At 65.0% G+C, this 55,387-nt stretch carries 57 protein-coding genes (1 of these 57 cut by a window edge); 23 read left to right on the top strand and 34 right to left on the bottom strand.

The window, feature by feature from the left end; translation table 11 throughout:
* From GEV02_RS11515 to GEV02_RS11500, 4 genes are all read left to right on the top strand, one after another.
* A protein-coding gene (locus tag GEV02_RS11515; protein WP_152838139.1) for a PAS domain-containing sensor histidine kinase crosses the window boundary here: on the top strand, positions 1-818 show its 3' portion. Its footprint begins 304 nt before the window's first position; 818 of the gene's 1,122 nt are visible here — the last part of the coding sequence; its start codon lies off the left edge, out of view; it ends in the stop codon at positions 816-818.
* Positions 819-868: 50 nt separating this feature from the next.
* Positions 869-3,820, top strand: coding sequence for a sensor histidine kinase (locus tag GEV02_RS11510; RefSeq protein ID WP_152838138.1), 2,952 nt, complete (start codon positions 869-871; stop codon positions 3,818-3,820).
* A 63-nt stretch (positions 3,821-3,883) separates the two neighbouring features.
* Positions 3,884-4,663 carry a 3-hydroxybutyrate dehydrogenase gene (locus GEV02_RS11505; RefSeq protein WP_152838137.1) on the top strand — a complete coding sequence of 260 codons (780 nt, stop codon included), beginning with the start codon at positions 3,884-3,886 and terminating at the stop codon, positions 4,661-4,663.
* Between the two features lie 9 nt (positions 4,664-4,672).
* Entirely contained in the window at positions 4,673-5,362 is a 690-nt protein-coding gene (locus GEV02_RS11500) for a DUF899 family protein (protein ID WP_152838136.1), read from the top strand.
* 112 nt (positions 5,363-5,474) lie between these two features.
* Here GEV02_RS11500 and GEV02_RS11495 read toward each other — a convergent pair whose 3' ends face one another.
* The 4 genes from GEV02_RS11495 to rpoD all read right to left on the bottom strand — a co-directional run bounded on the left by GEV02_RS11495 (position 5,475) and on the right by rpoD (position 10,159).
* Positions 5,475-5,891 (bottom strand): hypothetical protein, encoded by a 417-nt coding sequence (locus GEV02_RS11495; protein WP_152838135.1) that lies wholly within the window; start codon positions 5,889-5,891, stop codon positions 5,475-5,477.
* Positions 5,892-5,960: 69 nt separating this feature from the next.
* A complete protein-coding gene (locus GEV02_RS11490) occupies positions 5,961-6,437 on the bottom strand; it encodes a hypothetical protein (RefSeq protein ID WP_152838134.1) in 477 nt (158 codons plus the stop codon).
* A 9-nt stretch (positions 6,438-6,446) separates the two neighbouring features.
* Positions 6,447-7,511: a CPBP family intramembrane glutamic endopeptidase gene (locus GEV02_RS11485; RefSeq protein WP_174999070.1), complete on the bottom strand. Its 1,065-nt coding sequence runs from the start codon at positions 7,509-7,511 to the stop codon at positions 6,447-6,449.
* A gap of 155 nt (positions 7,512-7,666) precedes the next feature.
* On the bottom strand, positions 7,667-10,159 hold the full coding sequence (gene rpoD, locus GEV02_RS11480; protein ID WP_152838132.1) for an RNA polymerase sigma factor RpoD: 2,493 nt from the start codon (positions 10,157-10,159) through the stop codon (positions 7,667-7,669).
* A 472-nt stretch (positions 10,160-10,631) separates the two neighbouring features.
* On the opposite strand from rpoD, the gene GEV02_RS11475 reads away from it, so the two are divergent.
* The 5 genes from GEV02_RS11475 (at position 10,632) to arr (ending at position 14,332) form a co-directional block, all read left to right on the top strand.
* On the top strand, positions 10,632-11,111 hold the full coding sequence (locus GEV02_RS11475; protein WP_152838131.1) for a ProQ/FINO family protein: 480 nt from the start codon (positions 10,632-10,634) through the stop codon (positions 11,109-11,111).
* A gap of 1 nt (position 11,112) precedes the next feature.
* A complete protein-coding gene (locus GEV02_RS11470) occupies positions 11,113-11,775 on the top strand; it encodes a 3'-5' exonuclease (protein ID WP_152838130.1) in 663 nt (220 codons plus the stop codon).
* Between the two features lie 47 nt (positions 11,776-11,822).
* Positions 11,823-12,545 (top strand): c-type cytochrome, encoded by a 723-nt coding sequence (locus tag GEV02_RS11465; RefSeq protein ID WP_152838129.1) that lies wholly within the window; start codon positions 11,823-11,825, stop codon positions 12,543-12,545.
* Between the two features lie 10 nt (positions 12,546-12,555).
* Entirely contained in the window at positions 12,556-13,830 is a 1,275-nt protein-coding gene (locus tag GEV02_RS11460) for a cytochrome c (protein WP_152838128.1), read from the top strand.
* A 112-nt stretch (positions 13,831-13,942) separates the two neighbouring features.
* On the top strand, positions 13,943-14,332 hold the full coding sequence (gene arr / locus GEV02_RS11455; RefSeq protein WP_152838127.1) for an NAD(+)--rifampin ADP-ribosyltransferase: 390 nt from the start codon (positions 13,943-13,945) through the stop codon (positions 14,330-14,332).
* Here the strand turns inward: arr and GEV02_RS11450 are convergent.
* From GEV02_RS11450 to GEV02_RS11440, 3 genes are all read right to left on the bottom strand, one after another.
* On the bottom strand, positions 14,298-15,011 hold the full coding sequence (locus GEV02_RS11450) for a YjjG family noncanonical pyrimidine nucleotidase (RefSeq protein ID WP_152838126.1): 714 nt from the start codon (positions 15,009-15,011) through the stop codon (positions 14,298-14,300). The two genes, arr and GEV02_RS11450, sit on opposite strands and share 35 nt — an antisense overlap.
* A gap of 4 nt (positions 15,012-15,015) precedes the next feature.
* The gene (locus tag GEV02_RS11445; RefSeq protein WP_152838125.1) at positions 15,016-16,137 is read right to left on the bottom strand and encodes a type IV pilus twitching motility protein PilT; all 1,122 of its coding nucleotides are present in this window, start codon (positions 16,135-16,137) and stop codon (positions 15,016-15,018) included.
* A gap of 76 nt (positions 16,138-16,213) precedes the next feature.
* On the bottom strand, positions 16,214-16,858 hold the full coding sequence (locus GEV02_RS11440) for a hypothetical protein (RefSeq protein ID WP_008446972.1): 645 nt from the start codon (positions 16,856-16,858) through the stop codon (positions 16,214-16,216).
* A gap of 219 nt (positions 16,859-17,077) precedes the next feature.
* Here GEV02_RS11440 and GEV02_RS11435 point away from each other — a divergent pair, with 219 nt between their 5' ends.
* Positions 17,078-17,857 carry a head GIN domain-containing protein gene (locus GEV02_RS11435; RefSeq protein WP_152838124.1) on the top strand — a complete coding sequence of 260 codons (780 nt, stop codon included), beginning with the start codon at positions 17,078-17,080 and terminating at the stop codon, positions 17,855-17,857.
* Here GEV02_RS11435 and GEV02_RS11430 read toward each other — a convergent pair.
* Positions 17,829-18,866 carry an Rpn family recombination-promoting nuclease/putative transposase gene (locus GEV02_RS11430; protein ID WP_152838123.1) on the bottom strand — a complete coding sequence of 346 codons (1,038 nt, stop codon included), beginning with the start codon at positions 18,864-18,866 and terminating at the stop codon, positions 17,829-17,831. The two genes, GEV02_RS11435 and GEV02_RS11430, sit on opposite strands and share 29 nt — an antisense overlap.
* Positions 18,867-18,971: 105 nt before the next feature.
* Between GEV02_RS11430 and GEV02_RS11425 the strand changes: the two genes are divergently transcribed.
* A complete protein-coding gene (locus GEV02_RS11425) occupies positions 18,972-20,270 on the top strand; it encodes a Xaa-Pro dipeptidase (protein ID WP_152838122.1) in 1,299 nt (432 codons plus the stop codon).
* Between the two features lie 125 nt (positions 20,271-20,395).
* Here the strand turns inward: GEV02_RS11425 and GEV02_RS11420 are convergent, their stop codons facing one another.
* Genes GEV02_RS11420 through purU form a run of 4 tightly spaced genes read right to left on the bottom strand, consistent with a single transcriptional unit; the run spans position 20,396 to position 22,788 of the window.
* The gene (locus GEV02_RS11420) at positions 20,396-20,887 is read right to left on the bottom strand and encodes a YcnI family copper-binding membrane protein (protein ID WP_152838121.1); all 492 of its coding nucleotides are present in this window, start codon (positions 20,885-20,887) and stop codon (positions 20,396-20,398) included.
* Entirely contained in the window at positions 20,887-21,327 is a 441-nt protein-coding gene (locus GEV02_RS11415) for a copper chaperone PCu(A)C (protein WP_152838120.1), read from the bottom strand. Before GEV02_RS11415 ends, GEV02_RS11420 begins: the two co-directional genes overlap by 1 nt.
* 23 nt (positions 21,328-21,350) lie before the next feature.
* Positions 21,351-21,893: a YaeQ family protein gene (locus GEV02_RS11410; protein WP_008446962.1), complete on the bottom strand. Its 543-nt coding sequence runs from the start codon at positions 21,891-21,893 to the stop codon at positions 21,351-21,353.
* A gap of 25 nt (positions 21,894-21,918) precedes the next feature.
* On the bottom strand, positions 21,919-22,788 hold the full coding sequence (gene purU, locus GEV02_RS11405) for a formyltetrahydrofolate deformylase (protein WP_152838119.1): 870 nt from the start codon (positions 22,786-22,788) through the stop codon (positions 21,919-21,921).
* Between the two features lie 124 nt (positions 22,789-22,912).
* On the opposite strand from purU, the gene GEV02_RS11400 reads away from it, so the two are divergent.
* From GEV02_RS11400 to GEV02_RS11390, 3 genes are all read left to right on the top strand, one after another.
* A complete protein-coding gene (locus tag GEV02_RS11400; RefSeq protein WP_152838118.1) occupies positions 22,913-23,941 on the top strand; it encodes an NADP-dependent oxidoreductase in 1,029 nt (342 codons plus the stop codon).
* Between the two features lie 106 nt (positions 23,942-24,047).
* The gene (phaP, locus tag GEV02_RS11395) at positions 24,048-24,491 is read left to right on the top strand and encodes a TIGR01841 family phasin (protein ID WP_152838117.1); all 444 of its coding nucleotides are present in this window, start codon (positions 24,048-24,050) and stop codon (positions 24,489-24,491) included.
* A 122-nt stretch (positions 24,492-24,613) separates the two neighbouring features.
* Complete coding sequence (locus tag GEV02_RS11390; RefSeq protein WP_152838116.1) at positions 24,614-24,970, top strand: KGG domain-containing protein; 357 nt, start codon at positions 24,614-24,616, stop codon at positions 24,968-24,970.
* A gap of 44 nt (positions 24,971-25,014) precedes the next feature.
* On the opposite strand, the gene GEV02_RS11385 is transcribed toward GEV02_RS11390, so the two are convergent.
* Positions 25,015-25,839 (bottom strand): inositol monophosphatase family protein, encoded by an 825-nt coding sequence (locus GEV02_RS11385; RefSeq protein WP_152838115.1) that lies wholly within the window; start codon positions 25,837-25,839, stop codon positions 25,015-25,017.
* Between the two features lie 97 nt (positions 25,840-25,936).
* Here GEV02_RS11385 and GEV02_RS11380 point away from each other — a divergent pair, with 97 nt between their 5' ends.
* A complete protein-coding gene (locus tag GEV02_RS11380; RefSeq protein WP_152838114.1) occupies positions 25,937-26,734 on the top strand; it encodes a helix-turn-helix domain-containing protein in 798 nt (265 codons plus the stop codon).
* On the opposite strand, the gene GEV02_RS11375 is transcribed toward GEV02_RS11380, so the two are convergent.
* From GEV02_RS11375 to modA, 4 genes are read right to left on the bottom strand one after another with little or no spacing between them, the layout of a single operon-like run.
* Positions 26,735-27,547: a TOBE domain-containing protein gene (locus GEV02_RS11375; RefSeq protein WP_152838113.1), complete on the bottom strand. Its 813-nt coding sequence runs from the start codon at positions 27,545-27,547 to the stop codon at positions 26,735-26,737. It abuts the gene before it with no gap.
* Positions 27,537-28,238 (bottom strand): ATP-binding cassette domain-containing protein, encoded by a 702-nt coding sequence (locus GEV02_RS11370; protein ID WP_152838112.1) that lies wholly within the window; start codon positions 28,236-28,238, stop codon positions 27,537-27,539. Before GEV02_RS11370 ends, GEV02_RS11375 begins: the two co-directional genes overlap by 11 nt.
* 2 nt (positions 28,239-28,240) lie before the next feature.
* Positions 28,241-28,927, bottom strand: coding sequence for a molybdate ABC transporter permease subunit (modB, locus tag GEV02_RS11365; protein WP_328595788.1), 687 nt, complete (start codon positions 28,925-28,927; stop codon positions 28,241-28,243).
* A gap of 3 nt (positions 28,928-28,930) precedes the next feature.
* Complete coding sequence (modA, locus tag GEV02_RS11360; RefSeq protein ID WP_152838111.1) at positions 28,931-29,680, bottom strand: molybdate ABC transporter substrate-binding protein; 750 nt, start codon at positions 29,678-29,680, stop codon at positions 28,931-28,933.
* A gap of 129 nt (positions 29,681-29,809) precedes the next feature.
* On the opposite strand from modA, the gene GEV02_RS11355 reads away from it, so the two are divergent.
* From GEV02_RS11355 to GEV02_RS11340, 4 genes are all read left to right on the top strand, one after another.
* Positions 29,810-30,619 carry a helix-turn-helix domain-containing protein gene (locus GEV02_RS11355; protein ID WP_152838110.1) on the top strand — a complete coding sequence of 270 codons (810 nt, stop codon included), beginning with the start codon at positions 29,810-29,812 and terminating at the stop codon, positions 30,617-30,619.
* A gap of 62 nt (positions 30,620-30,681) precedes the next feature.
* Positions 30,682-30,918: a hypothetical protein gene (locus GEV02_RS11350; protein ID WP_152838109.1), complete on the top strand. Its 237-nt coding sequence runs from the start codon at positions 30,682-30,684 to the stop codon at positions 30,916-30,918.
* Positions 30,919-30,920: 2 nt separating this feature from the next.
* Entirely contained in the window at positions 30,921-31,454 is a 534-nt protein-coding gene (locus GEV02_RS11345) for a hypothetical protein (RefSeq protein ID WP_152838108.1), read from the top strand.
* Between the two features lie 73 nt (positions 31,455-31,527).
* Complete coding sequence (locus GEV02_RS11340; RefSeq protein ID WP_152838107.1) at positions 31,528-31,893, top strand: cupin domain-containing protein; 366 nt, start codon at positions 31,528-31,530, stop codon at positions 31,891-31,893.
* Here the strand turns inward: GEV02_RS11340 and GEV02_RS11335 are convergent.
* The gene (locus GEV02_RS11335; protein WP_008446934.1) at positions 31,890-32,240 is read right to left on the bottom strand and encodes a VOC family protein; all 351 of its coding nucleotides are present in this window, start codon (positions 32,238-32,240) and stop codon (positions 31,890-31,892) included. The two genes, GEV02_RS11340 and GEV02_RS11335, sit on opposite strands and share 4 nt — an antisense overlap.
* Positions 32,241-32,318: 78 nt before the next feature.
* On the opposite strand from GEV02_RS11335, the gene GEV02_RS11330 reads away from it, so the two are divergent.
* Complete coding sequence (locus tag GEV02_RS11330; protein WP_152838106.1) at positions 32,319-32,828, top strand: YgjP-like metallopeptidase domain-containing protein; 510 nt, start codon at positions 32,319-32,321, stop codon at positions 32,826-32,828.
* 1 nt (position 32,829) lies between these two features.
* On the opposite strand, the gene GEV02_RS11325 is transcribed toward GEV02_RS11330, so the two are convergent.
* From GEV02_RS11325 to GEV02_RS11265, 13 genes are all read right to left on the bottom strand, one after another.
* The gene (locus GEV02_RS11325; protein ID WP_152838105.1) at positions 32,830-33,630 is read right to left on the bottom strand and encodes a substrate-binding periplasmic protein; all 801 of its coding nucleotides are present in this window, start codon (positions 33,628-33,630) and stop codon (positions 32,830-32,832) included.
* A 26-nt stretch (positions 33,631-33,656) separates the two neighbouring features.
* Positions 33,657-34,193 (bottom strand): LOG family protein, encoded by a 537-nt coding sequence (locus tag GEV02_RS11320; RefSeq protein ID WP_328595787.1) that lies wholly within the window; start codon positions 34,191-34,193, stop codon positions 33,657-33,659.
* Positions 34,193-34,975: a tetratricopeptide repeat protein gene (locus tag GEV02_RS11315; RefSeq protein WP_152838104.1), complete on the bottom strand. Its 783-nt coding sequence runs from the start codon at positions 34,973-34,975 to the stop codon at positions 34,193-34,195. The genes GEV02_RS11320 and GEV02_RS11315 overlap by 1 nt, the downstream gene beginning before the upstream one ends.
* Positions 34,976-34,991: 16 nt before the next feature.
* Positions 34,992-35,657 (bottom strand): TetR/AcrR family transcriptional regulator, encoded by a 666-nt coding sequence (locus GEV02_RS11310; RefSeq protein ID WP_008446927.1) that lies wholly within the window; start codon positions 35,655-35,657, stop codon positions 34,992-34,994.
* Between the two features lie 132 nt (positions 35,658-35,789).
* Positions 35,790-36,134 carry a phasin family protein gene (locus GEV02_RS11305; RefSeq protein WP_152838103.1) on the bottom strand — a complete coding sequence of 115 codons (345 nt, stop codon included), beginning with the start codon at positions 36,132-36,134 and terminating at the stop codon, positions 35,790-35,792.
* A 69-nt stretch (positions 36,135-36,203) separates the two neighbouring features.
* Entirely contained in the window at positions 36,204-36,842 is a 639-nt protein-coding gene (locus GEV02_RS11300; RefSeq protein WP_152838102.1) for a DOPA 4,5-dioxygenase family protein, read from the bottom strand.
* 97 nt (positions 36,843-36,939) lie between these two features.
* Positions 36,940-38,169 (bottom strand): hypothetical protein, encoded by a 1,230-nt coding sequence (locus tag GEV02_RS11295; RefSeq protein ID WP_328595786.1) that lies wholly within the window; start codon positions 38,167-38,169, stop codon positions 36,940-36,942.
* Positions 38,166-41,822, bottom strand: coding sequence for an EAL domain-containing protein (locus GEV02_RS11290; protein WP_328595785.1), 3,657 nt, complete (start codon positions 41,820-41,822; stop codon positions 38,166-38,168). Before GEV02_RS11290 ends, GEV02_RS11295 begins: the two co-directional genes overlap by 4 nt.
* Before the next feature lie 16 nt (positions 41,823-41,838).
* Positions 41,839-43,323, bottom strand: a complete 1,485-nt coding sequence (locus GEV02_RS11285; RefSeq protein ID WP_152838100.1) for a PAS domain-containing sensor histidine kinase — start codon at positions 43,321-43,323, stop codon at positions 41,839-41,841.
* A 70-nt stretch (positions 43,324-43,393) separates the two neighbouring features.
* Positions 43,394-44,338, bottom strand: coding sequence for an esterase/lipase family protein (locus tag GEV02_RS11280; protein ID WP_152838099.1), 945 nt, complete (start codon positions 44,336-44,338; stop codon positions 43,394-43,396).
* A gap of 27 nt (positions 44,339-44,365) precedes the next feature.
* Positions 44,366-46,027, bottom strand: a complete 1,662-nt coding sequence (locus GEV02_RS11275; protein ID WP_152838098.1) for a GMC family oxidoreductase N-terminal domain-containing protein — start codon at positions 46,025-46,027, stop codon at positions 44,366-44,368.
* Positions 46,024-46,548, bottom strand: coding sequence for a twin-arginine translocation signal domain-containing protein (locus GEV02_RS11270; RefSeq protein ID WP_152838097.1), 525 nt, complete (start codon positions 46,546-46,548; stop codon positions 46,024-46,026). The genes GEV02_RS11275 and GEV02_RS11270 overlap by 4 nt, the downstream gene beginning before the upstream one ends.
* Before the next feature lie 85 nt (positions 46,549-46,633).
* The gene (locus tag GEV02_RS11265; RefSeq protein WP_152838096.1) at positions 46,634-49,285 is read right to left on the bottom strand and encodes a M1 family metallopeptidase; all 2,652 of its coding nucleotides are present in this window, start codon (positions 49,283-49,285) and stop codon (positions 46,634-46,636) included.
* 127 nt (positions 49,286-49,412) lie between these two features.
* Here GEV02_RS11265 and GEV02_RS11260 point away from each other — a divergent pair, with 127 nt between their 5' ends.
* On the top strand, positions 49,413-50,783 hold the full coding sequence (locus GEV02_RS11260) for a hypothetical protein (RefSeq protein ID WP_152838095.1): 1,371 nt from the start codon (positions 49,413-49,415) through the stop codon (positions 50,781-50,783).
* Between the two features lies 1 nt (position 50,784).
* On the opposite strand, the gene GEV02_RS11255 is transcribed toward GEV02_RS11260, so the two are convergent.
* The 3 genes from GEV02_RS11255 to GEV02_RS11245 all read right to left on the bottom strand — a co-directional run bounded on the left by GEV02_RS11255 (position 50,785) and on the right by GEV02_RS11245 (position 52,833).
* Entirely contained in the window at positions 50,785-51,573 is a 789-nt protein-coding gene (locus GEV02_RS11255) for an RNA methyltransferase (RefSeq protein ID WP_152838094.1), read from the bottom strand.
* 293 nt (positions 51,574-51,866) lie between these two features.
* Positions 51,867-52,223, bottom strand: a complete 357-nt coding sequence (locus GEV02_RS11250; protein ID WP_152838093.1) for a winged helix-turn-helix domain-containing protein — start codon at positions 52,221-52,223, stop codon at positions 51,867-51,869.
* 46 nt (positions 52,224-52,269) lie between these two features.
* Positions 52,270-52,833 carry a hypothetical protein gene (locus tag GEV02_RS11245; protein ID WP_235922744.1) on the bottom strand — a complete coding sequence of 188 codons (564 nt, stop codon included), beginning with the start codon at positions 52,831-52,833 and terminating at the stop codon, positions 52,270-52,272.
* Between the two features lie 261 nt (positions 52,834-53,094).
* On the opposite strand from GEV02_RS11245, the gene GEV02_RS11240 reads away from it, so the two are divergent.
* Positions 53,095-53,892 carry an inositol monophosphatase family protein gene (locus GEV02_RS11240; RefSeq protein WP_152838522.1) on the top strand — a complete coding sequence of 266 codons (798 nt, stop codon included), beginning with the start codon at positions 53,095-53,097 and terminating at the stop codon, positions 53,890-53,892.
* A 202-nt stretch (positions 53,893-54,094) separates the two neighbouring features.
* Positions 54,095-55,387: DEAD/DEAH box helicase (locus GEV02_RS11235; protein WP_152838092.1), on the top strand; the 1,293-nt coding region annotated here is incomplete at its 3' end.

The raw sequence follows: 55,387 nt of genomic DNA, 5'->3' as shown, positions 1-55,387 counted from the left end.
ACCTCGTCTACGAAGAAGAACTGTGGCACCCCGGCCTGGGCGAAAACCGCTGGCTGCAAACCCACAAGCTGCCCACCTACGACGAGCAGGGCCAGCCCAACCTGCTGATCGCCATGTGCGTCGACATCACCGACCGCAAGCGCGCCGAGCAGCTGCTGCAATCGTCGGTGCAGGAATTGCGGGCGCTGTCCGAGCACCAGCACACGGCCAAGGAAAGCGAACGCCGCCGCATCGCCCAGGATATCCACGACGACCTGGCGCAAAATCTGCTGGCCTTGAAACTGGATGTCGCCACGCTGCACGACCGCACGCGCGAGCGCCAGCCGCGGCTGCACCAGCGCGCCGCCCAGGCGCTGCACACGCTGGACGCCAGCATCATCGCGGTGCGCGAGCTGATCAACGAGCTGCATCCGAGCACGCTGGAACTGGGCCTGTCGGCCGCGATCGAATGGCAGATGCAGCGGCTGGAGCGCCGCCACGGCCTGCGCTGCCGCCTGGAGCTGATCGAAGACAGCGTCGCGCTGGACCAGCGCCAGATCTCCGGCATCTACCACGTCGTGCTGGCCGCGCTCGGCTATGTGTGCGGCCACGCCGGCACGCGCACCGTAGAAGCCACGCTCAATCTGCGGCCGGAGTTGCTGTCCATCGTCATCAGCGGCGACGGCCACCCCGACCAGCACACCGAGCAAGGCGTGCTGGACCTGGGCGGCATCCGTGAGCGCCTGGCCGATTTCGGCGGCGAACTGGCGGTGGCGCAGCTGGCCGGCGCCGGCACCGTATTGCGCATGAACCTGCCGGCGGCGGTCTCCTCCAAATAGAGGATGCCCGCCTCTCTCTTTGCCGCTATGCTGTCGGCATGAGAATCTTGATGTATCGCACTTTGCGGCTGGCCGCCGGCCTGATGCTGGCAGCCCTGCAACCGGCAAGCGCGGCCGAACATGCGCGCCTGCTGAGCGACTACACCCACCGCGCCTGGAGCGCCGCCCAGGGCGCTCCGGCGCAAATCCAGGCCATCACCCAAACCCGCGACGGCTGGCTGTGGCTGTCCACGCCGACCGGTTTATACCGTTTTGACGGCATCAACTTCGAACGGCGCGACCGCGTCGGCGGCCACTCGCTGCGCTCGACCATCGTGCTGCCGCTGTACACCGCGCCGGACGGCGCGCTGTGGGTCGGCTACCGCTTCGGCGGCGCCAGCGTGTTCAAGGACGGCAAGGTGCGCCACTACGGCGCCGCCGACGGCTTCCCGCCCGGCGCCACCTACAGCTTCAGCCGCGCGCCGGACGGCGCCATGTGGGTGACCACCGCCCGCGGCCTGGCCTGGCTCAACGGCGGCCGCTGGCAGCGCATCGGCGCCGACAGCGGTTTCGACCCGGGCGCCAAATCGGTCTGGCAAGTGCTGTTCGACCGCGACGGCACGCAATGGGTGTCGAGCGACCGCGCCGTCTACTACCGCCGCCAGGGCGACAGCCGCTACCGCATCGCCAGCCCGGCCGACATCCGGCTGTCGTCGCTGGCCGCCGCGCCCGACGGCACCGTGTGGGCCTCGAACGGCAGCGACGCCAATTACCGCATGTCGCAGCAGGCGCCGGCCGCACGCCAGCCCGCCAGGCCGGAGCTGCCCGGCAGCGGCATGTGGTTCGACCGCGCCGGCACCATGTGGCTGCTGAGCGAGAACCGGGTCGAGCGCATGCTGCCCGACGTGTTTCCCGATCCGCGCCAGCGCGTCACGCAGGAGCAGGGTTTGAGCGGCATGAATCCGCAAACCTTTTTTGAAGACCGCGAAGGCAATGTCTGGATCGGCACGGTCAGCGGGCTGGACCTGTTCCGCCCCAACCGCGCGCGGCCGCTGCCCAGCCATCTGGAGATCGTCACGCCGGGCCTGTATCCTGGCCCGGACGACAAGGTGCGCATCAGCGCCGACAACGCGGGCTCGTGGCTGGTCGATGTCAGCGGCCGGCGCTACGACAGCTCGCCGCATGCCTTCCGCTCGGCCGCCACCGGCCGCGACGGCCGCGCCGCGCTGGGCACGGCCGAAGGCATCTGGCGGCCGGACGCGGGCGGCAGCGGCGCCATGATCCCGTCGCCGCCGGCGGCATTGATGGACCACATGGCGCCACGCGCACTGGCCCAGGACGGCAGCGGCGACTGGTGGGCCAGCTACGTCAACCTCGGCATCTACCGCCATCACGAAGGCGGCTGGAGCCTGGTCGACGACCCCGCCCTGCCGGCCGCGCGCGTGTTGTCCATGCTGGCCGACCGCCACGACCGCATCTGGATAGGCTACCCGGACAACCGCATCGCCGTCATCGAACACGGCGCCGTGAGCATGCTCGGCACGGCCCAGGGCCTGCGCATCGGCAATGTGCTGACCATGGTTGAACGCAACGGCCACCTGTGGGTCGCGGGCGAACTGGGCGCCGCCCTGTACGACGGCCGGCGCTTCATTCCGCTGCAACTGGCCGACGGCCATGAACTGCGCGGCATCAGCGGCCTGGTGGAAACGGCCGGCGGCGAGCTGTGGCTGCACGGCCACGACGGCGCCTTCCGCATCGCCGCCGCGCAGCTCGGCCAGTTCCTGCGCACCGGCGCCGCGCTCGGCTACGAGCTGCTGGACAAGGACGACGGCGTCAGCGGCGGCATCCAGCCGACCGGGCCGTTTCCCTCCATGGTCGAAGCCAGCGACGGCAGGCTGTGGCTGTCCGGCGTGGGCGGCGCGGCGACGATAGCGCCCGGCCGCACCGGCCGCGACGCCACGCCGCCGCCGGTGGAAATCCGCGCGGTCTCCAGCAACGGCAAGGCGTATCCGACGACCGGGCCGCTGGAACTGCCTGCGGGCGCCAACAATCTGCAAATCGGCTTCAGCGCGCTGGGCCTGTCGATGCCGGACAAGCTCGCCTTCCGCTACCGCCTCGATGGCGTCGACAACGACTGGCAGCAGGCCGGCGGCCGCCGCGAAGCCTTCTACACCAACCTGGCGCCGGGCAGCTACCGCTTCCAGGTCATCGCCGCCAACAAGGACGGCGTCTGGAACACCGTGGGCGCGACGCTGCCGGTGACGATCGCGTCGACCTTCACGCAAAGCCTGTGGTTCAAGGTGATCTGCCTGCTGGCGCTGGCCGCGCTGGCGGTGCTGGCCTGGCGCTGGCGGCTGGCGCAGATAGCCCGCCTGATCGAAGCGCGCCATGTCGAACGCCTGAGCGAACGCGAACGCATCGCCCGCGCGCTGCACGACACGTTTTTGCAGGAGGCGCAAGGCACCATCCTGATGATGCAGTTGGCGATGGAGCAGATGCCGGCCACCCTGCCGGCGCGCGCCGCCATGGAGCGCGGCATCGGCTACATCGAGCAGGCGCTGGTCGAAGGACGCGATGAAGTGCGCGGCCTGCGCTCGCCGCTGCGCGACGATGAAACGCTGGCGCAATCGCTGGAGCGCTTCGGCCAGCGGCTGGCGGCTGGACTTTCGGCCAGTTTCCGGCTCGAACAAAAAGGCGCACCATACGCACTGCCCGTCATCACCGGCGATGAAGTGTTTTCCATCGGCCGCGAAGCCATCTGCAACGCCTTCCGCCACGCCAGGGCCAGCGAGATCGTCGTCGAGCTGGAGTATGGCGCGGAGCAGCTGACCTTGCTGGTGCGCGACAACGGCCAGGGCATCGCGGCGGACACGCTGGCGCAAGGCGGCCGCAGCGGCCATTGGGGCTTGGTCGGCATGCGCGAGCGCGCCGCCCGGGCCGGCGCCGCGATAGAGATGGGCAACCGCAGCGAAGGCGGCGCGTTCGTGCGCCTGACTTTGCCTGCTATGTACGCCAGCGCATAGACGGCGCGGCACGGTCTTGCTGTAATCAGGCAGTTATATTCCCACCCCACGAGGAGCGAACACATGAAGCTGAAAGACAAAGTCTGCATCGTCACCGGCGCCGCCAGCGGCATCGGCAAGGAAATCGCACTGGTCTACGCGCGCGAAGGCGGCAAGATCGTCATCGCCGACCTGAACCTGGAAGCGGCGCAAGCCACCGCCGAAGAATTGAAGGGCGCCGGCCACCAGGCCATGGCCATCGCCATGAACGTGGTCGATGAAGCGCAGGTCAACGCCGGCATCGCCAAGGTGGTCGAGGCCTGGGGGCAGATCGACGTATTGGTCAGCAATGCCGGCATCCAGATCATCCACCCGGTCGAGGACTTCCCTTACGAGGACTGGAAGAAACTGCTGTCCATCCACCTGGACGGCGCCTTCCTGACCACCAAGGCTTGCCTGCCGCATATGTACAAGGCCGGCAGCGGCAGCGTGATCTACATGGGTTCGGTGCATTCGAAGGAAGCATCCAAGCTCAAGTCCGCCTACGTGACGGCCAAGCACGGGCTGATCGGGCTGGCGAAGGCGGTGTCGAAGGAAGGCGCTGAGCATGGCGTGCGCGCCAACGTGATCTGCCCGGGCTTCGTGCGCACGCCGCTGGTCGACAAGCAAATCCCCGAGCAGGCCAAGACGCTGGGCATTTCAGAGGACGACGTCATCAAGAAGGTGATGCTGGCCGATACCGTGGACGGCAAGTTCACCACGGTGGAAGACGTGGCCGAAGTGGCGCTGCTGTTCGCCAGCTTCCCGTCGAACGCGCTGACCGGGCAATCGCTGGTGGTCAGCCACGGCTGGTTCATGCAATAGGAGGTCCACATGGCCACGCTGACGCCGGCAGCTGAACTGGCTGCCAGAAGTACGCCCTATCCGAACGACAGCGCCGACTACCGTGCCGCGCGCACGGCCTTGCTGGCGGAAGAGATAGAACTGCGGCGGCACATCGAACGCGTGGCCGCCCAGCGTCGCGCCCTGCCCCTCGGGGGCGAGGCGCCGGACTACAGCTTCATCGATGAGAACGGCAAGGCGGTGAAACTGGCCGAACTGTTCGGCCGGCACGACACGCTGGTGACGTATTTCTGGATGTATGGCCCGCAGCGCGAACGGCCGTGCCCGATGTGCACCGCCTTCCTGGGCGCCATCGACACGCCGTCGCGCGACCTGTCGCAGCGGTTGGCGGTAGCGGTACTGGGGCGTTCACCGGTGTCGCGCCAATTGGCCTTCGCGCGCGAACGCGGCTGGCGCAACCTGGCTTTTTACCAGTGCGTCGGCGACGACTATCCGCGCGACTATCGCGGCTTGGCGCCGGACGGCAGCGAGTGGCCGGCACTGGACGTCTGGGTCAAGCGCGACGGCAAGGTTTATCATTTCTGGGCAAGCGAACTGGGTGGCACCGAAGATCCGGGCCAGGATCCGCGCGGCGCTCCGGACCCGACGCCGTTGTGGAACATCCTCGACCTGACGCCGGATGGGCGCGGCACCGACTGGTATCCGAAGCTATCGTACTGAATCGGCGGCACGCCGGCGGCGGTCCACTCGGGCATCACGATGTGGGCGGCCGCCGCGCACAGCGCCACCAGCGACCAAACCCATAACAAAGTATTGATATAAACTGTTTTCATCAACTTCCGGAAAAAATCTGGGATTGCCCCCGCGAGAATTCCATCGGCCGGTACTGGCAGCCGCCGTAGTCCCGCTTTCGATACGGCATCACCACGTAGGCGCGGTTGCGCTGGCGGTCTTCGATGTCGAACATCGCCGCCTGCCAGCCGTCATCGACGTCCGGGTTGGCCAGCATCGACGAGCAGATCAGTGTCGCCATCACATCGCCCTGCGCGGCCATCGGCAGCACCTGCTTCAGCAGCCCGCCTATCGCCGTGCGCAAGTCGTCGAACCCATCGGCCACCAGGGCCACGACCTCCTCAGGGTTATGCATGACCAACGCAAACACGGGAAAGCCCGGCTCGGTTTTCAGATAGCGCTGAACCGTCGCTTCCGCCTGCTCAAGCAGCAGGTCCATTTCTTCAGTGAGTTCCATGATTCGCCGATTGCTGGAAAATTGCAATTATGGCATTTTTAGTGAAAATGGAATACCCTGTCGATGCGCTCAGCGTCCCAGCGTCATCCGCTTCAGCAGCACGTTGAAGTCCATCTCGCGCTGGGTCAGCAGGCTTTGGGCGTAGCCGCTCTCGCAGGACGCCTTCGCCTCACCGACGGCTATGCCGGCCACCCTGTCCTTCAGGCCGGAATTGAACACGCCGTGCACCGCCGCGACATGGGCGTCGATGGCGGCGTCCGTGGCATCGGGCTGGCGGGCGCGCATCTGCTGTATCAGCTGCACCTTGTACAGCTGGCGCAGGATGAGCAGCGCGTCCGCGTTGCGCTCCTTCCATTGCGCCATGGCGCCCGTCAAGGCATCGACCGAATCCGGCGCCACCACCTTGCAGCGCTCCAGCAGCAGCGCGTGATAGGCATCGAAGTCGATCTGCGCCAGCTGGATGCCGGCCGCGACATCGACCGTCTCCGCTGCGGCCGACGCGGGCGCAGCGGCCAATGCCCATGCCAGAACCATGTATCGCATCATCTCGTCGCCTTATCTCAGCGTTGACAGGAAAGGCAGCAGACCCGCCACGAAGTGCGCGGCCATCACCGGGAACAACCGGCCGGTACGGGCGTAGTAAATGCTGAACACCAGCCCCATCGCCAGCATCCCGGCGGCGCCCACCGGCCCCTGGTACCAGTAGCAAAGCAGCCTCACCAGTATGACGATGCCGATGGCGTTGGAGGCGCCGAAGCGCCGCAATCCACGCTGCAAGTATGCCAGCAAGAACACTTCCTCGAAAGCGGCGTTGACCAGCGCCAGCGGCAGCAGTCCATACAGCGTGACATGCGACTGCGCCATCATCTCGTCGATGGGCTGGGCCGGCTGCTCGCCAAGCAGTAGCCCGACACTCGTGCTGGCAAGGCAGGTAGCTGCATACAGCATGACGCCCACACCCAGCCCGCCCCAGGACGGCTTGGGCAGCAAGGTCGCCAGTGGATAACGGTTCAGCCGCAACACGGCCAGCGCCATGCAGGCAGGCAGCAGTTCCTGCGCGATGATGGCGGCAAAGTCCCGGTCACTGAAACCCGACACGCCGGAGCCGCCGAACGCCGAGCCGAGCGAGTACGCGATGACGCCACCGAAGCAGATGGCCATCACCAGCAGCGCTTGCCAGGCCGGCGTGTGCGGCAAGTCCAGCACATGATCGGCAGGCACGGCGCGCATCGGCGTCTCGGCCCCGCGGCGCTCGCGCCAGCGATACAGCAAGCCTCCGCACAGCACGCCCGCCGCCACGGCCAGATGCCATATCGTGCGCCGCAGCACCGAGCCGGTGTGCGGCAATTCTGCGAACACGGTGTACACCAGCACCCCCACCACCATCAGCACGAGCGCCCGCCATGACGCGCGCGGCGACCAGTGCGCCACCAGAGCGCCGGCCGCCGCGCCGCCGGCAAAGTCCAGCAGTTGCAGCCAGAGCCAGAGCGCGGTGTCCGAATGATCGTTGAAGCGTTCGAGCGGCGTGGCGCCCGGCGGGTAGCGCAATTCCATCAGATAAGGATGTACGAGGCCGAGATACATCACCGCAGCACTCCCGGCCAGCAGGCCGAGCCACATGTTGCGGAGTCGGGGACGAGAGACGTGGTTTTCCATGCATAGACCGAGGGTTTCGATACCGCTAGTGTATTGCAAGCAAGCCCAAAAAAATGCGCGGTTTGTCACGGCATAAAAAAAGGGAGGCACGCGGCCTCCCTTTTTTATTACGCCGACGCTTAGTTCTGCGTCAGGAAAGTCTTCAGCTTGTCCGAGCGCGACGGCTGGCGCAGCTTGCTCATGGCCTTGGCTTCGATCTGGCGGATACGCTCGCGGGTCACGTCGAACTGCTTGCCCACTTCTTCCAGCGTGTGGTCGTTCGACATTTCCACGCCGTAGCGCATGCGCAGCACCTTGGCTTCGCGCGGGGTCAGCGAATCCAGCACTTCCTTGATGACGTTGCGCATCGAGGCGTGCAGCGCGGCATCCAGCGGCGCCAGCGTGGTGTTGTCTTCGATGAAGTCGCCCAGCTGCGAATCGCCGTCCTCGCCCATCGGCGTTTCCATCGAGATCGGCTCTTTGGCGATCTTCATGATTTCGCGGACTTTGTTTTCCGGCATTTCCATCTTGACGGCCAGGGTCGCCAGGTCCGGCTCGCTGCCGGTTTCCTGCATGATCTGACGCGAGATGCGGTTCATCTTGTTGATCGTCTCGATCATGTGCACCGGCACGCGGATGGTGCGGGCCATGTCGGCGATCGAACGGGTGATGGCCTGACGGATCCACCAGGTCGCGTAGGTCGAGAACTTGTAGCCGCGACGGTATTCGAACTTGTCGACCGCCTTCAGCAGACCGATATTGCCCTCCTGGATCAAGTCCAGGAATTGCAGGCCGCGGTTGATGTACTTCTTGGCGATCGAAATCACCAGACGCAAGTTGGCGACCGTCATTTCACGCTTGGCCTGGCGCGCGCGTTTTTCGCCGGCGGCCATCTGCTTGTTAATCTTGCGCAGGTCGGCCAGCGGCAAGGCCACGCGGGCTTGCAGGTCGATCATTTTCTTTTGCAGCTCTTTCACCGCAGGCACGTTGCGGCCCAGGATGGCGCTATACGGATAGGCGCTGTCGACTTCGCCGTCAACCCAGTCCAGGTCGCATTCATTGCCAGGGAAGACCTTGATGAAGTGGGCGCGCGGCATGCCGCATTTGTTCACGCACAGTTCCAGCACGGCGCGCTCGATGTGGCGCACTTCTTCCATCTGGCCGCGCAGCGTGTCGCACAGCTTCTCGACCACTTTGGCGGTGAAGCGGATGCCCAGCAGCTCGGCCGAAATGGCTTCCTGCGCCGAGATGTAAGCCTTGGAGCCGTAGCCGCCGGTGGCTTTGCGCATCTTGTCGTACTGGGTCGAGATGACGTCGAACTTTTCCAGCGCGGCTTTCTTCAGCTGCGCCAGCTGCTCGGTCGAGAAGCCCGCCGCGCCGCCGTTGGCGTCGCCGTCTTCTTCCTCGACTTCCTCTTCCTCTTCTTCGTCTTCATCCGACGCGACGGCAGGCGCGGCCGATACGGCGGGCGCGTTGTTCGCTTCGTTCAGGTCGACGAAGCCGTCCACCACTTCGTCCACTTTCAGTTCGTCGGCTTCGATCTTCTTGGCCAGCGCGACGATCTCGGCGATCGTGGTCGGGCAGGCGGAGATGGCCTGGATCATGTCCTTCAGGCCGCCTTCGATACGCTTGGCGATTTCGATCTCGCCTTCGCGCGTCAGCAGCGCCACGGCGCCCATCTCACGCATGTACATGCGGACCGGGTCGGTGGTGCGGCCGAAGTCGGAGTCGACCGTCGACAGCGCGGTCGCGGCAGCCGCTTCCACTTCATCGTCCGAGGTGACGGTGGCGACGCTGTCGGTCAGCAGCAGCGATTCGGCATCCGGTGCGCGCTCGTAGATGGCGATGCCCATGTCGTTGAAGGTCGCAATGATGCCTTCGATCGCTTCAGGGTCGACAATGTTTTCCGGCAGTTGGTCATTGATCTCGGCGTAGGTCAGGAAGCCGCGCTCCTTACCCATGTTGATCAGGTTCTTGATCTGGGTGCGGCGGCGTTCCAGCTCTTCAGCCGTGCTCTTCGAATCCACGCCCAGCATGTCGGCGGCGCCGCCCTTGGCTTTGCGCTCGCGGGCCTTGGAGACGGCCTTCAGTTCGGCGCGCTCAACCGCGTTCAGTGCCGCGACTTCGTCGTTTTCCGGCGTGAATTCAGATGGCTTGCGGCCACGGCGGCCCGGTACCTTGACGCTAGGCAGCAGATAGCCGGAAGTGTCGATCGAGGCCAGCGTGGCGGCGTCGGTCACCTGGCTGACGGCCGGGCCGGCAGTGACGATGACGACCGGCGCAGGCTCGGCCTTGGCGGCACGGACCAGCTTGGATTTCGGTGCGGCCTTGACCACGACCGCAGGCGCGCTGGTTTCAGCGGCCGGGGCGACGGCGGCCTTGCGCGCCACCTTGACGGTCTTGACCGGCGCGTCCGCGCTGTCGGCCTGCTGCACCGCCACTTGCGCTTCCGCCTGGGCCGCTTCGGCCGCGGCGCTCAAGCGCGTTTTCTTTTTGACTACCGTTACTTTGCTCGCTGCCTCTTGCGCATTATCGATCACATAAGATAGAGTCGTCTTTGGCACCACCAGCGGAGCGGAGCTGGTACGGGCGGCCTTGACGGACAACGTTAAAGTTTTCGGCGTTTTTGTCATTAAATATCTCTCAATGCGTATTCGCCAGAAAATACAAAATGCCATAGCCAGCGCCGACCGTTACCGGTGCGCACAGATGGAAATGTTGTAATTTAGCTGACGATTATCTGCGGAATAAAAAAAGCCCGCATCCAACAACGGGCTTGTTTCTCTTTTCAGTGAAGAATAGGGAGAGGGCAAAGTATGCCGTATAGCGCGACATCAGGATAATTGATAGTACCTATATCCGACATCTTAAAACCATATAACAAGGGCTACAAACTCTTGTCAGACCGTCCAAATCGCATCCTGTACCAAACTGAAACGCACCGTCCTGCAAAAGTGCGTCTCGCATTATACACGTTTTGGCGTGCGAACGCACCTCCGGCGTCCAACTGGCGTATGATGGCACTGTGGTCATTTTTACATCATGGCCTAAAAGGCACTGCAATCCCGTAGTGCCCATGATATGCTGACGCCTCTTGCTTAAACTATGAAGTCGATGAACACTAGCCTCACCCCTCAGGCGCCGGCATCCGAGCCCGCAGCCACTGCCGCCACCGCGGCTCCTGCAGCTCTTACCCCGCGCAGCTTGCTGAAACAATTGCAGACCCAATTCCCGGCCTTCCGCGATTTCCTGCCTTTGTCGATTGGTATCGACAAGCAGATCCTCGCCGTCATGCCTGAACTGGACCGCAAGACCATGCGTACCGCGCTCGGCATCCATACCGGATCGCTGCGCTATCTGAAAGTCATGGAAAAAGCCAAGGTGCGCCACGATCTGGACGGCACCCCAGGCGCCGAAGTGACCGACACCCACCGCGCCCACGCCACCCAGGTATTGCAGGAACGCTTCAAGAAAGAAGCCGAACGCAAGAAGGCGGAACGCGACGCGGCTGCGGCCGAAGAAGCGGCCCGCGTGCGCGCCGACAAGCTGAACCAGCTGACCGCGAAGTTCTCGCGCAAGGGTTGAGTTGGCGTTGACTACGCAACAGCAGGCGGCGCCGGCGGAAGCCGAGCTGCCGCCCTACGTGGGTCTGCGCATCAGCGATGTGCAGATGATCGCCACGCTGGAGCAAGCCATCGCCGCGCGCGATATCTTGCTGGCCACCGACGCCATCGGCTTCGATACCGAGTCGAAGCCGACCTTCACCAAGGGCGAGACCTCGACCGGTCCGCACCTGATCCAGTTCTCCACCGACCACAAGGCTTATCTGTTCCAGATCGGCAGCAGCATTTCCGCGCCCATGCGCGAAGTGCTGCAAGCGGTGCTGGAAGCGCCTGCGCTGCTGAAGATAGGCTTCGGCCTGTCCGACGACGTCAAGCGGCTGCACGCCAAGCTGGCGATACGCGCGGCCGGCGTGGTCGACCTGTCGGTGGCGCTGCGCACGCCGGGCCAGCGCAACGACCTCGGCGCCAAGACCGCCGTCGCCAAGTTCTTCGGCCAGAAGCTGCAGAAGTCCAAGAAGATTTCCACCACCAATTGGGCGTTGCCGCGCCTGAACGAAAAGCAGATCCTGTACGCCGCCGACGATGCCCAGGTCGCGCTGCGCGTCTACCGCCACTTCATCGCCGCCGGCAACAAGCTGCCGCCGATGAAAGCCGTTAAACTTCCCCGTCCGCCCAAGCCTTTATAGAAGCGATCTGGTATCCTTGCCAGATAGATACGACTTCAAGGAATGGCATGTCCACATTTTCCGTCGTGCGCGCATGCGCCGCGCTGGCTGTCGCCGGCTGGTGCATGCCGTCATTGGCCGCCGCGCCCGCCACCCTGCCCGACACGCTGGAACAACGCGTGGCCGCCTGCATTGCCTGCCACGCCGTCAAGGAACGCAGCGACGCCTTCTTCCCGCGCATCGCCGGCAAGCCGGCCGGCTATCTGTACAACCAGCTGGTCAATTTCCGCGAAGGCCGGCGCCACTATCCGATGATGACCTATATGGTCGACCACCTGCCGGACGCCTATTTGCGCGAGATCGCCGAGTACTTCTCGCAGCAGCATCCGCCCTACCCGCCGGCCCAGGCCGGCAGCGGCGCCAGCGCCAGCACGGCCTCGCTGGCGCGCGGCCAGGCGCTGGTGCAGCAAGGCGATCCGGCCAAGAAAATTCCGGCCTGCGTGGCCTGCCACGGCAGCACGCTGACCGGCGTCACGCCCGCCATCCCCGGCCTGATCGGCCTGCCGAGCGACTACGTCAATGCCCAGTTCGGCGCATGGAAGAACAAGGTGCGCCGCGCCGCCGCGCCGGACTGCATGGCGGAGATCGCCAACCGGCTGAACGAGGCCGACATCGCCGCCGTCTCCGGCTGGCTCAGCAAGCAGACACCGGATCCCGCCGCCCGCCCCGGCGCCGCCGACAGCATCGCCATGCCCCTGCCGCTGAACTGCGGCAGCGTGCCAGCACCATAAGGGGCCGCATATGAAGAAAATTATTTATACCGTTATCGCGCTGCTGGCGGCCGGCCTGTTGTTCGTGCTGTTCGGCGGCGCCGACGATACCGGTCCGGCGCCCACCGTCACCGCCAAGCTGGCGCCGGCCGAGAAAGTCGCGCGCGGCGCCTACCTGGCCAAGGCCGGCGACTGCATGGCCTGCCACACCGTGCGCGGCGGCGCGCAATACGCCGGCGGCCGTGCATTGCAAACGCCGTTCGGCAACGTCATCTCGCCCAACATCACGTCGGACAAGGCGACCGGCATCGGCAGCTGGAGTTCCGACGACTTCTGGCGCGCTCTGCACAACGGCAAGTCCAGGGATGGCCGCCTGCTGTACCCGGCCTTCCCCTACACCAACTACACCCGCATCACGCGTGACGATGCCGATGCGCTGTACGCCTACTTCCAGTCGGTGCCGGCCGTGTCGCAGGCCAACCAGGCGCATACCTTGCGCTTCCCCTACAACCAGCAATTCATGCTGGCCGGATGGCGCGCGCTGTACTTCAAGCCCGCCGTGTTCCGCGAAGACACGAAACAGTCGGTGGACTGGAATCGCGGCGCCTACCTGGTGCAAGGCCTGGGCCATTGCAGCGCCTGCCACAGCGCGCGCAACACGCTGGGCGCGACCGATGGCGAAGGCCTGTCCGGCGGCATGATTCCGGTGCTGGGCTGGTATGCGCCGTCGCTCAACTCCGGCGCCGAGGCCGGGCTGGGCGAATGGATGCAGCCGCACATCGCGCAGTTGCTGAAGACCGGCGTATCGCCGCGCGCGACCGTATTCGGGCCGATGGCGGAAGTGGTGCAGCAAAGCCTGCAATACCTGAGCGACAGCGACATCAACGCGATGGCGGTCTACCTGAAAGCCTTGCCGGGTGACGGCAAGAAATCCGAGTTCGAGCGCGACAAGAGCGTGGAAGCGGTGGCCTACCTGTCGGCCGGCGCCAAGCTGTACGAGAAGCACTGCGCGGACTGCCACGGCGCCGGCGGTGGCGGCCTGCCGCCCGGCTATCCGCCGCTGGCGGGCAACCGCGCGCTGACGATGGAGCAGGCGGTCAACCCGATCCGCATCGTGCTCAACGGCGGTTTCGCGCCTGGCACCGAAGGCAATCCGCGTCCGTACGGCATGCCGCCGTTCGGCCATGTGTTGAACGATACGGAAGTGGCGCAAGTGGTGTCCTACCTGCGCAGCGCCTGGGGCAACAACGCGCCGCCGGTCAACGGCAACGACGTCAACCGCTACCGCGCGATTCCGCTGGATTAAACCACGGGGTCAAGTCTGACATTTGGACACAGACGCTGCTGTAGTAAGGACTAAGGTAGTGCTCGTGTCCGAATGTCAGACTTGACCCCGGCGTTAGAATTAGGAGGTATTCATGGAGTACTACCACGGCACTCGTGCCGACCTGAAGGAAGGCGATCTGATCGAGCCAGGCTACGCCTCCAACTACGGCAGCAAGCGCAAGGCCAATCACGTTTATCTGTCCGCCACGCTGGAGGCGGCCACGTGGGGCGCGGAGCTGGCGCAGGGCGATGGGCCCGGCAGGATCTACATCGTGGAGCCGACCGGCCCGATCATGGATGATCCGAATTTGACGGATAAAAAATTCCCGGGCAACCCAACCAAGTCCTACCGCTCGCGCGAGGCGCTACGGGTTCTCGGCGAGGTCAAGGATTGGAAGGGGCACGCTCCCGAAGTGCTTCAGGCGATGAAGGACCACGTCGAGAAACTCAGATTGCAGGGCATTGAGGCAGTCGACGATTGAGTAGCGGCGCGATGTCGCTCAAGCTGGCCACCTCGTAGTCAGGCAGCGCTTCCGATGCGTTGGCCAGGCCGTCGGGATTGAACCAGCAGCTTTCGATGCCATACCGGTTGGCGCCGAGGATGTCCGCATCGAGCCGGTCGCCGACGATGATCGCATCTTCCTTGGCAAACGGTTTAGCCATTTTGGCGGCATATTCGAAGAAGCGCACATCCGGCTTGGCGTAGCCGCACGCTTCGGACGTGGCGACGAAGGAAATGTACGGCGCCAGCCCAGAGCTGGCGATGCGGCGGTTCTGGATGGCTTCAACACCGTTGGTGATGATGCCCACCTCGCCCACGGCGGACAGCGTCTCGCAAACCTGCCTGGCGCCATCGATGAGGACCACGGTATCCGGCAGCGACTCCAGATACAGGCTGCTTGCCGCCTCCGGGTCCAGCTCGATGCCGTTCGCCTCGAAGGTCTTGCGGAAACGCTCCACCTTCAGGAAGTCCTTGGTGACAGCGCCCGTCTCGAAGCGGCGCCAGAGTTCCACATTGATCGCCTGGTACTGCTGGAAAATCCCATCCACGCTATCGCGCAGCCCCAGTTCCTGCATGGTGCGTACGAACGAGAGCTTTTCGGACGCCCTGAAGTCCAGCAGGGTATCGTCCAGGTCGAATAAAAACAGTTTATATTTCATTGTCTTAGTAGTGCTCGGCAAAGCCGATGCGATCGGTGGTGGCGTTACGGGCGTCTTCCACGCTGACCTTGCCTGCGGCCAGCAGCGCGCGCAGCGAAGCGTTCATCGTGTGGCAGCCCTCGCCCGGCTTGTTTTCCATCCAGCTGCGCAGCGCCGACACCTGGCCGCTGGCGATCATGTTGACCACATCCGGATTCGACGTCAGGCACTCGGTGGCCAGGTGGTAGCGGTCGCCGTCCACCGACGGCAGCAGCGCCTGGCACAGCACGCCGCGCAGCGCATGCGCCAGCGCCTGCGATTGCGGCTCGGCGTTGCCCAGCAAGCGCACCATCTTCTGCAAGCCCAGCTCGGTCGAGCGCGCATGCAGCGAGGCCAGCACCAGCGGGCCGGATTCAGCCAGCGCCAGCGCTTCCTGCGCCGTCTGCGCATCGCGGATCTCGCCGATGACGATCACGTCCGGCCGTTCGCGCAGCGCGTCCAGCGCGCCCAGGTAGAAACTCTCGACGTCGCCGTCGAAGCCCACTTCGCGCTGGGTGATGACGCACTGGCGCTGCGGGATCAGCGTTTCCACCGGATCTTCAATCGTGATGATGTGGCCGGAGCGGTGCTTGTTGATCTCGTCGAGCATGGCGGCGATGGTGGTCGACTTGCCCTGGCAAGTGTCGCCGATGATCAGCACCAGCCCGCTGGTGAGCTTGGCGAAGTTCTGCTCGGCCGGGCGCAGGCCCAGCTGGGCAAGCGCCATCGGCTCCTTGGGGAAGCGGCGGATCACGCAGCCCAGCCGCTTCTTGCCCTGGAAGCTGAAGCAGTTGGCGCGGATGCGCGCCGTGTGCAAATCGACCGCGCGGTCGAAGGCGCGGTCCTGGATGCGTTCAGCCCAGTTCGGCTCGACCACTTCGAAAAATTCCTGCAACTCCTCGCGCGTGATCGGCGAATCCGTCACCGCCACCAGCCCCTTCGGCTGGCGCAGCAACAGCGGGCTGTTCTGGTGGATCAGGATGTCGCTGAAGATCAGCTTGGAATTCAGCAGATGCAGGATCTGCTCGACAAGGGTGCCGAAGACCGGATGGTCCTCGTTTTCGATGTAAGTCAGGGTACGAATTTGCGACGACTGGTAATTTTCCATCTCTACTCTGATCTCCGTGGGGTCGGTGAAGCTCCACGGACGATTATAAGAGAAAACTTGCAGTACCGAAATTTTTTCAGCTGCGGACCTTGGGATATTTGAAGCCGGTGCGCAGGTCCATGCTGTAGCGTTGCTTGCCTTCCGTGACCAGCACGTGGTCGGGCGGCTCCTCGCCGGCCAGCGCGCGGTAGAAGATCGGCAAGCCCTCGCCCTTGCGGACCAGGTCGTCGCAGCGTTCGTAGACATTCGGACAACCGGTTTCCGCCAGCAGCGCCTGCACGATGGGCACTTTCCAGGCATCGACGCCGGCCGACTGGAACTGGCAGATCAGGTAACCCTGGACGCCGCCCCAGCTGTCGACCAGCAGGCCGGACAGGCCGTCCTCGTCGCCGCGCACCACGGGCACCAGGTCGTTCGGGCCGGCGGCGCGCACGGCGGCCGCGCGCTTGGCGATGGCGGCCTTGACGCGGCGCTTGATCAGCGCGTGGTCGACCGGTTCGTCTTCCTTGTAGGTCCAGATGCGGGCGCAGATCTGCGACTTGGCGTTGTAGGCGGCGCGGCCGATGAACTGGCGCGACGAGGTCTGGACGGTGGCGGTGGCGCCGGGCTTGTTCTTTTCCTGCGGCCGGCCTTCGACGCGCTCGACGGCGGAAGCGTAAATCCAGGGGTCGCCGGCCAGCAAGCTCTTTTCCTTGCCCTGTTTGATGGTGATGATCAGCATGTAAGTCCAATGTGTGCTGCGTTGCAGCGTGCGGTGTTGCGGGATAGCCCGAATGATACCTCATGCCGGCCTCGCGGCCGCCGGGCGCGCCGTCTGCTCCCCGCCTGCTGCATTCTGTTCCGCCCCTGGTGCAATCTGTCGCAGCCGGGTTCCGTGCGCGGGGTGGAGTCCGTAGTATCCAACCTCAAGAGCTGTGCCAACCACTACGAGGAGACCATCATGGCAAACCCATCCATCCGCAGCGCCCTGCGCATCCTGTTTCTGTCCGCCGGCCTGCTGGCCGTCGCCGCGCCTGCCAGCGTGGCCTGGGCCGGCCCGTTGAGCTGGTTCCATGGCGAGCGCGTGCAAGGCAGCGGCAAGATCGTCAAGCAGAACCGCGAGCTGGGCCACTTCAGCTCGCTGGCGACCAGCGTCAGCGGCAACGTCGAGATCCGCATCGGCAATACCGAGAGCATCACCATCGAGACCGACGACAACCTGCAGGCGCTGATCGAGACGGTGGTCGACAACGGCACGCTGCGCATCCGGCCGACGCGCAAGGATGTCAACCTGGAGTCGCGCACGATGAAGATCGTGGTGCAGGCGCGTTCGATCGAGAAGATCGCCGTGACCGGTTCCGGTTCGGTCGATGTCGACAAGTTGCGCGGCGAGAGTCTGACGTTCGACGTGGGCGGTTCGGGCTCGATCAATGCGCGCAACCTGGAGAGCGAGTCGGTGGCGATCGCGCTGGGCGGCAGCGGCAATCTGAAAACCAGCGGCAATACCGAGCGGCTGCAGATCTCGATCGGCGGTTCGGGGCGGGTGCAGGCCGGTCAGCTGGCGGCGCGGGATGCGACGGTCAGCATCGGCGGCTCGGGCCAGGCGACGGTATGGGCCAGGCAGACGCTGAACCTGAGCGTGGCCGGCTCCGGCGACATCGCCTACTACGGCGATCCGCAGCTGACAAAGAGCGTGATGGGTTCGGGCACGATCAAGCGGCTGGGCGCTTCGCCGCAGTAATGAACTCAACCGGATCGCCGCCCTCGGCCAGCACCTGTATCCAGGCGCTGAGCTGGGCGGTGTCGGCAGCCGCCACCTTTTCAGCAAGTTCTGCCGGCAGTGGTGCCTTGCGCCCTGCCAGCAGCGCATGCAGCGCCTCTTGCAACCCCTCCACCCGTCCTTGCTGCATACCTTGCTGCATACCCTGCTGCATGCCTTGTCTCACCCCTTTGCGACGTCCCTCTTTCAACCCCTTGAGACGGCCACGCTTGACGGCCTCATATTCCAGCAAGGCTTCGTAGGTCTTGAATCGCCGGTTAAATAGCATCACTGGCTCCTCCCCTAAGTTCATATTAGCTTCGGCAAATTCGTCCTGCAAGGTCGTGCATACCCAGCGCGTCAAGCTATCGCGGACCCTTGCAACATCAGACGCCTTCATACGCTCGGAGAAATCGCCCAGTGCTGAAAGCATTTCCTTATTAGTCTTCGAGCGCAGCAATCGAAACACAATACCCAAAATATTGGCAGGGTCGTCCGGATTCATATGACGATGCAGGTCTATCAGCATGTACCGCTGGCGCGGCTGATAGGCTTCCAATCCAGCCGGCGGCGCCAACATCAAATCGGCCAACTCCCTGCCGGCACGCCAGGGGCTGCGGCCGTGGTACAGCACGATGGGCAGCACCGGCGGCAATTTTCCACGTCGCGTCAAGCGATGCTGCGCGACCAGATCCTGAAGCAGCAAACCCACATAAACCTGCATGCGCAAGGCCATCCAGCGATCCGAGCGGGCTTGGAATTCCAGCAGGATGTAGACATAGACCCACTCCCCGCCCACCTTGGCCCGCCACACCATGTCCTGATGGCGTTGCTTGCTGCGGTCGCTGGCGTAGCTGGCGTTGACGCGCTCGAAGGCGCCGACCTCCAGCGACCTGGCCCAGCCGGCCGGCAAAAAGCCGGCCAGCAGATCCCGCACGATCTCGGGATGCGCGAAGAGTTGGCGGTAAAGCGTGTCGCTGCGGGTGTTCATCCAAAAAATTGTAGCGTTCGCCTGCAGACGCGGGTAGCCTAGGCGGGCGCGGTTTGGCCCGCATCAATCCGGCGCGACCACAACAACCACAACAAGGAGATCCGCTTGAACGTCATCGCCATGTCCATCCGCCGCGCCTTCGCGCTGCCGCTATTGCTGCTGGCCTGCTCCACCGCCGGCGCCGCCGACACCGCCCCGCCCACCATCACCGCCGTCAAAGCCGCCCACATGCTCGACGTGCGCAGCGGCGCGCTGATCGACAACGCCGTGGTGCTCATCAGCGGCGAACGCATCACCGCCGCCGGCAGCAAACTGGCGATCCCGGCCGGCGCCCAGGTCATCGACCTCGGCAACAAGACCCTGCTGCCCGGCCTGATCGACATGCACACCCACCTGACCAACGACCCGCAGGATTCCGGCTATTCCGTGGTCGCCAAATCGGTGCCGCGCGCCACGCTGACCGGCGCCAAGAACGCCCGCCTGACGCTGCAGGCCGGCTTCACCACCGTGCGCGACGTCGGCGCCAACGCCTATACCGACATCGGCCTGCGCGACGCCATCAACGACGGCGACGTGCCCGGCCCGCGCATGGCCGCCTCCGGCCCGCCGCTGAGCATCACCGGCGGCCACTGCGACGACACCATGCACGCCCCCGAATACAAGCTCACCGCCCTCGGCGTGGCCGACGGTGTCGACGAAGCGCTCAAGGTCACGCGCCGCAACATCAAGTACGGCGCCGACGTCATCAAGATCTGCGCCACCGGCGGCGTGCTGTCCTTCGGCGACGACCCGCGCACCTCGCAATACACGCTGGAAGAATTGAAGGCCATCATCAGCGACGCCCACCGCCTCGGCCGCAAAACCGCCGCCCACGCGCACGGCGGCGATGGCATCAAGCTGGCGGTGCTGGCCGGCATCGATTCGATCGAACACGGTTCCTACATCGACGACGAAGGCATCAAGCTGATGAAGGAACACAAGACCTGGCTGGTGCCCACGCTCTACCTGGGCGACTGGCTGATCGAGAACGCCGAAGCGATCAAGCTGCCCAAGCCGCTGCTGGAAAAAGCCAAGGTGGTGCTGCCGACCGCGCGCGTGAACATCGGCCGCGCCATCAAGGCCGGCGTGCCGATCGCCTTCGGCACCGACGCCGCCGTCTATCCGCACGGCCTGAACGCGCGCGAGTTTGGCGTGCTGGTTAAATTGGGCATGACGCCGATCCAGGCGATCCGCACGGCCACCGTCAACGCCAGCGAACTGCTGGGCTGGACCGACCGGGTCGGCACCATCGAGGCCGGCAAGTTCGCCGACCTGATCGCCGTCGATGGCGAACCGCTGAAGGATGTGAAGACGCTGGAAAGCGTCCAGTGGGTGATGAAAGGCGGCGCGGTCGTCAATAAATAATTGTCGCGACAACATGCCGCCGTCATTCCCGCGCAAGCGGGAATCCATGCGGAGCCGGCCTTTGAGACGTTCTATGGGTTCCCGCCTGCGCGGGAACGACTGGGCTACTGCCGGCGCCGGCTGGCTCAGTGCTGGTGCAGTGGCGTACCGGCCGGCGCAGGCAGCACTTCCAGCACCGGCGCCGGCGCCTTCAGTTTGACGGCGCTGTCGCCGGGAATCTCGTCCCAGGCCACGCTGACCTTGTCGCACTGCTGCACGACGCGGAAGTACAGCTTGCCCGGCTGCGCGGTCAGCTTGACCTGCACGACGAACTCGTCGAAGTAGGCGTCCGGCAGCGGGCCGCCCTTCCAGCTGATTTCCTGCACGCCGCCACTGGTGCCGACGTTGATCTTCCAGCCGGCCTTGAGCATGGGCTTGGCGTTGCTCGCGCCTTCAGGCAGCGACACCGTCAAACCCTTGGTGGCCGTGCCATCGCAACCGTGGCCGACGCGGAAGGTCAGCTTCTGAAAACTGCCCGCCAGGCCGGTGCTTTGTTCCAGCGTCACATGCGCCTGCGCCGCAGGCGCCAGCATCGCAGCAGAGAAAACCAGCGCCAGCATGGAGGAAGTCGTTTTCATCACTGCCCTTTCGGTGGTGTGTACGTCAACGGTTTGACCGTCACATCGACGGCGATGGTTTCAGTCTGCTTGCCCTTCTTGCGTATCACCAGCGTGACCGGCACGGTCTCGCCTTCCTTCAACTGCCGCTTCAAATCCATCAGCATCACGTGATAGCCGCCGGACGCCAGGTCCACCGTCTGCCCGGCAGGCAAATCCAGCGACGGCACGGCGTGCATCTTCATCATCTGGCCATCCATCTGCATGTGATGGATCTCCGCCACGCCCGCCACGCTGGAGCGCACCTCCACCAGCTGCCCGCCCTGCGTGGACTTGAGCTGCATGAACACGCCGGTGGACTTGGCCGACGGCACGGTGGCGCGTATCCAGGCGTCGCGTACTTCGACCTGGGCCGAGGCCAGCGGCGCCGCCAGCAGCAATGCGTAGAGGATTTTTTTCATCGACCGATTATAGCAACCTTGGATCAGCGCTCGCCCTTGAAGGTTTCGCGGCCAACTTCCACCGTGGTCGTGCCGTCGGTCAGCCAGATCTGGCCGTCCTGGATCGTGCATTGCAGCTGCATGCTGCGCTGGGCCATCTTGGACAGCTGCTCGGTGGCGTCGGCGTCCAGATTAATCACGGTCAGGTTCTTGCAGCGCTCGACCTTGTTGGCCAAGGCCTTCCACCAGATGTGGCTGGTGGCCGCATAGCTATAGACATACACATGTTCCGAACGGCCGCTGGCCTTCAGGATCACCTTCTCGTCCGGCTGGCCCACTTCGATCCACAGCTGGATCGCGCCGGTCAGGTCCTTCTGCCACAGGTCCGGTTCTTCGACATCGAACAGGCCCTTGGTGAACGTCAGCGCTTCGTTGGCGTGGATCGCGAAGGCGATCAGGCGCACCATCATGCGCTCGTCGGTTTCGGACGGGTGACGCGCCAGGGTCAGCGACTGGGTCTCGTAGAAGTTGCGGTCCATGTCCGCGATCTGCAAGTCGGCTTTGTAAATTGTTGCTTTGAGGGCCATCGGTGAATCTCTTTAATTTCTATATTTATTTGAAGACGACAGTCTTGTCGCCGTTCTGCAAAATGCGGTGTTCGACAAACCATTTCACGGCGCGCGCCAGCACCACGCACTCGACATCGCGGCCGATGGCCGACAGCGTCTCGGCATCCATCGAATGATCGACGCGCTCGACATCCTGCTCGATGATCGGACCTTCATCCAGATCGCCGGTGACGAAGTGGGCGGTGGCGCCGATCAGCTTGACGCCACGGTGATGCGCCTGCGCATACGGCTTGGCGCCCTTGAAGCTCGGCAGGAAGGAATGGTGAATATTGATCGCCTTCCCTTTCAGCGCCGTGCACAAGCCAGGCGACAGGATCTGCATGTAACGCGCCAGCACGACCAGGTCGATGTTGTGCGAGTTCATCAGCTCGATGACCTTGGCTTCCTGCGCCAGCTTGGCTTCCTGCGATGCGCCGGTGGCCAGCGGCAGGTGGTGGAACGGAATATTGTAGCTGGCGGCCAGCTGGTAAAAGTCCATGTGGTTGGACACGATGGCCGGAATTTCCACCGGCAGCAGCCCGCTCTTGTAGCGGAACAGCAAGTCGTTGAGGCAGTGGCCGATCTTCGACACCATCAGCATCACGCGCGGCTTGTAGTGGGCGTCGCGCAGCTCCCAGTCCAGCTTCATGTCCGCGCCCAGCAGGCTGAAGTCGGCGCGCAGCAGGTCGTCGTTCATGTTGCGGTCTTCCAGCGCGAAATGCACGCGCATGAAGAACAGCTTCGATTCGCTGTCGCCGAACTGGGCCGAGTCGATGATGTTGCAGCCGTGCTCGGCAAGGAAACCCGACACGCGATGAACGATTCCGCGCTGATCCAGGCAAGAGAGTGTCAAAATGTATTCGGGATTGCTCATATCCACCATCGTTATAGGTCTAACAAGGCCGGTATTGTCGCACGGCTGGCCACCATCCGTAAAAATAGCACGCTCGTTCAATTTAAGCTATATTGGCCGTCACACTCTTCTTTGAGGATACAAAATGACTATCAACGAGACAAATCTTCAATTCCGCCTGGCAGCCCGTCCGGTGGGCATGGTCAAGGACAGCGACTGGCAGCAGGTCAGCGAACCGGTGCGCGAGCCGGCCGACGGCGAAGTCGTCGTCAAAGTGTTGTACCTGTCGCTCGATCCGGCCATGCGCGGCTGGATGAACGAAGGCAAATCCTACATTCCGCCGGTCGGCATCGGCGAGGTGATGCGGGCCGGCGGCGTCGGCGTGGTGGTGGCGTCGAAATCGCCGGACTTCGCGGTCGGCGACCACGTGCAGGGCGGCACCGGCGTGCAGCGCTACTGGGTCGGCCCGGCCGGCGACAAGCGCCACGGCTTCCGCAAGGTCGACGCCAAACTGGCGCCGCTGCCCACCTACCTCAACACGCTGGGCATGCCCGGCATGACGGCCTACTTCGGCCTGATCGAATCGGGCCAGCCAAAAGCCGGCGAGACCGTGGTGGTGTCCGGCGCGGCCGGCGCAGTCGGCCAGACCGTCGGCCAGGTGGCCAGGCAGCTGGGCTGCCGCGTGGTCGGCATCGCCGGCGGCAAGGACAAGTGCGACTTCGTCGTCAACCAGCTGGGCTTCGACGCCTGCATCGACTACAAGGGCGGCTCGGTCAAGGATGGCCTGAAGGAACACTGCCCGAACGGCGTCGACGTCTACTTCGACAACGTCGGCGGCGACATCCTCGACACCGTGCTCACCCGCATCAACATGAAGGCGCGCATCGTCATCTGCGGCGCCATCTCGCAGTACAACAACACCACGCCGGTCAAGGGTCCGGCCAACTACCTGTCGCTGCTGGTCAACCGCGCGCGCATGGAAGGCATCGTCGTGTTCGACTACGCCGACCGCTACCACCTGGGCATCGCCGCGCTGGGCCAGTGGATGAAGGAAGGCAAGGTCAAGAGCAAGGAAGACATCGTGCAGGGCCTGGAGCAGTTCCCGCAAGCCTTGAACATGCTGTTCGAAGGGAAGAACTTCGGCAAGCTGGTGCTGCAGGTGGCCACCGAATAAATTTCAGGGAACTTTCCGGCACACGCCGCGTCTATTCTTCTGCTGCACACACCGCCGGGCCGCAAGCCCGGCGTTTTTCATTGAAGAATCACGACGAGGAAGACCCATGCTCCCGCAACTCATCACCCCCGCGATCCAATCGCACATCGACATCCTGATTACGCTGACCACCGACCTGCCCCAGCGCACGCTCGAAGCCCTGCAAAGCTTGAGCGAACTGAACATGCAACTGGGCCGCGACCTCATCGCTGAAATCGGCAACAACACCCAACGGCTGATGGCCAGCAAGGATGCCTCGCAACTGGGCGCAGCCTTCAGCGCGCAACTGGCGCCGGGTGCAGCCGCGCTGCAAAACTACCAGCAGCACCTGGCCGAACTGCTCAGCCGCGCCAACTCCAGCATGGCGCAAACGGCCGCCACCCACATGCCGGCGGTGCGCCGCGCCGCCACCGAAATGGCGGAGGAATTCATGCATACCGCCTCCGAACAGACCGCTCGCGCCGCCGAGCACATGTCCAAGTACCAGATGGCCAGCCAGCTGCGTCATTGACCGACTCGACGTTCGTGGAACTTCCGTCAACCTTGCACCTCTAACCACACAGAGCAGCCGGCTTCACGGCGGGCTGCCCTGGGAACCCTGACGGAATTTCATAACACTCATGAGGAGGTTTTATGGCCAGTAATTCAGGTAACGATCAAGCCAAGCCCAAGGGCACGGCCAAACGCGGCTTCGCGGCGATGGACGAGGCAACCCAACGCGCCATTGCCAGCAAGGGCGGACAGGCCGCGCATCAAAAGGGCACGGCCCATGAATTCGATTCGGAAGAAGCGCGCCGCGCCGGCCAGAAAGGCGGCGAGGCGGTCAGCCGCGACCGCGAACACATGGCGCAGATCGGCCGCAAAGGCGGGGAAAGCCGGCAATCCGCGGCCCGCGCCAATGCCGAGAAAAACGCTGCCGCGCGCGCAGCCGGGTCCGAACAATCCGCCAAGGGAGGCAGCCAGCAAGGCGGCAAAACTGCCGAACGCTGAGCACTGAGTACTGAGCGGCCATCAGCCGTAGCCCTGCCGCCCGCCTATGCCTCCAGCGCCTCCTGCAAGCGCAGCAGCATGGAGGCATGCGCGCCGGGCGACGCTGCGGCGATGTGGGGCGAGCCCAGCTGGTAGGGCTTGCCGTCGATCTGCGTCGCCAGTCCGCCCGCCTCGCGCACCAGCAGCGCGCCGCCTATGGAATTGAAGCCGTCGTCGCCGAATTCCCAGAATCCGTCGATGCGGCCGCACGCCACATAGGCCAGTTGCAGCGAGGTCGCACTGAGGTTGCGCACGGCCACCACATCCGGCAGCATGGCGCTCAGCGCGACGCCGGCCTGGCGCACCGCGCGCGGGTCGCGGCCGGCAAATGGCGGCTGGCTGGTAGCGAACATGCCCTGGTAGTGGGCGCTGCGGCCGTTGACGCGGATGCGCTCGCCATTGCGGAAAGCACCCTTGCCCCATGATGCATGGAACATCTCGTCATGCACCGCGTCGAAGATGGCGGCGAAGGCCGGCACGCCTTCGCGCATCAGCGTCAGCGACATCGACCAATTCGGAATCGCGCGCAGGAACTGCACGGCGCCGTCGATGGCGTCGCAGATCCAGTACTCGCCGCGCTCGGCCATGGCGGCGGTCTCGGCGTCTTCCGCCTCGGTGCCGCCCAGTTCATCCTCCATCCAGCCGATGGCCGGATACAGCCGGGCCAGCGCCCGCTTCAGGCCGGCGTTGGCGGGGCCGTCGATGCGGCGGAATGCCTCCACCATCTCGTCCGCCTCGATCACCGGTTCGCTACGCCAAAAGGTCTCGCACAAATCGGCACCGGCCTCGCGCAGCAGCGCCAGGACTTCTTCCGTATCGATTGCAGTCATGCTGATTCCTTGTTATAAACTAAAGCCATAGATTGCCAGTTATTCGACAACTTCACTAACTGGCGGCAGACAAGTGATATCGCAATCGGGCCAAACTATGGGTAACAATTACTACGGCGACAGGCGGCTGACGGACGAGATGCCCATCCTGGTGTCCGCGCAGCACGCCGACGGCAACGCCAGCAGCATCAAGAACGTCCACCATCATCCGGAAGGCCAGATGTACATCCCGCTGCAGGGCCTGATCGTGATCGAGGCGGGCGACGTGCGCCAGGTGCTGCCACGCGGCAGGCTCGGCTGGATACCGCCGAATATGCCGCACGGCGCCAGCGCCCACGGCAACTCGATCAAGCCCGGGCTGGCCGGCTACACCGTCCACCTGGCGCCGTCGCTGTGCACGGAGCTGCCGGCGCAGTCGCGGGTGATGTCGATGTCGCCGCTGGCGGTATCGCTGCTGGAGCGCATGTCGTCCTGGCCCGGCGGCATGCCGGCCGACGCCGCCGGGCTGCGCCTGATGACAGTGTTTCTCGACGAAATGCGCATGGCGGAGGAAGAGCCGCTGCACCTGATTATGCCCAGCCATCCAAGGCTGCAGGAGATGGCGACGGAAATCGCGGAAAACCCCGCCGATGAAACCGACCTCGACGACTGGGCCGGCAAGCTGGGCTGGTCGCGCCGCAGCCTGACGCGCCACTTCCGCCACCAGACCGGCATGTCGCTGGTGGAATGGCGCCAGGTGGCGCGGCTGCAAAAGGGGATGGAATTGCTGAACGGCGGCGCCTCGGTGACGACGGTGGCGCTGAGCCTGGGCTATGACAGCGTCAGCAGTTTCATCGCGCTGTTCCGCCGCATCCTGGGCACCACGCCGGCGCGCTTCGCCCAGCAGGACGCGTAATCAGGCCGGCGTGCCGAGGATGACGCTGGACGCCTTGAAGATCGCGGTGGCCTCCATGCCCACCGCCAGCTCCAGCTTGACACCGCTTTCGCGGGTGATGATGGCGGCGATCGTGCCGCCGCCCGGCAGCTCGATGCTGACCTCGGTATTGACGGCGCCCTCCTGCACCCGCGTGATCTTGCCGATCAGCTGATTGCGCGCCGACAGCCGGGCATTGCCCAGCTCCGTCACCACGATCACCGACGACGCCTTGACCAGCGCGAACGCTTCGGCGCCGACGACCAGGCTCAGGCTGTCGCAGCTGTCGCGCGTGATGGTGGCGACGATGTGCTGGCCGCCGACGATTTCCAGCGTCACCTCATCGTTCACCGCGCCCTCTTTCAAGTCCACGACCTTGCCGCTGAACTGGTTGCGCGCGCTGGTCTTCATCTTCATCCTTTGTATCAACAGAAAATCGTCGGCCAGCGCGTGCGACTGGCTGCTCAGGTGCGCCACGAACTTGCGGTGCTCCTCATCGATCTTGCGGAAATTTTCCACCAGCTGCGCGCCGCGCGCGGTCAGGCGCGTGCCGCCGCCGCCCTTGCCGCCGGCCAGGCGCTCCAGCAGCGGCTCGCCGGCCAGGTTGTTCATCGCCTCGATCGCGTCCCACGCGCCCTTGTAGCTCATGCCGACGGCCTTGGCCGCCGCCGTGATCGAACCGTGTTCGGCGATGGCCGCCAGCAGCGCCATGCGGTCCTGGCCGCCCAGCTTCTGACCGCCGACGGTCAGCCATACATTGCCCTGCAACTCCATTGCGTTTTCTTCAGGCTTCATTGCGTTCCACAAGCTCCAGATTTTCGATGTCGGCCATGCTACCATTTTCCATGCGCAGCACATGGTCGCCGAAGGCGCTCACATCGTCGGGATCGTGGGTGATCAGTATCATCGGTATGCCAAGCCGGGATTGCAGCGTGTCCAGCTCGGCGCGCATGCGCTGGCGCAGCGCCGGGTCCAGCGCCGCGAACGGCTCGTCCAGCAGCAGCGCCGCCGGTTCGGGCGCCAGCGCGCGCGCCAGCGCCACCCGCTGCCGCTGGCCGCCGGACAATTGATGCGGCAACTGCTGCGCCACATGCTCCAGCTCGAAAGCCTGCAGCCAGTAGCGCACAGCCTCGCCATCCACACGCGCCAGCGGATTGCGCCAGCCGCGCTGCAGGCCGAAGGCGATGTTCTGCCGCACGTTCAAATGGGGGAACAGCGCGTAGTCCTGGAACAGATAGGCCAGCTGGCGCCGTTGCGGCGGCAGGTTGATGCCGTCAGCGCTGTCGAACAGGCAGCGGCCCGCCACTTCGATGCGGCCGCGGTCGGGCGTCATCAACCCGGCCACCGCCTTCAGCAGCATGCTCTTGCCGGCGCCGGACGGGCCGTAGACGACGATGCGCTGGCTGGCCGACACCAGCCGCGCGCGCAGCGCGAAGGTCCGCGCGCCGGAGCGCAGGGTCTTGGTGATGTCGATCTGTATTTGCATGGTCAAGCCTGCGGATTGCGGTTGGGCGTGAGCTTGTTCGCCGCGACCAGCACGACGATGCAGACCACGGAAGTAATCAACACCAGCAGGTTGGCGGTATCGTCCTGCCCTGCCTGCACGGCTTCGTACACGGCGATCGACAGCGTCTGCGTCTTGCCGGGAATGCTGCCGGCCACCATCAGCGTCGCGCCGAACTCGCCCATCGAGCGCGCGAACGCCAGCAAGGTGCCGCCCAGCACGCCGCGCCAGGCCAGCGGCAGCGTCACGCGCAGGAACACGCCGAACGGCGAAATGCCCAGCACCCTGGCGGCCTGCTCCAGCTGCGTGTCGACCGTTTCAAACGCCGCCCGCGCGCCCTTGAGCACCAGCGGAAACGCCACCACGGCCGCCGCGATCACCGCCGCCTGCCAGGTGAAAATCAGATTGATGCCGAACATCTGCTGCAACCACGCGCCGAGCGGACCGTGACGGCCGATCACCACCAGCAGGTAGTAGCCGAGCACGGTGGGCGGCATCACCATCGGCAAGGTCAGCAGCGCGTCCAGCAGCTCGCGCCCCGGGAAGCGCTTGCGCGCCAGCAGATAGCCCAGCGCCACGCCGAACACCAGATCCAGCAGGGTCGCCCAGCACGCCACCTTCAGCGACAGCCGCAGCGCGATCCATGCCGGTTCGGCGAGAAAACCTTCCACCGCTTACGGGCGGCCGAAACCGTACTTGGCCAGGATGGCCTGGCCGCTGCTCGACAATACGTAGTCGGCGAACTGGCGGCCGGCGGCCGCTTGCGGGCCGGCCGCGATCACGGCGATCGGGTAGCTGACCGGGGTTTCGGTCGGCACGGTGGCGATGACCTTGACCTTGTCCTTCATCACGGCGGCGTCGGTGGCGTAGACGAAGCCGGCGTCGACTTCGCCGCGCGCCACGTAGTCCAGGCTCTGGCGCACCGAGGTGCCGTAGATGGCTTTCGGTTCGACGGCGGCCCACAGCTTGGCCTGCTCCAGCGCATGCTTGGTGTAGCGGCCCACCGGCACGCTGGCCGGATTGCCCATCGTCACGCGCGTGACGGCGGCTTGCTGCAAGTCGGCGATGCCCTTGATCGGCAAGGTGCCGGCGACCGGCGTAATCAGCACCAGGCTGTTGCTGGCGAAATTCTTGCGGCTGCCGGCGGCCAGCAGCTTCAGGCCGTCGGCCTTGTCCATCGCATCCTGGTCGGCGGAGGCGAACACGTCGACCGGCGCGCCCTTGGCGATCTGCTGCACCAGCGGATCGGAGGCGGCGAAGTTGAACTGCACCTTGTCGCCGGCGTGCTCCTTCTCGTAGGCGGCGCCGATTTCCTTGAACGCATTGGTCAGGCTGGCCGCGGCCGACACCGTGATCTCCGCCGCCGACGCCGTCGCGCCCATCGCCACCAGTACCGCCACCACGCCAAGTTTCAATCCACGCATCGTTATTCCCTTTAAGTAATGAACACGCAATAAACCCGATTATATAGCGCGGTGCGGATTCTCGCGCTATGCATCCGGATATACGTGATATACATTGTCCTCAGCACAGGGAATATGAAAGGAGTCAACATGGGCAATTCCCGCCCCGCCACGGACTGGCTGCGGCGCGGCCTCCAGGCCGAGGGCGTGGACCTGGTCGAAGCCTTCTTCCAGGGCGCAGCCTACGGGCCACACCGCCATGACAGCTACGCCATCGGCCTGACCATGGCCGGTGTGCAATCGTTCCGCTACCGCTCGTCGATGCGGCACAGCCTGTCGGGGCAGGCGCTGGTGCTGCATCCGGACGAAGTCCACGACGGCCAGGCCGGCACCGACGCCGGCTTCCACTACCGCATCGCCTACCTGGCGCCGGCCCTGCTGCAACAGGTGCTGGGCGGTGCGCCGCTGCCGTTTATCGATGGCGGCGTGTCGGCCGACACCCGGCTGGTCAAGGCGGCGCGCGGGCTGCTGTCGAACTTCGACGCCACGCCCGGCTCACTGGAGCGCGACGACGCGCTGGTCGACATCGCCACCGCGCTGCGCCAGGTGGCGGGCCAGCCGGACCTGCCGGGCGGCGACTTCCTCGCCGCCCAGCGCGCCCGCGAATACATCCACGACGCGCTGCTGTCGCCGCTGACGCTGGAGCAGCTGGCGCAGGCCGGCGGCCGCGACCGCTGGAGCCTGTCGCGCGACTTCCGCCGCTACTTCGGCACCAGTCCGCACCGCTATGTGACGCTGCGCCGCCTGGAGCTGGCGCGCCAACTGATGCTGAACGGCCTGCCGCTGGCCGACAGCGCCGTCCACGCCGGCTTTGCCGACCAGCCGCACCTGACCCGCCAGTTCGTCGCCGCCTACGGCATCGCGCCCGGCCGCTGGCTGCGCCTGCACCGGCGCCAGTGACAATTGAAACGCCGTGCGCCGAGTTGGAATGCTACCCTGTCAACATTAATCAAAGGAGAAGCATGAAATCAGCAGGCGTTCCCGCATTGGCGGACTTCCCTCCCGGGACCGAATTCATCATCAAGGAGTTCGATCTGCCGTTGGCGAAAGTGCCGGTGGACGGCAAGGTTGAATGGCACAACTGGTTCGGCGGCGCGCCGCAGCGCTATGACGTCACGCGCCTGCGCGTGGACAACAACTGGCCCGCGGACTCCTTCGAGCAGTGGGCCAGGGTCGTCGCCGACTCGCTGCGGGGATGAGCATGGACCGGTGGCAGCAATACTTATTTGAGCAGCATTCCGAAGCGACGCTGCGCGACTGGGCCCGCAGATTGAAGATGTTCCGCTACTTCCGGGCCTTTGGCGGACACGCGGGCGACGTCGATGAACTGGACGTCGCCTTCGCGTATCGCACGATCGGGCAACTGGAATCGTGCCTGAGCGACCTCGGCATAACGCTGGTCAAATACGATCAACGGCCGCCGCAGCCGGAACCGGGCGTGTCGTATCGCGGTACCGACATCGCGAGATTTCCATCGTTAATACGAGGCACTGAGTGGATACAGCAGCCGGGCCATTGCGAGATCGCGGGCATCAAAGTGTATATCTGGTGCGGCAACGGTATGCTGAAGATATCCATGGCCACGGGTTATGACGTCGCGGACCAGGAGGTCGCCGCAGCCGAGGCGGTCGAGCAGGCACTGGCCGGCGTAACGCTGGAGCGCATCGACCCGCCGCTGGATACGAGAAATTATATCTGCCCCAAATACTATCCCGACTACTTCGATTGCCCCTAGCCGCACAAACGTTCAAGACTGCGCGCGCGGAATTGTCCAGAATGACGGCTCCCCCACCAACACCGGAGCCATCATGCCTCATCCCATATCCCCCGCCGCCAGCGCCGCCGCGCTGTCCGAGCACTGGTCGCCGCGCGTGATCGCCGAACTGGACGACAGCTACGTCAAGGTCGCCAAGGTACTGGGCTCGCTGGCCTGGCACAGCCACGACGCCGAAGACGAACTGTTCTTCATCCTGAAAGGCCGGCTGCGCATCGAACTCGAAGACGGCGCGGTGGAACTGGACGAAGGCCAGGCCTACGTGGTGCCGAAGGGCGTGCGCCACAACCCGGTGGCGGAGCAGGAATGCCTGATCATGCTGATCGAGAAAAAAGCCACGCTGCACACCGGCACCACGATGACCGCCAAGACCCGCTCGATCACGGAGCAGCTCGGTTAGTCGTGCATCAGGATATTGAGCAGCCGTCCGAACGGATCGCGCACGAATAGCCGCCGCACGCCCCAGGGTTCGCTGGCCGGGCCGTATTCCAGCGGCACGCGCGCGGCGACCAGGCGGCGGTGCACCTCATCAAGGTCATCCACCTCGATCGACAGGTCCGGCACCGGCGTGCCCGATCCGCCCTCCGACGCAAAACTAATCTGCGGCACCATCTCCCCCGCCCCGGCCAGCGTGACGATCCAGCCGTGGTCCATGACCACCGACAGCCCGAGCACGCCGCTATAAAAAGCCTTGGCCGCCTCGGTGTCGGCGGTGGCGATATTGGTGACGATACGTGTTACCTGCATGTGCATCTCCTTTCAACAATGAGCGGGACGGCCGGGTGTGGTACATTCACGCCTCGATTCTTTCCAGCCGTGCCCAACATGTCCTCCCTGAAGTACCTCAGCGCCTATTCCGAGCAAACCCAGCAGCAAGTATCGCAACTCCTGTCCCAGAACCGGCTGGGTGAAGTGCTGCTCAAGCGCTACAGCAAGGCGCACGACGTGCGTACCGACAAGGCACTTTACCAGTACGTGCAAGAATTGAAAAATGAACATTTGCGCAACGCCGAGCCGATCAACAAGGTCGAGTACGACAGCAAGATTCACGTCATCAACCACGCGCTGGGTTTGCACACCTCGATCTCGCGCGTGCAAGGCGGCAAGCTGAAGGCCAAGCACGAGATCCGCGTGGCCACCATGTTCAAGGAAGTGCCGCAGGAATTCCTCACCATGATCGCCGTCCACGAGCTGGCCCACGTGAAGGAAAAGCAGCACGACAAGGCTTTCTACAAGCTGTGCACCTACATGGAGCCGAACTACCACCAGTACGAGTTCGACCTGCGCCTGTACCTGACGCACCTGGACAGCACCGGCACCAAGCTGTGGAGCTGATTCACTGCCCCTTGTGGTACTGCCCCATCCAGTCGCGCAGGCCGTAAGGCTTGAGGATGCGCTCCAGCTGCCCGGACTCGTGCAGCCTGGCGATGCCCTCGTCGAATTCTTTGGCCAGCGCCTTGGATTCCGCCAGCGCCGGCGACAGGGCGAAATACGAATAGCTGACCGGCGCGCAACCCGCCTGCCGCAGCCGCACATCGGCATGCCTGGCCATCGTGTAGCTGATCAGGTTTTCATCTTCGATAAAGCTGTCCAGGCGGCCCAGCATCAGCTTGCGCGCCAGCCGGTAGCTCAAGTCTTCACCGTAATTGATTTCGAACGCCGCCAGCCCCTGCGCGACGGCCTGGTCGATTTCCTTGCCGTAGGTATAGCCCTGCACGATGCCCACGCGCTGCCCGGCCAGCGAGGCCGCATGCTTGTACTGCCAGCGGCTGTCCGGCGCCGTGTAGAAGCAGTAGCGGTTGCGCGAGATGGGTGTGGACGGGAAAATGAAATCCGGCGCCTCGTCCTTGTAGGTGGGCGATGTGGCGGTGTAGCGCCCCGCGCGCACGGCCACCAGGGCGCGGGCATAGTTGAGATTTTCGTAGCGGACCGGCCGGCCCAGCGGGTTGAAGATGGCCCGCAGGATGTCGATGGTGAATCCCTCCTGCGCCGCCCCGGCCTTGCAGCTGAACGGACACCAGAAGTCCGGAGCCACCACGGTGATGGCGTCCGCCGCCGCTGCCGGCTGCGCCGCACAGGTGGCGGCCAGCACAACAAGCAGCATGCGGCGGGATGGCGACGGCGGGGACAGTATCATGGCCCTCGCCGTCCCGCCGGCCACGGCTAGGCCTTCAATAGCTGCAACAACGCCTGCGGTTCGGACGAGGACATCATCAGCGCCGCGTGCTGCGGACGGATGAAGCCCTGCGCGCTGGCATGCTGGATGAAGCCGTTCAGGCCGTCATAGAAACCGTCCACGTTCAACAGGCCGATAGGCTTGGCGTGGATGCCCAGCTGCGACCACGTCAGCATCTCGAACAATTCTTCCAGCGTGCCCATGCCGCCGGGCATGGCGATGAAGCCGTCGGCCAGGCTGGCCATCATGGCCTTGCGTTCGTGCATGTCCTTGACGATGAACTGGCGCGTCAGGCCGGTGTGGCCCACTTCGCGCTCGACCAGCGCGGTCGGGATCACGCCCGTCACCTCGCCGCCCATGCGCAGCACCTCGTCGGCGATGATGCCCATCAGGCCCACATTGCCGCCGCCGTAGACCAGCGACAGATTACTCTCCACCAGCGCGCGGCCCAAGGCGCGGGCCGCCTCGGCATACACAGGGCTGACGCCGGCATTGGCGCCGCAATATACGCAAATCGCTTTCACTACTGTTTTTCCTCTTCCAATTCTCGTTTCGCCGCATCGACGTCGAGCCGCTCCATCGCATCGTGGATGGCGCAGCGGGCGGCCACTTCGCATAGGCCGATGGCCTCGGCCTGCTTCTTCTTACCTTCCAACATCATCATCGCGCGCGCATAGCGGACGCGGGCAATCGCCGATTCCGGCGTCAGCGCGATCGCGGTTTCAAACTGTTTATAACATTCTTCTTTTTTCACGCCATAGGTCAGGCCGCCGATCATGGCGCCCACCTTGTCGAGGATCTCGGCGTGGTAGACGCCCAGCGCGATATGCGCGTCGGCGCGCTGCGGCGCCAGGCGGATCGCCGTGTCCAGGCTGTTGCGCACCTTGGCGCCCAGGCCCTGCGCCAGCGCCTTGACCACCGAAATGCCTTGCGAATACTGGCCCAGCGCGTAGGCGTGCCAGTAGTAGCCGGATGGATTGTTCGGCTGCTCCAGCTGCTGCCGCTCGCAGCGCTCGGCCACGCATTCGAAGGTGGCCAGCTTTTTCTGCGGACTGCGTTCCAGGTAGTGGGCGTAGATGCAGATGGCCTTGTGCGCCACCGAGTAGCCGTTCACGCCGACATCCAGCCCCAGCCGCGCGGCCCGCTCGAACTCGCCGGCATGGAAGGCGATCCACGCCTGCACCAGCAGCGGATTGGTGGGGAACGGTTCGCGGTCGCCGCCGTGCAGCAAGGGCCAGGCCGCCTCCAGGCTGGCCGCCGTGTACTGATACGCGGGATCAGGATACGGAAAGGGGTTCCACGCCATTGCAGTCTCCGTCAGCTTACTTGAGCTTCTTCAGATATTCTTCGGACAGTTTCTGGAACAGCAAACTGGTTTCGTTGCGCAGATACGGGCCGATCTGCGACAGCACCTGATAGCAGCCGCGCGCCAGCGCATCGGCCATGGACTGCTGCTCGCTGTACTTGCGGGGATTGCGCACGTACTCGTAGGACAGCCAGTACGTCGCCACCACCACCATATTGGTGGCCATGGCGTCGATGGCGGTGTCGGAGGCTTCCAGCGATTTTTCGCTGCGCAAGTCTTCGCACAGCTGCTTGGCCACCTTGATCTTGTGCGCCAGGATTTGCTTGAAGTGCAGCTCCAGCTTGCGGTTGCGCGACAGCAGGTCGTTCAGGTCGCGGTAGAAGAAGCGGTAGCGCCAGATCAGTTCGAACATCAGGTGCAGGTACAGCCACACGTCCTCGATGTTGGAGCGGCGGCCGTTGGGCACGGTCAGGATGCGCTCGATCTCGGCTTCGAACTGGACGAAGATCGAGTTGACGATGTCGTCCTTGTTGCGGAAATGGTAGTACAAATTCCCCGGCGAGATATTCATCTCTTCGGCGATCACCGTGGTGGTGATATTGGGTTCGCCGAATTCGTTAAACAAGCGCAGCGACAGTTCGAGTATGCGTTCGCGGGTACGGCGGGGTGCTTTTTGTAGCATAGCAAGGAAACCTCTGTTTATTCTCCTGCAAGCATAACACCGATGAGTCGATCTTAGAAACATCCGTGCGTGCTTTTACGCGCACATGCCGGCCAGATGCCGCAAGATGCGGCTAAGCGGGCCCAACTGCGGCTATTTCGCGGCGGTTTTGGCCCGTGCGCGGGCTACGGGCTTGGCTTGGGCCTTGACTGCGGCCGGCTTTTTGACGGCCGCCGGCTTGCCGCTCAGCGCGGCCACCTGCCTGGTCAGCTCGTCGATGCGCCGGTTCAGCGCCGCGACTTCCTGGGACGTGGGCACGCCGATCGAACTCAGCGCGCGCAGCACGCGCTCCTCGAACAACTGCATCGAAAAGAACTTGCCCTCCTCTTCCTGCGCCTTGGCGAAGGCGCTCAGACCGGCCTGCCAGATCTCCTGCGACGACATGCGCACCACGTCGGCGGTTTGCTGGTCGCCGTTCTGCTTCAACTTCTTTGCCATGTGACTATCCCTAGATTGCATTGCCAATATTTTATTGTAGTTGGCAAAACTAGAGAACGTTTTCTAATGCTAGGTTTCCAGTTTTACTGTCGGCTTGGTGTTGGGGAAGATCTGCTCGACCGCCGGCTCGCCCGGCCCCGGTTTCTGCATGGCGTAGGCGTTGACCGGCTGCGAACGGTTGACCCACAGCGTGTAGTACAGGTGGTCGGCGCGCGGGTCGTCGGTGTTCGGATGGATCAGGATGGTCAGGCCCAGGCTGTTCAACTGCAGCCACGGCACGATCACATGCAGCTGCTCGTTGTTGAAGCCGAAGTAGAACGACGGCGTCACATGCGGGCCGCGCGGCGCCAGGTTCCAGTTGCCCAGCTCGATGACGAAGCGCTCCGCCGCCCACTTGTGCAGCAGCGCCGCCTTGTGGAAGTTGTCCTCGTCAAAATAGATGTGGGCGTGGTAGCTCTTGATGTCGGTGTAGGGCCGCGGCTTGGTGGGCAGCACCTGCTCGCCCGGCCGCACGCTGGCGGGGCGCGTGGTGGCTTCCTTCCAGGTGTCGTAACCCCACGGGCTCTTGCCGTCGGCCGCCAGCGCGCTGCCGGCCACGCCGGAAGCGGCAAACGCCGCCATCAGGCCGCCGCCGCGCAGCACGCTGCGCCGCCGTGGCGACAATAAATCGGCCCAGTGCTGGTCTTCGTGTGGATTCAATTCGCTCATGCAGTTCTCCTTTTCGCGTCAGCGTAAGGGCAAAGCGCTGATGCGGGAAGGTATCGTTTCGCGCTAGCTTATGCGCTCAACGCATGTGCGGCGCCGCTCAGAACTCACGCGCCGCCAGCGCATCGACCTGCTGCGGGCTGGGGAAGCTGCGCAGGCGGTAGCGGGCCGGATAGCCCTCCTCGCTGCGGGCCAGCTCGGCGATGCTGGCGCGCAGGTCGTCCCAGGCCACCAGCTTGGGCGCGCCGACGCCGCTTTCGCTGTCGTCGTCCGGCCGCACCAGCGCCACCAGGTCCACCTCCGGCAGCAGCGTGTCCACGCCCTCGGTCCAGACGCCGTAGCTGATCAGCCGCCCGGTGTCGGTCTTCTGCACCAGCTGGCAGGTGGCGACGAAGATGTCGATCTGCTCGCGCTCGTAAGCCTTGTCCAGCAACTGCTTTTGCGAGGCGTAGTCGTCGGCCAGGTAGATTTTCTTCAGCTGCTCCAGCTGGGCCAGCACCTCGGCATCCGGCGGCACGTAGGCCACGGCCTTGCCCTGTTCGAAATGGTACATCAGCGCGGAAATGACGCGCCCCTCGTCGCTGGCGAAGCTGCGCGACAGCGCCAGCATTGCCAGCTGCGCCGCGCTGTTGTTGGACGAGGCCACCAGCAGCCGGCTACGCGTCGGCATCATGACCACCGGATCGCCGCCGACATTGAGCCGGAAGAACAGGTCGGCCAGCAGGATGCGCGAGGCTTCATAGGAATCGTCCCAGGCGGCCATCTGCACGCCGGGCGCGATCTGCACGAAGTTGGCGACGCTCATGTCGCGCAGGTTGTCGAGCGCGGCGGCCAGCGCGACATCGAAGGACACGCCCCAGTCCGTCAGCGCCGACTGCGACAGCGTCTGGATCGAGTGCGGGCTGTCGTAGGCCAGCATCAATACGCTGTCCGCGCTGAACGGCACCGAGCCGTCCTGGTAAGGCTTGCCCGTGCCCTGGGCCACCTGCGTCAAGCGCATGTATTCGATGATGGCGCGCCCGCGCAGCACCGGCCGCAGGCCGCTACGCGCCTCGGCGAAGGTGGCCGGCAAGGCCGGCGCCTGCATGCTGCGGATGTAATGGGCCAGCACCTCGGAGCGCTGCTTGCGCGGCGCCGCGCAATAGTCGCGGTAGGCATTGTGCAGATTGTAGATCTCGGCGCCGCCGCTGCCGCCGAGCAGACGGAAGTCGTCGGCGTCATAGCTGAGCGGCCCCGGATGGCCGCCGTCGGCAAAGGCCCGCAGCGCCAGCCGGGCGAATTTTTCGGGCGTGGGTGTTGAGGTGAAAAAATCGAAAATACCCAAACTCACTCCTCGATGATGTCTTCGGCCACCGCCAGCGGCGCCGGCAGCGGCCCGCCGTGCACCTGCGCGTGCAGGCGGAAGCCTTCACGGATATTCTCGCGCAGCACCGCGCCCTTCCACGGCTTGGTGTAGAAGCGGTCGATGGCGCCATGGTTGATGGCGGCCATGATGGGCGTCAGGTCGGCGTAGGCCGACAGCATGATGCGGAAGGTGTCCGGCGCCAGGTTCTTGACGCGCTCCATGAACTCGGTGCCGCTCATCAGCGGCATGCACTGGTCGCACAGGATCACCTGCACGCGGTTCTGCGCCAGCACGTCGAAGCCCTCGGCCGCCGTCTGCGCGGTCAGGATGCGGTAGCCGTCCTGCGACAGGAAATCGGTCAGCACGTCGAGCATGAAGGCGTCGTCGTCGACGATCAGCAGGGTCTGCTGTTCGACCACGTTCTCGTCGGCCGGCGCCTGCAGGTAGCGGCCTTCGCGCAGCATGGCTTCGAAGTCTTCCTCCGGCAGCGGACGGCTGAAGTAATAGCCCTGCATCTCGTCGCAGCCGTGGCGCCGCAGGTAGGCCAGTTGCGCATCCTTCTCCACGCCCTCGGCGATCACTTCCAGCTTCATGCTGTGCGCCATGTTGATGATGGCCAGCACGATGGCGGCGTCGTCCGGGTTGCTGGTCACTTCGCGCACGAAGGCGATGTCGATCTTCAGCTTGTCGATCGGGAAGCGCTTCAGGTAGGCCAGCGACGAGTAGCCGGTGCCGAAATCGTCGATCGAGATCTGGATGCCCAGCGCCTTCAGGTGCTGCAGCACGGTGATGGTCTCTTCGGCGTTGGACATCAGCGAACTCTCGGTCAGCTCCAGTTCCAGCAGCTCGGGGGCGATGTCGTGCTCCTTGATGGCCTTCAGCACCTCTTCCTCCAGGCCGCCGACGAAGAACTGGATGCCCGACACGTTGACCGACAGGTGCACCGCGCCCACGCCCGACTTGCCCCATTCGGCGATCTTGCGGCAAGCCTCTTGCAGCACCCAGTTGCCGACCCGCACGATCAGCCCGGTCTCTTCCAGGATAGGGATGAACAGCGCCGGCGACACCATGCCATGGCCGGGCCGCTTCCAGCGTATCAGCGCCTCGGCGCCGCTGATGCGGCCGCTGCCGATGTGCACCTTGGGCTGGAAATGCAGCACGAACTCGCCGTTGTCGATGGCGCGCCGCAGCGCGTTCTCCAGGTCCAGCCGCGCCAGCGATTGCGCATTCATCTCCGAGGTGAAGAAGCGGAAGGCGTCGCGCCCCGCTTCCTTGGCGCGGTACATGGCGGTGTCGGCGTACTGGATCAGCGTGTCGGGCTCGTTGCCGTCGTCCGGGTAGACGGCGATGCCGATGCTGGCCGTCACCGTCACCTCGTGGCCCTTCAAATCGAACGGCCGCCGCATCGATTCGCGGATCTTGTCGACCACGGCGATGGCGTTTTGCGCGCCCTCGGGCAGCATCAGGATGGCGGCGAACTCGTCGCCGCCGAAGCGGCCGATGGTGTCGCGCACCCGCAGGCAATCGACCAGCCGGCTGGAGAACTGCCGCAGCAGCTCATCGCCGATGGTGTGGCCCAGCGTGTCGTTGACGTTCTTGAAGCGGTCGACATCGAGGAACAGCACCGCCAGCGACCACTTGTGGTCATTGGCCTGGCGCAGCGAGTGGCTCAGCGAATCGTAGAACTGGCTGCGGTTGGGCAGGCCGGTCAGCGTGTCGAAGTGGGCCAGCTTGAGCAGGCGCTGCTCGGCTTCCTTGCGTTCGGTGATGTCGCGCGCCACGGCCACCAGGATCCAGCTGGGGCCGGAGCGCAGCGTGCGCCGCTGCACTTCCACCGACAGCGGCGAACCATCCTTGCGGTACAGCAGCAGCTCGGTCATGGCGCCGCTCTGGTCGCCGGCCAGCAGCTTGTCGTACAGCTCTTCCAGGCGGTTGAGGTCGCCCTCGATGGACTTGTTGGGGCCGACCTTGAGGAAGTCTTCGCGCTCGTAGCCCAGCATGCGGCAGGCGGTGACGTTGACGTCGACAAAGCACATGCCGGCGCGGTCGACCAGGAAGATGGCGTCGGCCGTGGCGTCCATCGCCAGGCGGAAGCGGCGCAAGTCTTCGTCGAGGCGGATGCGGGCGTTCATGTCCAGCGTCAGCTGGGCGTGGTGGCGCTTGATTTCATCGTACAGCAGCAGGTTTTCGTAGGCCACCGAGATCTGCGCCGCCACCGTGGCGGCCACGCGCTCGTCGACTTCGGAGAAGCCGTCGGCGCCCAGCTTGTCGACCAGGTAGAGCCAGCCGTGGATGCGCTCGCGCGAGGCGATCGGCACGCCGAGGAAGGAGTGCACCGGCGGATGGCTGGCCGGCAGGCCGATGCCGGCCGGGTCGCCGTTCAAGTCGTTGATGCGGCAAGGCTGGCGCTGATCGAGCAGGCCGCGCAGCACGCCGGCGCGCGGCGCCAGCGCGATCTGCCGCGCCGGCACGCCGGCGCCGCAGCTGGCGAAGTAGCTCAGTTCGGCCGCATCCTGCTCCAGCACGCCGATGCACGCATACTTGGACACGCAGATATTCTGCGCCACGCGGCAGCCGATCTCGACCAGCGCGCCCGGATCGCGCTCGGCGCCCAGCTCGATGCCCAGCTCGATCAGCGCGGTCAGCCGCAGGCTCACCGCCTGCAGGCTGGAGAGCGAACTGGTGAGCCGCTGCGTCATGCGCGTCAGGTTTTCCGGCGCCGTGTCGTCGGTGTCCTGGGCAAAGCGCGACAGCAGCTGGCTGCTCGATTCCAGCTCGCCCAGGTATTCGGCCACCTTGTCGTCGATATTGTTGAAGCGGCCCTCTTGCGGCGGATCCGGCGCGAACGATGGCAGCGCGCTGTCGTCGGCCGTGCCGGCCAGGCCCAGCGCCTCGTGCACGGTGCGCAGGATGACTTCGGGATCGGACGGTTTCGGCAGCACCCAGCGCACGCCGCACGATTGCGCCACCGCCATCGCCTCGCGCTCGCGGTAGGTGGCGGTGTAGAAGATCACCGGCACGTCGGCCGTCTCCGGATTGCCGTGCAGGCGGGTGACGAATTCATAGCCATCCATGTTCGGCATCAGGATGTCGGAGATCACCAGGTCCGGCTTCTCGGCCTGCACCATCGTCAAGCCCTCGGCGCCGTTGGACGCTTCCAGCAGGCGGTGGCCGCCGTAGCCCAGCAAGGTCATCAGGAATTCGCGGTTCAGCACATGGTCGTCGACGATGAGGATCGTCGCAATGTCGTTTTTAGGCGGGGTCGACACCGCCCCGCTTAAAAAAGACTCGATCTGTGTGACGAAAGTATCCGGCTCGACCGGCTTGCCGATGTAGCCGTCGAAGCCGGCCTCCAGCAGTTTTTCGCGGTCGCCCATCATCGCCAGCGCCGTCACCGCCAGCGTCGGGATATGGCGCACCGTGGGGTCGGCCTTGAGCGCCGCCACCACGCCGTAACCATCGAGCTTGGGCAGGTGGACGTCGCAGATGATCAGGTCCGGCAACTCGCGCCGCGCCGCCGCCACGCCGGCCTCGCCGTCGCTGGCCGACAGTGGCACGTAACCGAAGGCGCGCAATAAATACACCATCAACTCCATGTTGGTGGCGTTGTCTTCAATAATCAGGATACGTGCCGACACGTTGAGCTCCCCTTCTTCAGCGTTCCAGCGGCAGCGCCAGGGTGAACACACTCCCGACGCCCGACGCGCTGTCAAACAAAATCTCGCCACGCAGCATTTCGGCCAGTCGCTGGCTCAGGTGCAGGCCCAGCCCGGTCCCCTCGTCCTGCCGCATCTTGCCCGCGTCCAGCTGCGAAAAGGCCTGGAACAGCGTGCCCTGCTCTTCTTCGTCGATGCCGATGCCGGTATCGCTGACGCTGATCGTCACGCATGAGCGCTCGCTCACGGTGCCGGTGTTCAGCCGGACCATCACCTTGCCATGGTCGGTGAACTTGATCGCGTTGTGGAGCAAATTCATCAGTATCTGTTGCAGCGCGCGGCGGTCGGCAACCACGGTCAGGTCTTCCGGTGCGCTGACGAATTCCAGTTCCAGCCCCTTGTGGCGGGCCTGTGGCTTAAACAGCAACAATACCTCGTCGATAAGCTGACGGCATTGCAAGGGCATCAGGTCCAGTTCCAGCTTGCCCGTTTCAATCCGGGTCAGGTCCAGCAGGTCGTTAATCATCGACAGCAGATGGCGCGCGCTGCTTTGCACGGTCCGCAGTTGTTTTTCCTGCTCATCATTTATTGGCCCAGGCAACTTCATCAACATAGTACCCGTAAAACCGATGATCGCGTTCAACGGCGTGCGCAATTCGTGCGACATGCCGGTCAGGAAGCGGTCCTTGGCGGCGCTGGCGCGGGCCAGTTCGGCGTTTTTCTCCTGTAGCGAGCGCTCGATCCGCTTGCGTTCGCTGGTGTCGCGTATCGCACTCATGACCAGCGTGCCTTCCAGCGTTTCGATCGGGCTCAGGCTGATTTCGACGGGGAATTCCATGCCGTCGCTGCGCAGGCCGTACAGCTCGCGGCCGCCGCCCATGGGCCGCGCCAGCTGCTCATGCTGGAAGCTGCTGCGGTGCTGCACGTGGCGCTGGCGAAAACGGGACGGCATCAGCTGCTCCAGCGGAATGCCGCGCAGGGCGCCGCGCGGATAGCCGAACAGGGCCTCGGCCTGGGTGTTGGCCAGCACGATGCGGCCGCTGGCGTTGGCCATGATGATGGCGTCCGGCAGCGACTCCAGCAAGCCGTCGAAGCGCGCTTCGACCAGCTTGGCGTCGCGCAGCACCTTGAGCGCGGTGACGTCTTTTTTACTCCACAAAATATAGGCTGGCCGGCCGTCGTCGCCGTGCACCAGCTTGGACGAGCTGTCGATGTACACCAGCGAGCCGTCCTTGGCGTGGCGCATCGATTCATAATTGGCGGTGCCGTCCTGCAGCGTCTGCCGCAAGACCGAGTGTTCGTGGTCGGCCATGCTGGACGGGACGATCAGTTCCGCCAGCCGGCGGCCCAGCGCCTCGTCGCTGCTGTAGCCGAACACCGCCTGCGCGCCGTTGCTCCAGCATACAACCTCCCCGTCCAGCGATGTCAGCACGACAGCGTCCGGTGTTTCATTCAGGATCAGGGTGCCGAAGTCGGTTACCATCGCGTCGCCTTGTTCTTCCCGCTACATCAATCAACATACAGCAATGGGCCACGCCAATATTCACACAAAATCACAGCCCGGCGGCGGCAGCGATTTCATTCATGGTGCAACCCAGGATGTCGGGGTGGCGGCCAAGCGCGACATGGCCTATGGCGCCGAAGACCAGATTGCGGGCGCCGGGCAGCGCGCCGGAGTCTTGCGGCGCGACGATATTGTCGTGAACGGAATAGATGGAACTAATCATGCCACGTTGCAAATTTGCCTCAGATGCGGCCAGCGCCGCCAGCCATGCGCTGTTGTGACGCATCTGCGCGGCGTTGCCGCCGGGGCCGAAATGCGCCAGCGCGGTGCCGTGGTGCGGCGTGCCCAGCGTGATGATGCGCGCCACGGCGCCCGCGCCGTAGCGGCGCAGCCAGGCGCGCGCCACCAGCCCGCCCATGCTGTGGCCGACGATGATGACTTGCCGGCTGCCAGTCGCCGCGCACAAGCGCTCGACCGCCGCCTGCACCTGCGGCGCATAGGCGTCGATCGAGGCGCCGGGCGGTTCCAGGTCGATGCCGTAGTGGCTGAAGCCGGCCCGCGCCAGCCGCGCGCTCAGCGGCCGCCAGTAGCCGCTGTTGCAAGCGTAGCCGTGGATCAGCAGCACCGGCAGGCCGCGCGCCTGCGGCTGCAATTGCAGGCCGAGCGGCTTGAGCATGTCGTAGGATGAAGCCAGCAGCGATGCATGGAATTCATGCAGGAACAGGCTGGCGGCGCGCGCCGGGTTGAGCGCATGCGCGGCCGGCGTGGCCGCACCCTTGCCCGCGCGCGAGCTGAGCAGAAAATTGTTGGCCGAGATCGCCGCCCGCAGCAGCAGCACGGCGGCCAGGCCTGCAGCCACGTAGGCCAGCGCCGTCAACGGCGGATTCAGCGGCGCCACCCAGTCCGGCCGCCACGCAAGATGCAAGCCGGCCGCCAGCGCCAGCACGGCGCCGGCTTGCACCAGCAGCAAGAGGATAATCCAGCGTTTGATCATGCCGCCATCATACCCTCGCCGCGACAATCAGGTGCGCACCGGCCTCGCCGCCGGCTTGCCGGTCAGCTGCTGCGCCAGGCCGCTGGCCAGCCGCGCCACGACGCCGTAGATCGACAGCTGCGGATTGGCGCCGATCGAGGTCGGGAACAGCGAGCCGTCGTACACCGACAGATTGGCCAGGCCGTGGTAGCGGCCGTCGGCGCCGGCCACGCCCTGGCGCGGATCGTCCGACATGGTGCAGCCGCCCATCACGTGGGCCGACACCACGCGCGTGGCCAGCACCTTCAGCGGCAGCGCGGCGATGCCGGCCTTGGCTTGCGCCCAGCTGGTGTAGCGCGGCCCCGATTCGTGCACCGGCGACACGTCCTGGGCGCCTGCGGCGAACTGGATCTCGGCCATCGTCAGCATGGCGCGGCGCGCGCCGTCCCAGATGAAATCGGTCAGCGGATAGTCCAGCACCGGCGCGCCGTGGGCGTCCAGCGCCACGCTGCCGCCGGCGGCCTCGGCGTGGAAACCGTCGCGCAGCAGCGCCAGGATGGCTTGCTTGTGCGGGAACTGCGCCATGTCGGCCGCGTGCTGGGCGCCGAAGCCGCCGGTGGTGGTGGCCAGCAGCAGCGGATGCAGCGGCGGCACTTCCAGCTTGTAACCCATGGGGCCGTCGATCGGCTGGTCGTGCAGGAAGTGGTCGGAATACACGGTCTGCGGCGCGCCGGCGTAGCCGTCCACGCGCTGGGCGAAGGTGCCGGCCGAAATCACCACCGGATGCAGGAAGGTGCGCTTGCCCAGCAGGCCGTGCGGATCGGGCGCGCCCGAACGCAGCAGCAGCGCCGGCGAATTGATGGCGCCGCCGGCCACGACGTAGTGCCTGGCTTTGAGCGTGATGCGGCGGCCGGTCGGCAGCTGGCCGGCCGCGTCCAGCGCCACGCAGTCCAGCTGCGCCACCTTGTCGCCGTGGATGACGAAGCGCTCGGCGCGGGCCCGCGTCAGCAGCGTGGCGCCCTGGCCCAGCGCGGCGGGGATGGTGGTCACCAGCATCGACTGCTTGGCGTTGGTCGGACAGCCCATGCCGCAGTAGCCGAGGTTCCAGCAACCGTTGACGTTGCGCCGTATCAGCGCGGTCGGGATGCCCAGCCTGGCGGCGCCGCGGCGCAGCACGTCGTTGTTCTCGTTGGGCGCCGCCGCCCAGTCGGAAATATTGAGGCGCTGCTCCATCAGCTCGAACCACGGCGCCAGCGCGGCCGGCGTGTAGTCCTTTAAACCATACTGTTTAGTCCAATAGTCCAGCGTGATGTCCGGCGTGCGGAAGCTGCTGGTCCAGTTGACGGTGGTGGTGCCGCCGACGGTGCGGCCCTGCAGGATATTGATGCCCTTGTCGCGCGTCTTGCGCGCCGCCGATTCCTGGTACAGCTGCGGATAGGCTTCGGCCTCCTTCATGTTGAAGTCCGACGACGAGCGCAGCGCGCCCTCCTCGACGATCAGCACGCGCAGGCCGGACAGCGCCAGGATCTCGGCCGAAACGCCGCCGCCGGCGCCGCTGCCGACGATGATGACGTCGGCCTCCAGCGTCAGGTCGGCCTCCAGCCGCGCGCAATCGGTGACGCGCCAGCCGGCGGCCAGCCCGGCCCGCACCGGGTCGGGGATCACGCCCTTGGCGGGGAGGATGGGGATGTTGGTGTTGGCCTGGCTCATTTCAGCAGCTCCTTCAGCGGACCGGGATAGCCGATGCCTACCCACGACGACGGCTCCGCATACCACGGGCCGAGGATCAGGTCATGCAGCGCCAGGTAGGCGGTCTGCAGCATGGCGAGGCGGTGGTGGCGCCAGCTTTCCAGGAAGGCGGCGACCGCTTCCGGCGTGGCTTGCGCCCAGCCGCCGGAAACGCCGGCCAGCAGGCGCCGCGCCGGCCCCAGCGCCAGCAGGCCGAACAGGTCTTGCACTTCTTTTTGCGTGGACAGCGGCAAGCCGTGGATGGCGGTCAGCGTGCGCGCCATGGCATCGTCCACCGCCGCCGCGCGCGCGGCCGGTTCGGACGGCAGCACCGGACCCAGCATCGCCGGCACGATGGCGGCCAGCACGGCCCTGGCCTCGCCGTCCAGCGTGAAGGGATAGTGCAGCGCCGGCGGATGCGCCAGGCGATAGATGGCGCCGCCGGCTGCGAGCGTGATCGCAGCGGCTGCGCCGATCTTCAGGAAAGATCTGCGGGTAGTCATGTCTCCGTCCGTCTGTATTTTTTTAATCCAGCTAGTGTACGTGAACGGACGGAAAAGCCTGATCGCAAAAAATAGAGGACGCCGTCTAGTCGTTGCGCGCCACCATGCTGCCCAGGTAGGCGTCGGCGGACCGGACCAGCATGGCCTTCTCGGCCAGCTTGAAGCGCGCCGCTTCCATGCCGCGTCCCAGGTTGGGCAGCAGGTCGGCCGGCACCCTGCCCTTGATCCAGGTTTCCAGCTCATCGAGCGGCAGCGCGCGCCAGAAAATCTCCGGGCTGTACTGGGCCAGTATCATCGGTCCGAACGGCTGGTGCGGCGCCATCAGGCGCTCGGTGTTCTGCGCGAAGACGGACCAGGCCAGTTGCGGATGCTCGTCGGACAGCACGTCCACCAGCGTCATGCGGACCATGTCGGCCTGCTTCGGTATCTCGTCCGACAGCGCGATGGCGGCGGCCTGTTTGGCCAGCGCCGGATCGCGCACCCGCATCAGCGCCGCGTAGTAGCGCCGCATTTCCGTTTCATTGCCGGCCGACTTGGCGACTGCGTGCAACTGCTCGAACTCGGCGGCCGTGGCGTTGGCGGCCACGGTCTCCAGCACCATCGCCTGGTCGTCGGCGGCGATGGCCTTGCGGTCGGCGACAAACGCGGCGAAGCGCTGGCGGGCGCCGGCGATCACGTCCGGGTCGCCCCACCTGCCCAGGTCGGTCAGCAAGGCGCGGCGCAGCTTCTGCATGCCCGGCGTTTCATCCGGCCGCGCCTCCCAGCCCAGCTTGGCCGACAGCGGCTTGACCAGCGCCCGCGCATAGGCGGCGAAGGCGGCGTGGCCCGGCGTGCCGCGTTCGGCGGTTTCTATCGTGTCCAGCGCGCCGGTGATCTGCTCCCACGCGCGCTGGTTGGGCGTGGCGCCCATCGCCGAGGCCAGCGCCAGATAGTTGCTCAACGGCTGGGCGCCGGCGCCCACCAGCGCCCACTGGTCGTCCAGCAGCGCGATGCGGTCGGCTTCCGGCAAAGTGCCGAACGAGCGGATATTCTGCCCCAGCGTGGCCGAGTCGTAGGCCACGCGGTAGTAGCCGACCGCGCCGGCGTTGACGCTGAGTGGCTCATCGCAGTTGCCGGCGGCCAGGCTTTGCTGGTCGCCGTTAAACAACAGCGGCGTCGCCGCGCCTGTGCCTATGCGCACCTGCAACGGCACCGGCCAGCGGCCCTTGCCGCTGCCCAGGCCCTGCAGCAGAAAGCGCTGCTGCGACAGGCTGATGGTGCGGTTGCCGAACGGGTCGCAGGCGGTCGACACCGACACCAGCGGGTAGCCCGGCTGCGAGGTCCAGGCGACGGCGATCTGGCTGATCTCGCCGCCGCCGGCCGCGTCCAGCGCTTTCCACAAGTCGCCGCCGAGGGTGTTGGAATAGGCGTGCGTCTTCATGTAGCCGCGGATGCCGTTGCGGAACGTGTCAGCCCCCATGTAAGCCTCCAGCATGCGCAGCACCGCCTGCCCCTTGTTGTAGGTGATGGCCGGGTCGAAGGCGTTGGCGGCCTCCAGCTCGTTGGTCACATGCTGGACGATGGCGTGCGAGGTGGCGCGCGAGTCGGCGCGCATCGCGCCTTCCTTGCTCTCGTCCTGATGCTCCCACCAGTGCCAGCTCGGGTTGCGCAAGTCGGTCTGCCGGGCCGCCATCCACGAGGCGAAGCTTTCGTTGAGCCACAGCTCGTCCCACCAACCCATCGTCACCAGGTCGCCGAACCACTGGTGCGCCATCTCGTGCGCCTGGATGCTGTAGACGTTCTGGCGGTTACCCATGGTGCTGGACGGAGTAATCAGCAAGGCCTGGTCGTTGTAGGTGATCGCGCCCCAGTTTTCCATGGCGCCGCCGAAGCCGCCGGGGATGGCGATCGAATCGAGCTTGGGCAGCGGATAGCGCACGCCGAAGTAATCGTTGTAGTCGGCCAGGATCTGCTGGGCGTTGGCCAGCGCCTGCTTGCCGCCCTGCTCCTGGCCCTGGACCGCGACCACGCGGAAGACGGTGCCGTCGCTTTGGGCGCTGATGTGGGCCAGGTTGCCGCCGGTGAATTCAACCAGGTAGGACGGCATCTTCGGCGTCGGCGCGAAGCTGGTGGTGGCCAGCTCGCCGTGCACGCTGCGGGCCGCCTCCGGCATGTTGGAGTACACCGCCCACCTGGCCGGCACCGTCACGCTCAGCTTGAACACGGCGCGGAAGGCCGGCTCGTCCCAGCAGGGGAACATGCGGCGCGCGTCGGTGGCTTCGAACTGCGTGGTCAGTACCGCGTCCTTCACGCCGGCCGGCGTCACGTACTCCTGCAGGAACAGGCCGCGCGGTTCTTTCTCGATCTTGCCGACGTAGCTGAAACTGAGCGTGTGGGCGCCCGGCGCGGCCGGCCTGGCCAGCGTGACCGTGGTCAGCTGCGCCTTGTCGTCCGACACCACGGCCTTCACCGGCTTGCCGTCCAACAGGACTTTGCTCAGCGTCTGGTTCAGCGAATTGAACTGGATGGTGGCGCTGGCGGTCTTGAACGACAGCGTGACGCTGACGGTGCCGGCCACGGTGCGCTCGGCGGCGTTGGGCGTGAGCGCGACGGTGTACTGCAGCGGCACGACGTTTTTCGGCAGCCGCCCCGGCGCCTTGGCGAACTCGAAGCGCGGCGGCGCCACCGCTTGCGCCAGCGCCGAAGTTACAGGGAAAGCCAAGGCCAACGCCAACCACAACACGCCGCGAGTACGCATATCCAGCTCCTGTAGGGGATATTCCGATGTTGAATTTACAAGCCAGGAACTATAACACCATCCCAAGCGTGCGCTGCCGGATGCCCTGGAATTGTAAAATAGTCAATTATCACCATTCCTTTCAGCCATGCATTCCACCTCCACGCCCAGCTCCCTCGACCTGCTCCGCACCGCAGGCATCATCACGGACGGCCACCGGCGGCGCGCGCTGGCCGATGAGCGCGCCGCCGATCTGGCGGACCTGCCCGACCCGCCGCACCAGCTGGCATGGCTGATATGCCGCGACATCGTGACGATGGAAGACGTGCGGCTGGCCTTCGAACACGTGGCCAACAGCTGCGAGGGCGCCGAGCTGGAGCGCTATAACGGCATCCTGGTCGAAGCGCTGGACATCCTCGACGCGATGCGGCTGGAAACCAATATCGAGGCGCTGGCGGCGCTGGCGTCGGCCGGCCTGATCACTGACGCCGAGCACGCGCAGCTTTTCGCCAGGCTGCCGCGCGATACGATGCTGCCGACCGCCGCCGAGATGTTCGTCTGGATCAAGCACTGCGGCCACCTCAGCGGCCAGCGCATCAAGGAAATCCGCTACGCCCGGCGCGACGACAACGCCCAGCGCAACGCCATCCTGGATGACGCCGAGGCCATCTTCCGCGACCAGCGCGCCGCCATCAGCGCCTTCTGGGACCAGGTGTTGCCCGGCCCGCGCTGGCTGTGGATCGCCGCGCCGGTGCTGATCATCGGCTTCATCGTGTGGAAAAGCACGGCGGTGGAGGCGGCGCCGGCCTGCGACGACAGCGAGGTGGGCCACTCGCTCCAGCGCATCATGCTGCATCTCGATCGCGACGCCCTGACCAGCGCGCTGCTACGCAACAGCACCAGCTCCGAACTGGCGCCCAAGGTCCGGGACATCGAACAGGTCGGCTACGCCAGCGCGTTCCGCACGCGCGGTTGCAGGGCGCGCGTCAGCCACCAGGGCAATGAGTACCCTTACGCGTACACGATCGCGCCCGAGCATGGCGACAAAAAACAATTCCGCGTGACCGGCGCATCCAACGCCATCGTCGAAGCCCGCTTCAGCCATATCGACGAAGGCGGCAGATATCTCAACAACGCCGCGCCTATCGGGCGCGCCGAACTGGAGCGGGTCCTGCGCGACGCGGTGGGACAGTTGAACGGCGCCGGCCCGGCCGACGCCACCTTGCTGCGGCGGGCCAAGGCGCTCAGGCTCGGCACGCCGGCGCCGGATCGGCTGCGCGAGGTCGCCGAGGTCGAACCGCTGGCGCCGTGCCGCGAACTGCAGGCCGGCACCGCCTACCGCTGCCGGCTGCTGATCGAGCACAACGATCCGCTGCAGGACGCGCCGACCGCGCTGCTCGACGGCGAATTCACCTTCAAGCGGGATGGCGTCGACGGCCGCTGGATGGCGGCGGACGACTTCGCGGCATCCTTCGGCAAGGCGCAGGCCGCCGCGCGCAGCGCCGGCGCCCAGCAATAAATCAATCCTTGCGCTTGCCCACCATGTGGCGGGCGATGCCGCGCAGGATGTTGACTTCCTCCTGCTCCAGCTGGGCGCGGGCGAACATGCGCTTGAGGCGCGGCATCAGCTTGCGCGGATTGCCGGCGTCGAGGAAGCCGATCTCCACCAGCGACTGTTCGAGGTGCTGGTACATGCCCTCGATCTGCGCGGCGCTGGCGGCCTCGCCCTGGAAGCCGATCTCGTTGGCGTCGCCGGCGGGCTGGCGCACATTCATCGCGCGCGGGGCGCCGTCCAAGGCCGCCATCCGGCACTCGTAGGCCAGCACCTGGGCCGCCTGCGACAGGTTCAGCGACGAGTAGTCCGGGTTGGCCGGAATATTAATCAAGACATTGCATTTCTCGACGATGCCGTTCGGCAGGCCGAAACGCTCGTTGCCGAAAATGAGGGCGGCGCGCAGCTCGGGCTGGGCCGACAACTGCTCGGCCACCTGGCGCGGCGTGAGCACCGGCGGCGAGTATTCGCGCAGCCGGGCCGACACGGCGGCGGCGAAATTGATGCCGTCCAGCGCCTCGGCCATGCTGCCGACCACGCGCGCGCCGGCCAGGATGTCGCCGGCGCCGCTGGCGAAGGCCACCGCTTCCGGGTCTTGCAGCGCGTGTGCGAAGCGGGGCGTCACCAGCACCAGGTCGCTGAAGCCCATGGTCTTCATGGCCCGCGCCACCGCCCCGATATTGCCCGCGCGGCTGGTCTCGACCAGGATGAATCGCAGCTGTTTGAATAGATTGGTGTTGATTGAGGGCAGGTTCATTAATGTGTGCAGTATCGAGAGACAAGGGATCGCGGCGACGCCATCCTACAGCCCGCATTTTAACCCGCCTGCCGCCTCCCCCGGGCTGGCATGCGCTTGGGCGGGGACAGCCTTGGGCGCCTGAACGATGCAATCCGGCCTGCGGGCGGCCAGGGCCAGCAGATACGCCGCATACGCTTTTTCTATGGAAGCATCCGTATGGACAGGTTTTTCTTCGCTCATATCCGGCACTGAAAATTGATCTAATTTTTAGAACAATTTACGCGAAATGCGCAGGCAATGCAAATGAAAGTTCAGTTCATCGACGCGGCCTTGACCATGCACTTGGACAGCTTGTCGAAGTACTTCAAGGCATCCTGCGTCAGCTCGACCTGCTTGCGCCGGGTGTCTTCGGTATCGGTCAGGATGAGCCAGCCCTTCTCCCGCATCGATGTCAGGCGATTGTGGACGGTCGCGGGCGCGCCCAATTCCTTCTTGCCCATCATGTCGCGCACCGACAGGCGCTCGTCGTCCTGGCTGGCGCGCGCGACGATGGCCAGGATGCGCTCCTCCAGCGGATCGAGCGGCGGCAAGGACGGCAAGCCGCGCAAGGCGTCCGCCAGTTGCAGGAAGCGCATGTAGATGTCGGCAGGTCGTTTGGGAGAGGTCATAAAGTCGCCAGGTTAATTGCTACAAATTTTAGCACAATAGCCGCCACTATCGGAACCGTTGCCGCGGCGCCGGCAGCAGCGAGAGCAGCCATTTTGCCGTGTACAGCACGATCAGCGTGCCGATCAGGTCGCCGACGAACATGACCAGCAAGCCCGGCAGCAGGTTGGCGTCTTCATGCACGGCGAACCAGATATGATGCAACAGCGGACTGGCAAGCGAACACCCCACCGCGCAGATCAGCAGTCGCTGCGGCGTCAGATTGGTCAGCGAAGAGCGCAGTCCCAGTCTGGATTGCGCGAGCAGGTAGATCAGGTAAGGCCCCAGCGCGCCGGCGATCGTGCCGGTGGTCGCGCGCAAGGCGTCGCCTGGAAAATAGTACCAGTAGCAGGCAAACCAGCCTGATATCAGCAACCCGACCGCGCCCGCCTCGCCGAACATCAGCGTGCACAGCAGCCGCGTCCCGGCCGGAAGGTAAATCCAGCCTATGCCTTGCAGGAATTCGGCGCGCCGGAAGAACAGCTCGTTGGCCACCATCATCGCCCCATGCAGGCAGATCGTTCCCACGACCATGGACAAATTCAGCCGGAACGGCGACAGCGGTTGATTCATGCTCTTATGACATTTCAAGATTAACAATTCCGGTCTCGGCCGGAATAAATCGGCGCCGTTTGAAAAGATTGGTGTTGATTTGAGGCAGCTTCATTTAAAATAGCGCTATTGCGCGGCATCGATACACGAATTCCCCGGGATTTTGCCTGTCGGCGCCGCTCCGCTCTTTAATTCACTCTTGTACACTAATGTGCTGCCGGGCAGGCTGAGGCCCCCGGTGGGCGTTAGCGTTCTTTTAACGGAAAAGCTTACATGCACCCAATGCTCAACACGGCGATCAAAGCCGCCCGCCGCGCCGCCGCCGTCATCAACCGCGCGTCGTTCGATCTCGACCGCGTCATCGTCACCGAGAAAAACCACAAGGACTTCGTCACCGACGTCGACCAGGCGGCCGAACAAGCCATCATCGAGGTGCTGTCCAAAGCTTATCCCGACCACGCCTTCCTGTGCGAAGAGTCGGGCCCGTCCAAGAACGCCAACGACGAGACTGAATTCACCTGGATCATCGACCCGCTCGATGGCACCACCAACTTCATGCACGGCTTCCCGCAATACTCGATCTCGATCGCGCTGTCGCAGCGCGGCGTCATCACCCAGGCCGTGATCTACGACCCGGTGCGCAACGACCTGTTCACCGCCACCAAGGGCGCCGGCGCCTACCTGAACGACAAGCGCATCCGCGTGACCAAGCTGGACCGCATCGCCAACGCGCTGCTGTCGACCGGCTACGTGGCCGGCAACGCCAAGGCGCTGGACGAATACCTGAAGATGTACGGCATCATGGCCGAACGCTGCCACGGCGTGCGCCGCCCGGGCAGCGCCGCGCTGGACCTGGCCTACGTGGCCGCCGGCCGCCTGGACGGCTTCTACGAAAAAGGCCTGAAGCCTTGGGATATCGCTGCCGGCGCCCTGATGGTGACGGAATCGGGCGGCATCGTCGGCGAGTTCAGCGGCGAGTCCGACTACCTGTACAAGGGCGACATCATCGCCGCCAGCCCGAAGATCTTCGGCCAGATGGTCGGCCTGCTGTCCCAGTTTGGCGAGCAGCCGAAGGCATAATTAATAAAAGTAGAATGTTTGTTACAAAAAAAAGGGAGCGTACGCTCCCTTTTTTATTTCCTAATTGAAATAATTAACGGACATAGCTGTTATACTCAGGCCTGCGGCACTCTGACCAGTCCTTTCGCCGCAGTGTCATCCACTCTGATTGCCTGCGACTGGCGCTTCAAATGCGACAGGCCTATCTTAACAAAAAGTCATCATGTCATTCTCTTCCCTCGGTTTGTCCGACGCTATCGTCCGCGCTGTTACCGAAACCGGCTACACCACGCCCACCCCTATCCAGCAGCAGGCGATCCCTGCGGTCCTGAATGGCGGCGACCTGCTGGCAGGCGCACAAACCGGCACCGGCAAGACCGCCGGCTTCACGCTGCCGATCCTGCACCGTCTGTCGACCGACGCCAATGGCGCGGCCATCACCAGCAACACCACCGCCCGTCCGATCCGCGCGCTGATCCTGACCCCGACCCGCGAACTGGCGGCCCAGGTCGAAGAAAGCGTCCGCATCTACGGCAAGTACACCAAGCTGAACTCCACCGTGATCTTCGGCGGCGTCGGCATCAACCCGCAGATCAAGCAGCTCAAGCATGGCGTCGACATCCTGGTCGCCACCCCGGGCCGCCTGCTGGACCACATGGAACAGCGCACCGTCAACCTGTCGAAAGTGGAAATCCTGATCCTGGACGAAGCCGACCGCATGCTGGACATGGGCTTCATCCGCGACATCAAGAAAGTGCTGGCGGCGCTGCCGCCGAAGCGCCAGAACCTGCTGTTCTCGGCCACCTTCTCGGACGAGATCAAGGCGCTGGCCGACGGCCTGCTGAACAAGCCTGCCACCATCGAAGTGGCGCGCCGCAACTCCACCGTGGAAGTGATCGCGCAAAAGATCCACCCGGTCGACCGCGACAAGAAGCATCCGATGCTGGCGCACCTGATCAAGGCCAACGACTGGCACCAGGTGCTGGTGTTCACCCGCACCAAGCACGGCGCCAACAAGCTGGTCGAACAGCTGGGCCACGACGGCATCGGCGCCATGGCGATCCACGGCAACAAGAGCCAGTCGGCGCGCACCAAGGCGCTGTCCGAGTTCAAGGACAACAAGCTGCAAGTGCTGGTGGCCACCGATATCGCCGCGCGCGGCATCGACATCGACCAGCTGCCGCACGTGGTCAACTACGACCTGCCGAACATTCCGGAAGACTATGTGCACCGCATCGGCCGCACCGGCCGCGCCGGCGCCACCGGCGAAGCCGTGTCGCTGGTCTGCGTGGACGAGCACGAGATGCTGAAGGATATCGAAAAGCTGATCAAGCAAACCCTGCCGCGTGAAGTGATCCCTGGCTTCGAGCCGGACCTGAACGCGCGTCCGCAACCGGTGCAGCTGCGCAGCGGCGGCCCCGGCCATCGCAATGGCGGCGGCCGCAACGGCGGTGGCGGCCAGGCGCGCGCCAAGACCGGCGGCGGCGGCGGCGGCAAGCCACGCGCACCGGGCGCA

This window comes from Rugamonas aquatica, from assembly GCF_009380215.1.
Taxonomy (GTDB): Bacteria; Pseudomonadota; Gammaproteobacteria; order Burkholderiales; family Burkholderiaceae_D; genus Rugamonas; species Rugamonas aquatica_B.
Note: the sequence above shows the minus strand (reverse complement) of the source record. Positions and strands in the feature narration are given on the sequence as shown.

Bases quoted from the DNA above. Each gene is read 5' to 3' on its own strand.
- GEV02_RS11510 (WP_152838138.1), top strand. From the start codon at position 869: ATGTATCGCACTTTGCGGCTGGCCGCCGGCCTGATGCTGGCAGCCCTG.
- GEV02_RS11505 (WP_152838137.1), top strand. From the start codon at position 3,884: ATGAAGCTGAAAGACAAAGTCTGCATCGTCACCGGCGCCGCCAGCGGC.
- GEV02_RS11500 (WP_152838136.1), top strand. From the start codon at position 4,673: ATGGCCACGCTGACGCCGGCAGCTGAACTGGCTGCCAGAAGTACGCCC.
- GEV02_RS11495 (WP_152838135.1), bottom strand. From the start codon at position 5,891: ATGGAACTCACTGAAGAAATGGACCTGCTGCTTGAGCAGGCGGAAGCG.
- GEV02_RS11490 (WP_152838134.1), bottom strand. From the start codon at position 6,437: ATGATGCGATACATGGTTCTGGCATGGGCATTGGCCGCTGCGCCCGCG.
- GEV02_RS11485 (WP_174999070.1), bottom strand. From the start codon at position 7,511: ATGTGGCTCGGCCTGCTGGCCGGGAGTGCTGCGGTGATGTATCTCGGC.
- rpoD (WP_152838132.1), bottom strand. From the start codon at position 10,159: ATGACAAAAACGCCGAAAACTTTAACGTTGTCCGTCAAGGCCGCCCGT.
- GEV02_RS11475 (WP_152838131.1), top strand. From the start codon at position 10,632: ATGAAGTCGATGAACACTAGCCTCACCCCTCAGGCGCCGGCATCCGAG.
- GEV02_RS11465 (WP_152838129.1), top strand. From the start codon at position 11,823: ATGTCCACATTTTCCGTCGTGCGCGCATGCGCCGCGCTGGCTGTCGCC.
- GEV02_RS11460 (WP_152838128.1), top strand. From the start codon at position 12,556: ATGAAGAAAATTATTTATACCGTTATCGCGCTGCTGGCGGCCGGCCTG.
- arr (WP_152838127.1), top strand. From the start codon at position 13,943: ATGGAGTACTACCACGGCACTCGTGCCGACCTGAAGGAAGGCGATCTG.
- GEV02_RS11450 (WP_152838126.1), bottom strand. From the start codon at position 15,011: ATGAAATATAAACTGTTTTTATTCGACCTGGACGATACCCTGCTGGAC.
- GEV02_RS11445 (WP_152838125.1), bottom strand. From the start codon at position 16,137: ATGGAAAATTACCAGTCGTCGCAAATTCGTACCCTGACTTACATCGAA.
- GEV02_RS11440 (WP_008446972.1), bottom strand. From the start codon at position 16,858: ATGCTGATCATCACCATCAAACAGGGCAAGGAAAAGAGCTTGCTGGCC.
- GEV02_RS11435 (WP_152838124.1), top strand. From the start codon at position 17,078: ATGGCAAACCCATCCATCCGCAGCGCCCTGCGCATCCTGTTTCTGTCC.
- GEV02_RS11430 (WP_152838123.1), bottom strand. From the start codon at position 18,866: ATGAACACCCGCAGCGACACGCTTTACCGCCAACTCTTCGCGCATCCC.
- GEV02_RS11420 (WP_152838121.1), bottom strand. From the start codon at position 20,887: ATGAAAACGACTTCCTCCATGCTGGCGCTGGTTTTCTCTGCTGCGATG.
- GEV02_RS11415 (WP_152838120.1), bottom strand. From the start codon at position 21,327: ATGAAAAAAATCCTCTACGCATTGCTGCTGGCGGCGCCGCTGGCCTCG.
- GEV02_RS11410 (WP_008446962.1), bottom strand. From the start codon at position 21,893: ATGGCCCTCAAAGCAACAATTTACAAAGCCGACTTGCAGATCGCGGAC.
- purU (WP_152838119.1), bottom strand. From the start codon at position 22,788: ATGAGCAATCCCGAATACATTTTGACACTCTCTTGCCTGGATCAGCGC.
- GEV02_RS11400 (WP_152838118.1), top strand. From the start codon at position 22,913: ATGACTATCAACGAGACAAATCTTCAATTCCGCCTGGCAGCCCGTCCG.
- phaP (WP_152838117.1), top strand. From the start codon at position 24,048: ATGCTCCCGCAACTCATCACCCCCGCGATCCAATCGCACATCGACATC.
- GEV02_RS11390 (WP_152838116.1), top strand. From the start codon at position 24,614: ATGGCCAGTAATTCAGGTAACGATCAAGCCAAGCCCAAGGGCACGGCC.
- GEV02_RS11385 (WP_152838115.1), bottom strand. From the start codon at position 25,839: ATGACTGCAATCGATACGGAAGAAGTCCTGGCGCTGCTGCGCGAGGCC.
- GEV02_RS11380 (WP_152838114.1), top strand. From the start codon at position 25,937: ATGGGTAACAATTACTACGGCGACAGGCGGCTGACGGACGAGATGCCC.
- GEV02_RS11375 (WP_152838113.1), bottom strand. From the start codon at position 27,547: ATGAAGCCTGAAGAAAACGCAATGGAGTTGCAGGGCAATGTATGGCTG.
- GEV02_RS11370 (WP_152838112.1), bottom strand. From the start codon at position 28,238: ATGCAAATACAGATCGACATCACCAAGACCCTGCGCTCCGGCGCGCGG.
- modA (WP_152838111.1), bottom strand. From the start codon at position 29,680: ATGCGTGGATTGAAACTTGGCGTGGTGGCGGTACTGGTGGCGATGGGC.
- GEV02_RS11355 (WP_152838110.1), top strand. From the start codon at position 29,810: ATGGGCAATTCCCGCCCCGCCACGGACTGGCTGCGGCGCGGCCTCCAG.
- GEV02_RS11350 (WP_152838109.1), top strand. From the start codon at position 30,682: ATGAAATCAGCAGGCGTTCCCGCATTGGCGGACTTCCCTCCCGGGACC.
- GEV02_RS11345 (WP_152838108.1), top strand. From the start codon at position 30,921: ATGGACCGGTGGCAGCAATACTTATTTGAGCAGCATTCCGAAGCGACG.
- GEV02_RS11340 (WP_152838107.1), top strand. From the start codon at position 31,528: ATGCCTCATCCCATATCCCCCGCCGCCAGCGCCGCCGCGCTGTCCGAG.
- GEV02_RS11335 (WP_008446934.1), bottom strand. From the start codon at position 32,240: ATGCAGGTAACACGTATCGTCACCAATATCGCCACCGCCGACACCGAG.
- GEV02_RS11330 (WP_152838106.1), top strand. From the start codon at position 32,319: ATGTCCTCCCTGAAGTACCTCAGCGCCTATTCCGAGCAAACCCAGCAG.
- GEV02_RS11325 (WP_152838105.1), bottom strand. From the start codon at position 33,630: ATGATACTGTCCCCGCCGTCGCCATCCCGCCGCATGCTGCTTGTTGTG.
- GEV02_RS11315 (WP_152838104.1), bottom strand. From the start codon at position 34,975: ATGGCGTGGAACCCCTTTCCGTATCCTGATCCCGCGTATCAGTACACG.
- GEV02_RS11310 (WP_008446927.1), bottom strand. From the start codon at position 35,657: ATGCTACAAAAAGCACCCCGCCGTACCCGCGAACGCATACTCGAACTG.
- GEV02_RS11305 (WP_152838103.1), bottom strand. From the start codon at position 36,134: ATGGCAAAGAAGTTGAAGCAGAACGGCGACCAGCAAACCGCCGACGTG.
- GEV02_RS11300 (WP_152838102.1), bottom strand. From the start codon at position 36,842: ATGAGCGAATTGAATCCACACGAAGACCAGCACTGGGCCGATTTATTG.
- GEV02_RS11285 (WP_152838100.1), bottom strand. From the start codon at position 43,323: ATGGTAACCGACTTCGGCACCCTGATCCTGAATGAAACACCGGACGCT.
- GEV02_RS11280 (WP_152838099.1), bottom strand. From the start codon at position 44,338: ATGATCAAACGCTGGATTATCCTCTTGCTGCTGGTGCAAGCCGGCGCC.
- GEV02_RS11275 (WP_152838098.1), bottom strand. From the start codon at position 46,027: ATGAGCCAGGCCAACACCAACATCCCCATCCTCCCCGCCAAGGGCGTG.
- GEV02_RS11270 (WP_152838097.1), bottom strand. From the start codon at position 46,548: ATGACTACCCGCAGATCTTTCCTGAAGATCGGCGCAGCCGCTGCGATC.
- GEV02_RS11265 (WP_152838096.1), bottom strand. From the start codon at position 49,285: ATGCGTACTCGCGGCGTGTTGTGGTTGGCGTTGGCCTTGGCTTTCCCT.
- GEV02_RS11260 (WP_152838095.1), top strand. From the start codon at position 49,413: ATGCATTCCACCTCCACGCCCAGCTCCCTCGACCTGCTCCGCACCGCA.
- GEV02_RS11255 (WP_152838094.1), bottom strand. From the start codon at position 51,573: ATGAACCTGCCCTCAATCAACACCAATCTATTCAAACAGCTGCGATTC.
- GEV02_RS11250 (WP_152838093.1), bottom strand. From the start codon at position 52,223: ATGACCTCTCCCAAACGACCTGCCGACATCTACATGCGCTTCCTGCAA.
- GEV02_RS11245 (WP_235922744.1), bottom strand. From the start codon at position 52,833: ATGAATCAACCGCTGTCGCCGTTCCGGCTGAATTTGTCCATGGTCGTG.
- GEV02_RS11240 (WP_152838522.1), top strand. From the start codon at position 53,095: ATGCTCAACACGGCGATCAAAGCCGCCCGCCGCGCCGCCGCCGTCATC.